This is a genomic window from Pseudomonas sp. B8(2017), assembly GCF_002113575.1.
Classification (GTDB): domain Bacteria; phylum Pseudomonadota; class Gammaproteobacteria; order Pseudomonadales; family Pseudomonadaceae; genus Aquipseudomonas; species Aquipseudomonas putida_Z.
Genome location: NZ_NEIO01000003.1, coordinates 229,822 through 285,830, shown reverse-complemented (window position 1 = coordinate 285,830; position 56,009 = coordinate 229,822). Strand labels below are relative to the sequence as shown.

Below are 56,009 nucleotides of genomic sequence, written 5' to 3'. Positions count from 1 at the left end.
AGTACCTGTGGTCGCCAGCTGCTCAGGAAATCGCCGCACAGAACTACCTGCGCCCGCGTGATGCGACGGTACTGGCCAAGTACACCGACCGCTTCCCGAAAGTGGACTTCCTGTCGGTGGAGAAGACCTTTGGTGACTGGCGCACCGTGCAGAAGACCCACTTCAATGATGGTGGGGTGTTTGACCAGATCTACACCAACAATCAGTAATTGATGCAGGCAGGTCCGGCCCTATCGCCGGCAAGCCAGCTCCCACAGGGACTCCACAGTACTCAAGACCTGTGCAGTACCTGTGGGAGCTGGCTTGCCGGCGATAGGGCCGGTACAGGCACCATCAGACCTGGCGGAATACCAGGGCCTTCAAGCCCCCCGCCGGGTCCACGTCAGGAAACTCCGGCGGGTTCTCCAGCCGCTCGACGAATGCCAGCGACGCCGCCTGCTCCGCCATCCCCTCGATCAGGAACTCCGGCCCGATGCCCGGGTCGTTCACGCACGCCAGCACCGTCCCGCCCTCGCTCAACAACTCCGGCAAGCGCCGCAGGATCTTCGCGTAATCCTGGGTCAGCACAAAGCTGCCGCGCTGGAAGGTCGGCGGGTCGATGATGATCAGGTCATAAGGCCCGTACTTGCGCACCTTGCCCCACGACTTGAACAGCTCGTGCCCCAGGTACGCCACCCGCGACGCATCGTGGCCATTGAGGCGGTGGTTGTCGCGGCCCCGGGACAACGCCGACTTGGCCATGTCCAGGTTCACCACCTGCTCGGCGCCACCGGCAATCGCCGCCACCGAGAAACCGCAGGTGTAGGCGAACAGGTTCAGCACGCGCTTGCCCGCCGCCTGCTCGCGCACCCAGCGCCGACCATAGCGCATGTCGAGGAACAAGCCATTGTTCTGCCGCACGCCCAGGTCCAGCAGGTAGGTCAGCCCGTCCTCGACCACCTCGCGCTGCTGGCACGGTTCGCCCAGCAGCCACTGGCCCGGGCTGTCGGGCAGGTAGCGATGCTGGAGAAGGATGGCCTGGCCAGCCCACTGCGGGCGCTCGGCGAGAGTACGCAGCATGGCCTCCAGTTCGGCCAGCTGGCCTTGCGCCGGCTCGCGGAACAGGGCGACCGACAGCACGCCTTGCAGCCAGTCGACGGTGACCTGCTCCAGGCCCGCCCAGCAGCGGCCGCGGCCGTGGAACAGGCGGCGGGTTTCCTGCGGGGCAGGGTCGAGGGCGGCGAGCAGGTGTTGCTCCAGAGTCTGGATCGGCGAAGTCATCATGGGTCGCAAACTGGCAAAAGCGGCATTCTACCCCCTGAGGGCGCTTCGCGCCCTATCGCCGGCAAGCCAGCTCCCACAGGTCCTGCGCAAGCTTCGAGACCATTGCAGTACCTGTAGGAGCAACTGTCTTGTACTGCCTGTGCTGGCCTCATCGCTGGCAAGCCAGGCCCCTATAGGTACCGCGCATGGCTTGAGCCCGATGCGGTCGAGGTGGGAGCTGGCTTGCCGGCGATAGGCCGCAAAGCGGCCTCAATGGCCCTTGACCGCCATCGTCCTGGGCCGGAACCACCACCCCTGCTGCATCCCCGCCGCCGCCAGCAGGATCAACGCCACCCCCAGCCACTGCAACGGTGCCAGCCGGTGCCCGAACGCCACCCAGTCCACCAGAATCGCCGCAATCGGGTAGATGAACGACAGTGCCCCGGTCAGCGCCGTGGGCAAGCGCTGGATGGCGCTGTACAGCAACACATACATCAAGCCGGTGTGCACCATGCCCAAGGTCACCAGGCTGGCCAGCGCCGGCACTTCACCCGGCAACCCGCCAAGCTTGACCCACGGCGCCAGCAACAGCACACCCGTGGCAACCTGGATCAGCGCGATCAGGTGCGGTGGCGTGCCACTCAGGCGCTTGATGATCAACGCCGCGATGGCATACAGGAAGGCCGCCCCCAGCGCCAGCGCAATGCCCAGCAAATAGTCCTCACCGCCACCCTGCCCCGCGCCATGGGCACTGACGATGGCCAGCATGCCGAGGAACGCCACGCTCAGCCAGGTGACCTTGGCCAGGGTGATCTTCTCGCCCAGGAATACTGCCGCCAGCCCCACCAGCATGAACGGCTGCACGTTGTACACCGCCGTGCCGATGGCAATCGACGCCCGCGAGTAGGAGGCGAACAGCAGCACCCAGTTGCCAACGATGGCCACACCGCTGGCAATCGCCAGCAGGAACGCCGTGCGGCTGATCACGCCCGGCCGCAGGAAGCCGAACCCCGCGCAGATCGCCAGCAAGGTCACGGCACCGAACACGCAGCGCCAGAACACCACCTCGAGCACCGGCTGGCCGGACACCAGCACGAACCAACCGATGGTCCCGGAAATCAGCATGGCAGCGACCATTTCCAGCGAGCCACGACGCAATGAACTGTCCATCTCACACCTCCTGTTGAAGACGGCAACAGTATGCAAAGGTTGCTGGTCGGCCTTCCAGCGGATAACGAAGGAAGATTGGCATGTTTGCCTTTACTATCAAGGCAAATCACGCGAACTACCTGATTGAGGTGACCATGACCGATGCCATCGACCAACTGCTGATCAACGCGCTCATGGAAGACTCGCGCCGCTCGCTCAAGGCCCTGGCGCAAATCAGCGGGCTGTCGGCGCCCAGCGTCAGCGAACGCCTGCGCCGCCTGGAGGAACGCGGCGTGTTGCGCGGTTACACCGTAGAGGTCGACCCGCGCGCCTTTGGCTACCAGCTGCAGGCCATCGTGCGCATCCGCCCGCTACCCGGGCAGCTGCAGGAGGTGGAGCGGCAGATCGTTGCCATTCCCGAGTTCACCGAGTGCGACAAGGTTACTGGCGAGGACTGCTTCATCGCCCGGCTGCATGTGCGCTCGATGGAGCAGCTGGATACCCTGCTCGACCGCATCAATGTGCTGGCCGAGACCAACACCGCCATCATCAAGAAAAGCCCGGTGAAGCGGCGGTTGCCGCCGATGGACTGATTTCTTACTGTTCTGGCCTCTTCGCGGGCACGCCCGCTCCCACAGGATCTCCACAGTCCAGGATGCTGTGCGGTCCCTGTGGGAGCGGGCGCGCCCGCGAAAAGGCCAGCACAGGAAAAGCTGACTAATTTTTGTACACAAGGATGTCACCATAAGTGCCGTTTTTGTGTGCACTTTCCAAGATCACGCCCCAATACGTTACACACTTCCCACAACTTATTCTGACCAAACGATCAACTAAATCATCCTCGAAAAATTTAAACCTGTTCATTTGGTCAACTTATATCCCCTTCATTTCATCAACTTATATTTCAACAAGATAGATTCGAAATGATGGCCAGCTGAAGTTTGCTTTTTCCTTGGCATGGAACTCGCTTTTGTGTTCGTGTTTTGTATACAAACCAAGCAAAACATAAATACACAAGAACCCGCGACGCCGACCCAACATCGGCCGCCGCGCCCCAAACCCTGAGATGCCAACGCTGCACCGACGAGATGGCGAGCCCGTGCGCATGCCCGCTCATCGCAGTCCACGTGCATCAGGAGCCCGCCGGAATGAGTACCAGCCTCGACCTTGCCCCTGAACTATCCGTCGCCAGCACCCACCCCGCTTCCCCTCTCGCCGGCAGCCAGCCGGAACTTGCCCTGAGCCCGCGCCTGCATAACCGCGACCTCGCCCCGACGCGCATCGAAGGCCGCCGCTGGGGCGGCTACAGTATCTTCGCGCTGTGGACCAACGATGTGCACAACATCGCCAACTACTCGTTCGCCATGGGCTTGTTCGCCCTCGGCCTGGGTGGCTGGCAGATCCTGCTGTCGCTGGCCATCGGCGCGGCGCTGGTGTACTTCTTCATGAACCTGTCCGGCTACATGGGGCAGAAGACCGGCGTGCCGTTCCCGGTCATCAGCCGCATCGCCTTCGGCATCCACGGCGCGCAGATCCCGGCGCTGATCCGCGCGGTCATCGCCATCGCCTGGTTCGGCATCCAGACCTACCTGGCTTCGGTGGTGCTGCGTGTGCTGCTCACCGCCGTATGGCCGCACATGGCGGCCTATGACCATGACAGCATCCTCGGCCTGTCGAGCCTGGGCTGGGCATGCTTCGTGTCGATCTGGCTGGTGCAGCTGGTGATCCTGGCCTACGGCATGGAGATGGTGCGCCGCTACGAGGCCTTTGCCGGCCCGGTGATCCTGCTGACCGTCGCCGCCCTGGCAGTGTTCATGTACTTCAAGGCCGACGCCCGCATCGCCTGGTCGGTGGCCGAACCGCTGACCGGCTACGAGATGTGGCGCAACATCTTTGCCGGCGGCGCGCTGTGGCTGGCGATCTACGGCACCCTGGTACTGAACTTCTGTGACTTCGCCCGCTCCTCGCCATGCCGCAAGACCATCCGCGTCGGCAACTTCTGGGGCCTGCCGGTGAACATCCTGGTGTTCGCCGTGATCACCGTGGTGCTGTGCGGCGCGCAGTTCCAGATCAACGGCCAGATCATCGACAGCCCTACCCAGATCGTCGCCGCCATCCCCAGCACAGCGTTCCTGGTACTGGGCTGCCTGGCCTTCCTGATCGTCACCGTGGCGGTGAACATCATGGCCAACTTCGTCGCCCCGGCCTTCGTCCTCAGCAACCTGGCGCCGCGTCACCTGAACTTCCGCCGCGCCGGGCTGATCAGCGCCACCCTGGCAGTGCTGATCCTGCCGTGGAACCTGTACAACAGCCCGCTGGTGATCGTGTATTTCCTGTCCGGCCTGGGTGCCCTGCTCGGCCCGCTGTACGGGGTGATCATGTCCGACTACTGGTTGCTGCGCAAAGGCTGCATCAACGTGCCGCAGCTTTACAGCGAAGACCCGGCCGGCGCCTACCACTACACCAAGGGCATCAACCTGCGCGCGGTGGCCGCCTTCGTGCCGGCCGCACTGCTGGCCATCGTCCTGGCCCTGGTGCCCAACTTCCATGGCGTGGCGCCGTTCTCCTGGCTGATCGGTGCCGGCATCGCCGCCGCCCTGTACCTGCTGATCGCCCCACGCAAACGCCAATACCACGACGTCAGCGGCGAATGCATCGCCGTTGACCACAGCAGCCATTGACCAGGGAGGACTACCCATGCGCATTCTGATCGCCAACGTCAACACCACCGAAGCCATCACCGAAGCCATTGCCGAACAGGCCCGTACGGTGGCCACACCCGGCACCGAAATCATCGGCCTCACCCCATGGTTCGGTGCCGAGTCGGTGGAAGGCAACTTCGAAAGTTACCTGGCCGCCATCGCGGTGATGGACCGGGTGCTGGCCTACGAAGGCCCTTACGACGCCGTGATCCAGGCGGGTTACGGCGAACATGGCCGCGAAGGCCTGCAGGAACTGCTGAACGTGCCGGTGGTGGACATCACCGATGCCGCCGCCAGCACGGCGATGTACCTGGGCCATGCCTACTCGGTGGTGACCACCCTGGACCGCACCGTGCCGCTGATCGAGGACCGCCTGAAGCTCTCCGGCCTGTATGACCGCTGCGCATCGGTACGCGCCAGCGGGCTGGCGGTGCTGGAGCTGGAAGCCGACCCGCAGCGCGCCGTGGAAGCGATTGTCGAGCAGGCAGAACGCGCCGTGCGCGACGACAAGGCCGAGGTGATCTGCCTGGGTTGCGGCGGCATGGCCGGCTTGGACGAGCAGATCCGCCAGCGCACCGGCGTGCCGGTGGTGGATGGTGTGAGTGCGGCGGTGACCATAGCCGAATCGCTGGTGCGCATGGGCTTGAGTACCTCCAAGGTACGTACCTATGCCACGCCACGGGCGAAGAAAGTGGTGGGTTGGCCGGTGCGGTTCGGGCGTTAGGCATCTTTCGCCTGACCTGGCCTCTTCGCGGGTAAACCCGCTCCCACAGGGACCGCATTGCTCTCAGGGCCTGTGCAGTACTTGTGGGAGCGGGTTTACCCGCGAAGAGGCCGGTCCTGCCGAAGCATCATTCTGGCCAACCGCTGTGTACTCAACTTCATCGTCACTCTGTTCAGGGCTTCCTGGCAGAACAGTACCAGCGGATCAGGTCGGGCAGCTATGCGCACCATCATTCAGGCCCTGACGCACGTTGCGGCTGAGCAGGCTGGCCTTGCCGTCGTGCCAGGTCAGGGTCAGGACGTAGAGGGTGTCGAAGTCGTCGCCGCTCCAGTCCTCGGTGATCACCCGCTCCTCACCGAGGGCCTTGCCAGCCACGGCATTGATCAGGTCAGGGAGGTAGCCATGCGACCAGGCGGTGTACACGGTCGCGTTACGGTACTTGTCGCGCAGCAGCTCTTCGGCCAGCGCGTCGGTGTCGTTGGCGCCATAGTCGATGTTTACCGGCAGGCCCAGGCGAATGGCGCTGGGGCTGATGGTCATCAGCGGGCGAATATAGCTGTAGCTTTCGTCCTTGCTGCCTTCCTCGACATGCCGCGAGGGGTTGGCAGCGAACACGTAGTCGGCCTTGCCAAAGCGCTCGGGCAGCACGGTAGCCAGGTCCAGCGCACGGTTGAGGCCCTGGCAGTTCAACTGGCCCAGCCCCTCGCCCGGCTTCTCGGCGTGGCGCAGGAACACAAGGGTCTGGGTGCCATCCACCGGTTGCGCCCGGCTTTCGACAGCTTCCAGCGCCAGCGGTACGGCTATGGCTGTAAGCGTCAGGCTCAGCAACCAGTGACGACGACGGCGGAAGAATGTTGGCAACTTCATCAAGACAGGCCCATGTGGCAGAAAGAATCGGGTAGACCCGCCACATCACCCCGCCAACAGCACCGCGGGGCATCCTTGTAGTGAATGCCGTCCATGGCAACGAGTGAGGGTGAGAGTGCCCTGAACCCGTTTGGTTCCTCCCTGGAGGTGGATGCCGTTCCCTAGGCAAGGCTTAGATTAGAGGATGGGTGTTGCTGAAATGTGTAGGGCGCAAGAACATCGGGTTGCAGTACGGCCACTCAATCATCCCGCGTCAGCACTTCCAGCAATTCGATCTCGAAGGTCAAATCCGAGTTCGGCGGAATCGCCCCCACGCTGCGTTCGCCATAGCCAAGGTGCGCCGGTACCAGCAGCTTGCGCTTGCCACCAACGCGCATGCCCATCAGGCCTTGATCCCACCCCTTGATTACCCGACCCGTGCCGATCACGCACTGGAACGGCTTGCCTCGCGACCAGGACGAATCGAACTCGCTGCCGTCGGCCAGCCAGCCGGTGTACTGGGTGGTGATCAGGGCGCCTTTGACGGCGGCTTTGCCATCCCCCTGCACAAGGTCGATGATCTGCAGTTCTTGGCTCACGGGGCATACTCCAACGCTGGAAACAAAGCCGCCCTTTTTCTCAGGAATGCACCGGTTTGGCAAGTTCGCGTGGCGTTTCGTGCTGGCGCATCGACCACAGCACGCCGCCAATCACCAGCACGATCGCCGCTGCCTCCAGCAGGCTCGGCCCGGTCTGCCGCCAGAGGAAGGCATACAGCAGCGCGAACAGGGTCTCGAACACGATCAGTTGGCCGCTCAAGGTCAGCGGCAAGCGCTTGGACGCGGCGTTCCACAAGGCCATGGCCAGCCACGAGCCCAGCACTGCACAAGCCAGGCTGGCCGCCCAGAACAGCCACCAGCGCGACATCGGCGCCGCCACCTGCAGCTGCTGCGGCTGCCACAGTGCCAGGCCGGCGACCATCAGCAGGCTGGCCAGGCCGGTCATCACCCCGCACAGCACCGACCACTGGTGGCTGTCGAAATGCCCGCACTGCTTCAGGTAGCGGCTGTTCTGCACGGCGTACCAGGTCCAGCAGGCCAGTGCAGCCAGCGCGTAGAACAGGCCCATCAGCTTGTCGCCGATGTCACCGGGGGCGAAGGCGAAGGTTTCCAGGTTGATGCACAGCATGCCGGCAAGGATCAGCGCCAGCGGGCCGATCAGCCGCGCCAGGGGCACCGCGCCGCTGTCGTTACGGCCGTACAGGGTGATGGTCAGCGGCAGTACACCGACAATCAACGACGCCGGGGCCACGCCCAGGCGCTGGATCGCCGCCACCAGGCACACGAAGTACACCAGGTTGCCGATCACCGCCAGGCGCAGCAGCATCCATGCATCAGCCGAGGTCAGCTGACGCAGCTGGCGAGCCATGGGCAAGGCCAGCAGCAACGAGATCACCCCCACCATCAGGTAGCGCACGCAGCTCAACAGCATCGGGTTGAACTCGGGCAACAGCTCGGGAACCATCAGCACCATGCCCCACAACGCACCGGCCATGCCGGCGTACATCACACCGCGTTTCACGTGTCAGCTCCTGTTTGAAGATGAGCGCAGGCTACCTGTGCGCGGGGCGGCGGGCAAAAGATCTATATGCATGGTGGCATTCCCTGGAGGAATGGCTTACGGCTGATTAAGATGCAGGCAGTAACGGCCCTATCGCCGGCAAGCCGGCTCCCACAGGTAACCCGCAAGCCTGAGCATTGTGCGTTACCTGTGGGAGCTGGCTTGCCGGCGATAGGGCCGGCTCAGCCACACCATTGCACGGAATTGCCCATGAGCCGCTACAGCCGCCACCTGCCCCCGCTCGACACCCTGATCGCCTTCGAAGCCGTGGCCCGCACTGGCAGTTTCACCCGCGCCGGTGGCGAGCTGTACCTGACCCAGAGCGCAATTTCCAAACAGATCCGCCTGCTCGAGGATCATCTCGGCACCCAGCTGTTCGAACGCCGCGCCCGTGGCATCGCGTTGACCACCGCCGGCGAGCATTTCCATGGTTTTGTCGAGCCAATGCTCGACAAGCTGCTGGCCAACGTGCAACGCCTGAAAAGCGGCCACGGCAGCCGCCACGTCAGCGTCATCTGTACCCATGCCGTGGCCCAGTACTGGCTGTTCCCGCGCCTGCTGCGCTTCAACAAGCAGCACCCCGGGCTGACGGTGAACATCCACGCCAGCAACGACATCAACGAAAGCCTGGTCGCCGACTACGACTTCGGTATTCTCTACGGGCATGGCCGCTGGCGTTCATTACAGGCCAACAAGCTGTTCGACGAAGTGATCTACCCGATCGCCAGCAGCAGCTGGGACCTCAGCCAGATCGACAGCCTGACCGCGCTGCAGGCACTGCCGCTGATCCAGCTCGACGCCTCGGCCTGGAACTGCCTGGACTGGCACGACTGGTTCGCCCATTTTGGCGTGCGCTACCAGGCAACCGCCGATGCCCTGACCTTCAACCAGGTGAACCTGGTGTTCGACGCGGTGATGCAAGGCATGGGCGTGGGCCTTGGCTGGGAGTCCATGGCCCGTGACCGCATCAACAGCGGCCTGATCCGCCAGGTGTGCGATTTTGAAGTGCGCACCGGCCAGGCCGACTACCTGGTGCACGACCGCCAGACCCTGCCCTCGCCCGCTGCCCAGGTGTTTGCCGAGTGGCTGCTGGCACAGGCCTGAATCAGCTGAGCTGCTCGAAGGCTTCCTGGCCGGTCAGTTCCTTGGTCTGGTTGGCGAAGCAATACCAGGCGGGTTTCTCTTCGACGAAAATCTGCAGGTCGAAGTCCCATTCCTGGTCGCCGTCGAGCAGGCCGACCGGCACGGCGTGGAAGTCATTGGCCTTCAGCCGGTAGTACAAGTGCGTGCCGCACTGGCCGCAGAAACCGCGCTGGGCCCAGTCGGAAGACTCATAGACGCTGGGGGCGCGCCCTTCGATCACCGGTGGCTTGCTGCAATGCACCACCAGCAATGGGCCGCCGGTCCATTTGCGGCACATGCTGCAGTGGCAGGCGCTGATATGGGTGTTGTCGACGGTGACCTTGAGCTGGGTGGCGCCGCACAGGCAGGTGCCGTGTTTTTCCAGGGCCATGGCTGGCTCCTTGAGCGGAAGATGGGCCAGCAAGTATAGATGCCTGTACCGGCCTCATCGCCGGCAAGCCGGCTCCCACCCCGACCGCGCCGCTCTCAGGCCAGTGCAGTACCTGTGGGAGCTGGCTTGCCGGCGATGAGGCCGGCACAGGCAGCACAAGACAGTTGCCCAAGGTCAGATGTACACCGTACCGCGCAGGTACAACGCCGCCCGCCCGCTGATGATCACCCGGCCGTTACCCGGCACTTCGCACTGCAGCTGCCCTTTGCGCACCCCTCCCTGCTCGCAGTTCAGCACGTTCCTACCCAGCCGCTCGGCCCATATCGGCGCCAGCGAGGTGTGCGCCGAGCCAGTCACCGGGTCTTCGTTCACGCCGACCCGCGGGCCGAACCAGCGGGTGACGAAATCAAAGCCACGGCCTGCTGCGGTAACGGCGATACCGCGCACATCGAAAGCCGACAGGGCAACGAAATCCGGCTTCAGGGTGTCGAGCAACAGGGCGTCATCAATCACCACCACATAGTCGTCACTGCGGTACAGCGCCTGTGCCTGGCCCAGGCCCAGCGCCTGCAACAGGCCCGGCAGCATGTCCACGGCGACCGGCTGCTTGGCCGGGAAGTCCATGGCCAGCAGCCCGTCGGCGTTACGGCTGACCCGCAGCTCGCCACTGCGGGTGTTGAAACGCAGCACCTGCACCTGCTCGCCCAGCTGTTCGAACAGCACATAGGCCGAGGCCAGGGTGGCATGGCCGCACAGGTCGACTTCCACGGTCGGGGTGAACCAGCGCAGGTCGAAGGTTTCGCCGTTGCGCACGAAGTAGGCGGTTTCCGACAGGTTGTTCTCTTCGGCAATGCGCTGCAGCACGTCGTCCGGCAGCCAGCTTTGCAGCGGGATCACTGCCGCCGGGTTGCCCCCGAACGGTTCGGCGGAAAACGCATCGACCTGGAAGATTTCAAGTTGCATGCACACACTCCTTGTTGCCCGATCGCTGCCAGGCAGATGTATGAAAAGGGTTACTGGCGTACCGGGGTCAACACGGCTTCGCCGGCAAAGAACGCCTGCAGGTTGCGCAGCACCAGGGTCACCGTGTCGCGCGCCGCCTCCGGCGACTGGCCGGCCACGTGGGGGGTGAGCACGGTGTTGCCAAGGGCCTTGAGGGCATCGGGTACAGCCGGCTCGTCGTCGAACACATCCAGTGCCGCACCAGCCAGTAGGCCATGCTGCAGCACGGCGACCAGGGCCTGGGTGTCGACCACGCTGGCACGGGCGATGTTCACCAGGTAGCCCTCGGCCCCCAGGACCTCGAGCACCTGTGCATCGACCAGATGGCGAGTGTCGGCACCGCCGGGGGTTGCCACCACCAGGATGTCGACGGCATCGGCCAGGTGCAGCGGGCTGTCGTACCAGGTGTAGGGCACATCCTGGCGCGGCGTGCGGCTGTGGTAGCTGACGGGCATGGCAAAGCCCAGATGGGCGCGCCTGGCGATGGCCATGCCCACCGCACCAAGGCCGAGAATGCCCAGGCGCTTGCCACTCACCGAGGGGCTGATCACCCGGTTCCATTCGCCCCGGCGGGTACTGGCATCGGCGCGGGGAATGTCGCGCAACAGCGCCAGCAGCAGGGCAAGGGTGTGGTCGGCGACCGCCTCGGCATTGGCCCCGGCGCCGTTGGTAACCGTGATGCCGCGCGCAGCGGCGGCGGCCAGGTCGACCTGCTCGTAGCCGGCACCGATCACGCAGATGATCTGCAGTTTGGACAGCGTGTCGATTTCGCTGGCAGTCAGGCCCAGCGGGCCGCGGGTGAGCACGGCATCGATTTCATGGGCATGGCGCTGGATGGCCTCGGCCCGCAATTGCGGCGAAGGGGCACGGATCAAACGGTAGCCGGCCTGCTCCAGCATGGGCAGGTAATCATCGACGGTTTCCACCAGCACCAGGACTGTCTTGTGCATGCCACCTCCTTATTCTTGAAGGGGCATTATGCGGAATCACAGCACAGTACAGTCAATCGGTAATTGCGGAAAAACTGTACTGTATTGTTTGCCTGTCCCGGCCCCTTCGCGGGTAAACCCGCTCCCACAGGGATATCACAGCACTTGAGATTTGTGACGTACCTGTGGGAGCGGGTTTACCCGCGAAGGGGCCGGGACAGGCAAACAACCCACTACTGGGCGAACGCACGCCCCAGACCACCCGGCACACCGCTGCTGTCAGTCTCCTGCCACGGCCCATCCGGGCTCAGCGACCAGCTCCAGCCGTTGTCGAAGCGGTAGTAGGTCCGCTGGCGGTAGAAGGTATTGGGTTTCTTCTCCAGCACATACACACCCAGCTTCGGGTCCCAATGGCTCGCCCCGCCAGGTGGCGGCGCGAAGCTGGCCGAGGTGCGTGGCATCGGCTTGGGCGTGGCCGCAGGCTTGCTCGGCGCGGGGGCCGGTTGCCTGTCCGGCAAGGGCTTGACCGCCGGCCCCGGCGGCGGCAGGCGCTCGATCGGTGGTTCAGGCTGCTCGTACGGCTCATGCACCGTACACGCAGACAAACCCAGGGCCAGGGTGATCAGGGTCAGGCGGACGATGCTGTGCATGGCATTGCTCTCTTACGGGTCGGGGCTGTCGATGGTCAGGTGCTGGATGGCCTGGGTGGCGCTGGGCAGTGGCGTGCCCTGGCCAATCCACTCGCCATGGGTTGGCTGGCCAGCGCGTGATACACGTGCAACGAGTTGGACTTCGGCAAAGTCCGACAGTTTCATCTGCGGCATCATGGCGTCAGCATCGGACAACTCCACCTCGATCGGCAACTGCGCCACGGTCACCCGCTTGGCTGCCAGCGGCATCGGTGGGCCATTGCTGGCGCGGGCGAAGATGAACACCGTGTCGTCCGGCTTGACCTTGTCCTTCAACACCGCCGCCAGCTCCACGCGCACCTTCAAGCGAGCCGCCACGGGCGCCGCAGCCTGCCCCGGCGAACCACCCAGGCGCTCGGCGGCGCGGTCGATACCGCCCTGCAGCGCCGCACGCGAGGCATCACCTTCCGGCAGCTGCGCCAGCAGGCGCTTCCAGTAATCGATGGCTTCCTGGTAACGCTCGCCCTCGAAGGCAGCGATACCACGCAGGCCCAGGCTGGTCACTTCGTTGGGGTCGGCTTTCAGCGCCTCGTCAGTCAGCGCCTGCAGCTGCGGGCTCCATTTCTTGTCGGCGGCGAAATACAGCGCCTGGGCCCACTGCCCGAGCAATTCGGGCTGGCGACCGGCCAGGGCCACGGCGCGCTCGAAGGTGCGCGCGGCATCGGCGGGGCGCTGCTCGGCCATGTAGGCTCGGCCCAGGAAGTACACGGCCTCGGCGGAATCCGGCTGGGCCTGCACCACCCGTTCCAGGCGGGCAGTCATTTCTTCCATCGACTTGGGCGCCTCGGCAAACTCCTGGGTCAACTCCACCTTGTCGGCCGCGCCGAAATGCAGGTACAGCCCCAATGCCAGCAGCGGCACCAGCAGCGCCGCCAGCAACGGCAGGGCCTTGCCCAGGTGCCCCTGGCGCGGGGCCTCGGCACCTTCGGTATCTGCCAGCAGCTCACGGGCGGCCTCGTCACGGCCCTTGGCCATCTGCGCCTCGTCGAGCACGCCAGCGGCCTGCTGGGCAGCCAGTTCGGCGACGCGCTCCTGGTACAGGGCCACGTTCAAGGCGGTGCGGTCTTCTTCCTGCTGGCGGCCACGGCCACGCAGGATCGGGATCAGCAGGAAGCTGAGGGCAGCGAGCAGCAGCAGGCCCGCGCTAAGCCAGAATTCAATCATGGGTCTGTTCTTTTTCCAGCAATTTGGCGAGACGCTCGCGTTCTTCGGCGGACAACTCATTGGCGCCCTGCACGGCCGCACCGCGGCGCCGGCGCACGATCAGCGCCAGCACCACGAAACCACCGGCCAGCAAAATCCCCGGGCCGAACCACAGCAGCCAGGTACGCCCGCTGAGCGCCGGCTTGTAGCGCACGAAGTCGCCATAGCGGTCGACCATGAAGTCGACGATCTGCTGGTTGCTCTTGCCCTCGCCGAGCATGCGGAAGATTTCCCGACGCAGGTCGGCGGCAATCGGCGCGTTGGAGTCGGCGATGTCCTGGTTCTGGCACTTGGGGCAACGCAGCTCCTTGGTCAGCTGCTGGTAGCGCTCACGCTCGGCATCGTCGCGGAACTGGTACGTGTCGATGGCCGCCTTGGCCACGCCTGCCAGGCTCAACCCCATGAAGAGCCCCAGCACGGCAGCTGCCAGCCCCCGCTTCATGGCTTGGCCTCGTCGACCAGGCCCTGGTACAGCGGCGCCAGCTGCTCACGCCAGACCGTGGCATCGACCACGCCCACGTGCTTGTAGCGGATGATGCCCTTGGCATCGATCAGGAAGGTTTCCGGCGCGCCATACACGCCCAGGTCCAGGCCCAGGCTGCCCTGCTCGTCACGAATGTCCAGCTGGTACGGGTTGTGGAACTCGGCCAGCCACTTCAGGGCCGCCGCATTGTCGTCCTTGTAGTTGACGCCGTGGATCACCACGCCCTGCTGGGCCAGCTGGTTCAGGTACGGGTGCTCGACCTTGCACGACGGGCACCAGGTGGCCCACACGTTGACCAGAGCCGGGCGGCCCCGCAAGTCGGCCTCGGTCAGGGTACGGTCGCCCTGGGTCGAGGCCAGGGAAAAGGCCGGGAACGGCTTGCCGATCATTGCCGAGGGCAGCTCGTCGGGCTTGAGGAACAGCCCTTTGTAGAGGAACACCGCCACCAGCAGGAATACCGCCAGGGGGACTACCATGATCCAACGCTTCATGCAGCTGCTCCAGACACGCCCAGGGCATCACGCACCCGGGTCTTGACCTTGACGCGATAGCGCCGGTCGAGGGCCGCCAGCAACCCGCCCAGGCCGGTCAGCAGACCGCCCAGCCAGATCCAGCGGACGTAAGGCTTGATATGCACGCGTACCGCCCAGGCACCGTTCTCCAGCGGCTCGCCGAGGGCGACGTACAGGTCGCGGGTAAAACCGGCGTCGATACCGGCTTCGGTCATCATCGACTGCTGCACGGTGTACAGGCGTTTCTCCGGGTGCAGGGTGGTCACCTCACGGCCGTCGCGGCTGACCACCACGGTGCCCTTGTCGGAGATGAAATTCGGCCCTTCGAAATGCCGGGCACCCTGGAACAGGAAGTGGTAACCGCCCAGTTCCACGCTCTCACCCGGCGCCATGCGCAGGTCGCGTTCGGCGCTGTTGTTGCTCGACAGCACCACACCCAGCGCGCACACCGCCAGGCCCAGGTGCGCCAGCTGCATGCCCCAGTAGCTGCGACCCAGCCCGGGCAGGCCCTTGAGCAGGCCTTTGTGGCGGGTCTTGTCGAGAATGTCGCGCAGCCCGCCAAGCACCACCCAGGCGGCCAGGGCGAAGGCGGTCAGGGTCGGCCAGTCGAAGTCGTCGACGATAAAGCCCGCCACCGGCGCGAGGATGGCGCTGCCGAGCAGCACCGGGGTCATCATGCTGGCCAGCCATTTGCCGGGGGTGTCTTTCCAGCGCACCACCACGCCCACGCCCAGCACCACCATCAGCAGTGCCATCAGCGGCAGGAACAAGGCGTCGAAATACGGTGGGCCGACCGACAGCTTGGCCCCGGTCAGCGCATCTAGCACCAGCGGGTACAGGGTACCGAGCAGAATCATCGAGGCCGCCACTACCAGCACCAGGTTGTTGGCCAGCAGCAGCGTCTCGCGCGACCACAGGGCAAAGCCGACCTGGCTCTTGACCACCGGTGCGCGCAGGGCGAACAGGGTGAGCGATCCACCGACCACGAACAGCAGGAAGATCAGGATGAAAATGCCCCGCGACGGGTCGGCGGCAAACGCGTGCACCGAGGTCAGCACACCGGAGCGCACCAGGAAGGTACCCAGCAGGCTCAGCGAGAACGCGGCAATCGCCAGCAGCACGGTCCAGCTCTTGAACACCCCGCGCTTCTCGGTCACCGCCAGCGAGTGGATCAGCGCCGTACCCACCAGCCAGGGCATGAACGAGGCGTTTTCCACCGGGTCCCAGAACCACCAGCCACCCCAGCCCAGCTCATAGTAGGCCCACCACGAGCCCAGGGTAATGCCGACCCCGAGGAAGGCCCAGGCAACGATGGTCCAGGGCCGCGACCAGCGCGCCCAGGCGGCGTCCAGGCGGCCACCGAGCAAGGCGGCGATGGCGAAGGCGAAGGCCACCGAGAACCCGACGTAGCCCATGTACAGCATCGGCGGGTGGACGATCAGGCCAAAGTCCTGCAACAGCGGGTTGAGGTCGCGGCCATCGGTCGGCACCTGCGGCAGCAGGCGCTGGAACGGGTTGGAGGTGATGATCAGGAAGCTCAGGAAGCCCACGCTGATCATGCCCATTACCGCCAGCACGCGGGCCAGCATCACCTGCGGCAACTGCCGCGAGAACACCGACACGGCGAAGGTCCAGCCGCCGAGGATCAGCGCCCACAGCAGCAGCGAACCTTCGTGGGCGCCCCACACGGCACTGAACTTGTAGTACCAGGGCAAGGCGCTGTTGGAGTTGCTGGCCACATAGGCGACCGAGAAGTTGTCGGTCATGAAGGCATGGGTCAGGCAGGCGAAGGCAAAGGCCAGGAAGGCGAACTGCCCCCAGGCCGCCGGCCGCGCCAGGCTCATCCACAGGCTGTCGCCACGCCAGGCGCCGAGCAGCGGCACGCTGGCCTGCACGGCGGCAAAGCAGATGGCCAAGATCATCGCCAGCTGGCCGAGTTCGGGGATCACCAGCGCCGCGTTCATGGCTTGGCCTCCCCGCCGGTGGCGGCCTGGCCACTTTCCTTCAGGGCCTTGGTAACCTCGGGCGGCATGTACTTCTCGTCGTGCTTGGCCAGTACTTCATCGGCCACCACCACGCCATCGGCGTTGAGCTTGCCGAGGGCGACGATGCCCTGCCCTTCGCGGAACAGGTCGGGGAGGATGCCACGGTAGGTGATCGGCACCGACATGTTGAAGTCGGTGACCACGAAGCGCACATCCAGCGAATCGGACGAGCGCTGTACCGAACCTTTCTCGACCATGCCGCCGGCGCGGATGCGGGTGTCCAGCGGCGCTTCGCCGTTGGCGATCTGGGTCGGGGTATAGAACAGGTTGATGTTCTGCTGCAATGCGCTCAAGGCAAAGCCGACGGCAACCCCGACGCCGACCAGCAGGCCGACGATGAGCAACAGGCGTTTCTTGCGCTGCGGATTCACTGGTTGTTCTCCCGGCGCAAACGGCGCGCCTCATCTTGCAGGTAGCGACGGCGGGCCAGCACGGGCGCGGCGACATTCAGCGCCAGCACCGCCAGGCAGATGCCATAGGCCGTCCACACGTACAGGCCATGGTGGCCCATGGCGAGAAAGTCACCGAAGGTGGCGAAACTCATTGTGCGGCCCTCCGCCCCAGGCTGTTCAATACTTCATCCTTGACCCAACTGGCGCGCGCCTCGCGCTTGAGCACTTCAAGGCGCATGCGCAGCAACAGCACCGCGCCAAAGAAGCAGTAGAAGCCCAGCGCCGTGCACAGCAGCGGCAACCACATTTCTGCGGGCATCGCCGGCTTTTCGGTGAGGGTGAAGGTGGCGCCCTGGTGCAGGGTGTTCCACCACTCCACCGAGTACTTGATGATCGGGATGTTCACCACGCCGACGATCGCCAGTACCGCACAGGCCTTGGCTGCACTGTCACGATTACTGATTGCCTGGCCCAGCGCAATAATGCCGAAGTACAGGAACAGCAGGATGAGCATGGACGTCAGCCGGGCATCCCAGACCCACCAGCTTCCCCAGGTGGGCTTGCCCCAGATGGCCCCGGTGACAAGTGCCACGGCGGTCATCCAGGCACCGATGGGGGCGGCGCATTGCAAGGCGACGTCGGCCAGTTTCATCTTCCATACCAGCCCCACCACCCCGGCCACTGCCAGCAGCACGTAGCAGGACTGCGCCAGCATCGCCGCCGGCACGTGGATGTAGATGATGCGGAAGCTGTTGCCTTGCTGGTAGTCCTGGGGGGCGAAGGCCAGGCCCCAAGTGATGCCGACCAGCAGCAGGAGCACGGCAGCGCCGGCAAGCCACGGCAGCATGCGGCCGCTGATGGCATAGAACCATTTGGGGGAGCCCAGCTTGTGGAACCACGTCCAGCTTATTTTCATCAGGGTACATCCAGGGTATTGGCCGGGCTTGAAAGCCCGGGACTCGTTATTCGCCGACGCTGATCTTCAGGCCGGCCGCTATCGCAAAGGGTGCCAGGGTCACGGCGAGGGCCGTGAGGCTGGCGAGCCAGAGCAGGTGGCCGGTTGCCGGCATATTCTGCAACGCCGCTTGCAACGCACCACTGCCCAGGATCAATACAGGGATATACAACGGCAGAATCAGCAATGCCAGCAGCAAACCGCCGCGTTTCAGACCGACTGTCAGCGCCGCGCCCACCGCGCCCAGCAGGCTCAGCACCGGCGTGCCCAGCAGCAGGGAACCGAGCAGCACCGGCAGGCAATGGCTCGGCAGCCCCAGCATCAGTGCCAGCAGCGGCGCCAACAATACCAGCGCCAGCCCGGAAAAGATCCAATGCGCCAGCACCTTGGCCAGCACCAGCAGCGCCAACGGGTGCGGCGACAGCACCCACTGTTCCAGCGAGCCGTCCTCGAAATCGCTGCGGAACAGGCCGTCCAGCGACAACAGCACCGCCAGCAGTGCCGCCACCCAGACCAGGCCTGGCGACAAGGTTTGCAACAATTGGCTTTCCGGGCCGACTGCCAGCGGGAACAGCGCAACCACGATGGCGAAGAATACCAACGGGTTGGCCAGCTCGGCCGGGCGGCGGAACAGCAAGCGCGCTTCGCGGCGCAACAACAGGATGAATACGCTCATGCCGCCCATTGCCCCAGGTTCAGTTCACGGTAACCGGAGGGCTTGCGTTCCAGCGTGTGGTGGGTGGTCAGCACTACCGTGCCGCCCTGCTCGCAGTGGGCCGCCAGGTGCGCCTCGAGCTGCGCCACGCCCTGCTTGTCGAGGGCGGTGAAGGGTTCGTCGAGGATCCACAGCGGCGGGCTGGCCAGGTACAGCCGGGCCAGGGCCACGCGGCGCTGCTGGCCGGCAGACAGGGTGTGGCAGGGCACGTCTTCGAAACCACGCAGGCCGACGGCCGCCAGTGCCGCCCAGATCGCCTCGCGGCTGGCCGGCTGGTGCAGGGCGCACAGCCAGGTGAGGTTCTCCTCGGCGGTGAGCAGGTCCTTGATGCCGGCGGCATGGCCGATCCACAACAGGATGCTGGCCAGGGCGTGGCGCTGCTCGGCCAGTGGCTTGCCGCCCAACAGGATCTGCCCGGCCGTCGGCTGCATCAGTCCGGCCAGCAGGCGCAGCAGGCTGGTCTTGCCGCTGCCGTTGGGGCCGCTGATCTGCAGCATGTCGCCGGGCCGCAGCTCGAAAGCGAGGTGCTCGAACAGCAGGCGCCAGTCGCGCTCGCAGGCCAGGCCCGCGGCTTGGAGGTGAAGGGTCACGGTTTCGCCTTATCTTTGTAGGGTTCCGGAGCGGTGTCGCCTGCTTCGCGGGCACGCCCGCTCCCACAAGGTTTCACGCAAGGCTTGAAAGCTGCGCAAGGCCCTGTGGGAGCGGGCATGCCCGCGAAGCAGGCGACACGGCCCTGAAGCCCTGTATCTCAAGTCGCCCCCTCGCTGCCGTTATACTGGCAACGACGGACGGCCGGCATTATTACACGCGCCGCCGCGCTGCCAAGAGGGCGGGTTCGACAGGTTGTATACAATCATGACTGAAATCAATAGTCTCGGCGCACAAACCCTCGCGGCGAGCATGCCCGGTGTACTGTCTCCCGGCCAATAAATACATACCTCCAGATCTGTCGCCCCAGGCTCGACCATGCCAACTCCTTCACATGGCAGGTCCAAGACATGACAACTCATTTGCACCCATCAGCGGCCCAACACACGCGCAAATACCTCACCCTGATTCCTCGCCCAGATCGAGTCGCCGCCGAAAAAATAAGGCAGTGGTACAAGACTCAGGAAACCGATCTCGATCCCGACACCACATTGGCAGTTACCTTGCACTACAAGCCCAACCCCGAGGGGGGCTGGCTAGCCCAAGTGGTTGAGCAAATTCCGCTCAGTCAGGCCCTGTTGTCCAAATGGCAAGATCAATCCAATAGCGTGGAGAACATTTCACTTGCCCCCCTTCTCCGCCCCACGGCCCTAGTCGCCCTCGACCTCATAGGCCTTTTCAAGGAATGGAGCCTTACGCAGGAAAGCTGGTCTCAGGCCTTTTCCGATGGTCACGTGCATATCGTCGATCGACTCCCCCAAGGCGGCCTCTTTGGCGAGATCGAAGACCATTTGGTGTATCAAGGGCTCTTCCAGAAGACCGAGCCCATGCAATACAACCGCCAGACGCAGATCATCACCGACACGCAAGCGTTTCAACAATTCATCTGGAATTTGAACTTTCATGAAGAGTTCATCGCCCAGTTGAACGACTATTGGCTGCACCAATTTGACGATTTCGCCATGCTGGCACGCGTAAACTTCATCGCCGCCTGCAACAAGCAGGTCGAGGAAGGTAGCCTGAGCCAAGCGGGGTGCGAGCTGGCCTGGCGCTCGGCCGGTATCGCCAACGACGATGACTCGCAAACCGCGCATGACGGCCAGGTTGAGGCACGCATGCTCAACTTCTATGGCTATGTCGCTACGGATATTCCTTGCCTCACTGATCGGGCCTCAGGCCTGACCCTGCTCTATATACCTGGCAACTCTTCGCCAGTGCATGAGTTTGCCAACCAGGGCGCAATGAAAATCTGGTTGGTAGAGCAGTGCAAGGATGCCGAAAAGTGCAAGGCGTTGATGGCGCATTTCCGTCTCGAAGACCTGCAAAGCGGGCTTAGCTACTCGGGGTTGCAAGCCACGCTCGAAGGGTTGGGCAATTACCAGGGCACGCGCTACCTGTACATTGACAATCTGATCGTGCCAGCGCGCGGCTGGTCCCCCCAATACATCAACTACAAGGTCGAGACCTACAGCCCGGTGATAGCGGGCAGCCTGTTCGACCATATCGCCTTGCGGCACAAACAGCGCAGCTACGAAGATGCACAGTTTTTGATCACCAGCAACAGCGACCTCATCAAGGCCAAATGGCGAGGTTATCTCAACCTTACGCTGACTCTGCTCGCGCCCCTGTCGCTTCTGGTGCCCGGGCTGGGATGGCTGATTGCTGTTGGTGGCATCGCGCAGTTCGGCGTTGGGCTTGATGAAGTGATCAATGGCAGGAACCTGCAAGAGAAACTGGATGGCGTCACCAACATCGCATTCGGTGCACTGTGTGCCGCGCCGCTGCTCGGAGAGCTGAGAGCCGGCAGCCAACAACTGTTCCGGGCACAATACGACGGTTTTATTGCCCCTCGCAGGATAAATGGCCAGATCGGCTACCCGCTCAGCCCAACCCGGCCGCCAAGACCCCGCTGGGGTGGTAGAAACTTTCAGGCGTACTTCGAGCAGCCGATGCCGGTCGAACCGCTCCCCCCTCATGCAGGCGAAACAGTAATCCGCCGGCAAACCACCCATGCGGGCATGGACACGCTGATAGATGTGCATAATCCGGAAACGGACTTTGTCTACGACCTGAATGCCGACGCGTTTGTCAAGTCAAGCGATGTGGGTGAAGCTGCACCTACCCGCTTCATCGCCGAGAACGCTAGGTTGCGCACATACCAACCGGCATTCAACGGCCCTCGCAACGTTAGCAACGCCATGCGCGAAAGCACGCTGCGCAGTCTCGGTATAGAACTCCCGCTCCCCGTCGAAGTGCCGAGGGTCACCCACGTAAATCAGCTGCCTATCCCCAAGAGAGTGATCCATCTATGGCCCAGCGGTGATCCCATCTCGCCGGCGTCGCTCGCGCATGTCAGCCGCAATTCCAGGCTGCTCAACGAGAGCGGCTTTGCTCATGTTCTTTACCTGTCCAACGCAAACTATGACGCCTTCGTCATGAATAGCCGCGCCTTGGCCCGCGTCGCTCCCGACCTGCAGGTATTGCCCCTCGAACACCAAGGTTTCTACCGCGAGATGGGGTACTCCAAGCGCTATTACGATGCCGCCATGGAGGGACCGGAGCGCGGGTCCTCACACATAACCGCAGCCAATGACATATTGAAATACCATGCGCTCTATCACGAAGGCGGCTTGTACATGGATATCAACAATGACCTGCTGGCACCGTCTGATCATCCTGCGGCGGCAGGTATCGTCAATGCCCACGCACCCAGCGACTGGATCGGCAATGTGCCGTTGGAGGCATCGCCCGACGGCCTATTGCTCGAGCAGCCGAGCTCCAACCCATTCAGAGGCGCGCATCAGCAATACAATACCAGCGTAATTGGCAGCCATCCCCGCAACCCGTCCTTGCGCAGGGTCATAGACGAAATGGAACGTCGGCTGGACTCCCGCCCAGGGTTCTTCAGCCAGAAACAGAACTGGCCGGCCCAAGGAGCCTGGGGCGCCAAGTACGCCACCTATGCCAAGGCGCTGAGTAACTTGACCGGTATTGAAATGTTCAATCACGTCGTTGACCGGGCCTTGCCTGCTTATCGGCAAATGAAACAGATATACAAGCTGCTCAGCTGCCCGCTGCTGGAAACACCTACGCTGCTGGGCGCGGACCTGAGGCCAGTGTCTGATGAAGAGCTGCAAGCCAGCCTCCAGTCACTGTTCCGCGTGAACCGAGTTGTGCGAGTGAACAACGGGTTCGCCTGGAGGAACCTGAATCACTGAGACAACGCTGGACGTGTGCCGGCCTGGGGCTCATAGCTCCAGGCCAGCACGCTTTCCGGGCTCCCGCCTCAAGTCGCTGTCAGCGCTGCCGTTATACTGGCAACAACAGGCGGACTGCATGACGACACGCAGCGCCACGCTGCGAACCAGGCGAGCTCGAAAGGTTGTAGACCCTACATGAGTGAAATCAACAGTCTCGGCGCACAAACCGCGATCAGCCCCCAGGCCATCAAGGCGGGCATGACCGGCGAACTGCTCCGCCTGACGCAACCGCAGCCCGGCTTGATGGCCCCCGGCGAGACCGCGCAGGCCGAGGTCATGTCGTTGCGCCAGGTGGGCCAGGACTTTCAGCTGGTGCTGCGGCTGATGCAGGCCAACGGCACCCAGACCCAGCTGCAAGCCAGCGCCAGCCAGCCCCTGCCCCAGGGTAGCCAGGTCACGGTCAGCCAGACCGAAAGCAACCGCCTGGCGATCATGCTGCAGCAGGCCAGCGCCAGCCAGGTCGCCACCCTCACTCAGCTGGACACCAGCAAGGTGCCGGTCGGCACCCTGCTGCAGGGCAAGGTGCTGACCAACCAGGCGCTGGCCCAGGCGCCCGGCCAGCCCGCCGTCTACCGGGCGCTGGTCAGCCTGCTGAACAGTGCCCAGGCCGGCGCAACCCTGAGCGTGGACAGCCCTCGACCGCTGGCCGTCGGTAGCCTGCTCAGCGCGCTGGTGCAGGGCGACCAGTCGCTGCGTTTCGTACCGCTCAGCGGCCGCCAGGACCAGCTCAGCATTGCCCAACAGCTGCTTACCCAGCAAAACCGCCAGGCTTCGCTGCCCGGCCTGCTCAATGCCCTGCAACAGGTGGCCCGCGACCCGGGCGCCGATGGCGAACTGCGAGCCAGCGCCGAACGCCTGCTGGCGGGCCTGCCGGAAGCCCGGCAACTGGGTGATGCCAAGGCAGTGGCCCAAGCCCTGAACAACAGCGGTACCTTTCTCGAAGCCAAACTGCTGGGCGGCCTCCCGGCCAGCGTCGCCACCGACCTCAAGGCGCACTTGCTGCGGCTGATCACCGTCGCGCCGGCCAGCATACCCGGGGCGCCCAACCTGGCGCCCGCCAGCCTGGCCGTAACCATGCCGGCCCTGGCCCGCAGCGCGCTGGGCATGCTCGAACGGGTCAGCCCCAAGCCGCAGCCGGGCGCATTCCCGCTGCCGTCGCGCCTGCTCAAGGCCATGGAAGACGAAGGCGACCTGCAACAACTGCTGCGCCTGGCCGCCGCTGCCGTGTCGCGCCTGCAAAGCCACGCCATGAGCAGCCTGCAACAAACCGGTACCCTGGAAAACGGCAACCTGCAGACCACCTGGCAAACCGAAGTGCCGATCCGTCACGGCCAGGAGTTCATCCCGTTGCAGGTCAAGCTGCAACGCGAGGAAACGCCACAACAGCAAGCCGACCGCCAGCAGGAATCAGCCGACCCGCTGCAAGCCCTGTGGCGTATCGAGCTGGCTTTCGACCTCTCGCCCCTTGGCCCGGTGCAGGTCCAGGCACAACTGAGCCAAGGCCGCCTGGGTGGCCAGCTTTGGGCGGAACGCGAGGCGACAGCCCGGCTGATCGACAGCCAGCTCGGCAGCTTGCGCGAACGCCTGTTGGCGCGGGGCCTGGATGTAGGTGATCTGGAATGCCATCCTGGTATCCCGCCACAAGGCCCGCGTACGCGGGTTGAACAACGCTGGGTGGATGAGAACGCATGACGCACCAACCTGCACGGCAGGCGATTGCCCTGTTCTACGACGGGCAGCAAGCCCCTACCCTCACCGCCAAGGGCGACGATGCGCTGGCCGAGGCCATCCTGGCATTGGCCCGCGAGCACGAAGTGCCGATCTACGAAAATGCCGAGCTGGTGCGCCTGCTGGCGCGCCTGGAGCTGGGGGACCAGATACCGGAGGCGCTGTACCTGACCATTGCCGAAATCATCGCCTTTGCGTGGCACCTGCGGGGCAAAGTGCCTGCGGGCTTCGATGACGAACCTGCCGCCCCAGGGCCTACCCCACCGCTGCTCGGAAGGCTGCCCGGAGGCGAAGGCGCCTGACCGCCATGGTATCCATGCAAATTGCCTTTTTGCGCCATATTGGTAACGTGCCGTTCAAGGTCAGGCGCTTGGCGATGTAAGGAATACTGTAATGCGTACCATCTGGTTCTTGCTGCTCCCGGGCACCCACATCCTTGATCTCGGTGGCCCGTTACAAATCATGGCGAGCCTCGAAGAACTCCAGCTGGCACCGGTGAACGTACGTTGCATAGCCGCCAGACAACAGGTCACCAGTTTCCAGGGCGTGACACTGAGTGGCCTGCACCAGTTGCCTGAGCGGCTCGCGCCGCAGGACTTGCTCTTCGTGGTGGGCAACAAGCTCTCTGCGACACCCGCCGAAACAGCGATATTGACCGCCACCGCCCTGTGGCTGGCGAAGGTGATCAGGCAAACGCCGGATATAAAGCTGTGCTCCATATGCACCGGTGCGTTCCTGCTGGGCGAAGCTGGCTTGCTGGATGGCCGACAGTGCACCACGCACCATCGTTACGTCGACTTGCTTCGAACGCGCTACCCAGCAGCCAAAGTGCTGGAGAACCGCCTGTTCGTCGAGGACGATGGCGTGTTCACCTCGGCAGGCGTGTCCAGCGGAACTGACCTGGCACTGCACATCGTCAGCCTGGAGTTTGGCAAGGTAGTGGCCAACCAGGTGGCGCAGGAGCTGGTCATCTACCGTCGCCGCGCTGGCGAAGATGTGCAGCTGCGCGCTGCAGACCTGGCGCGCAACCACATCCACCCGCTGGTGCATGCGGCCCAGGACTACATCGATGCAAACCTGGGTACCCACTTGAGCTTCGAACAACTGGCCAGCCAGTTCAATGTCAGCTACCGGCACCTGGCGCGACTGTTCCGCGACAATACCGGTCAAACGCTGCAGAGCTACCTGCGCACCCAACGCATCGACCTGGCCCGTGAGCTTTTGCGCAGCAGCCACCTCAACGTGGAACAGATTGCCGAACGTTGCGGCTACGGCAGCAGCCATGCCTTTCGCCTGGCATGGCGCCAGGAAATGCCGCAACCGCCCCTGCAGTTTCGCCATGCTCTCGCCCACGAGGACGCCTAGATTTCGACTGCTACCGCTCGCTTATCGCAGTCGGGGCGAAGCTTTCGGTGAAGAACTCCACCACGGCCTGGCGCGAAGCGTCGCGCGCTGCCGGGTCAGGTGCCGAATGCCCCACGCCGCCCTTGCCACGGTGCAGGAACGGATCCTGGTACTCCTGGGCGGCCTCCAGCCCATTGAAACCGTGCTCTGCGCCGGGGTATACCAGCACCTGCGCACGCGCCTGATCTTCGCTGGGCAGGTTTGAAATCAGCGACGGGCAGGCACGCGGGTCATCGTCGTACTGGTCGTTTTCGCCTACCAGCACCAGCAAGCGAGCCGGGGCCAGATGCTTGAAGGTATAACCCGGCACATGGTTGTAGCCCCAGCACACGGGGTAGAACGCTGCCATCGAGATGGGGCGAATACCTGAGGCTTGCTCCAGCTCGTCGTTGATGGGCGCAGAGGCGGCGAGCATGGCCTGTACGCCCCCCCCAGGAAAACCCGAGCACTCCCACGCGCTGGCCGTCGACGCCAGGCTGCTTGGCCAGGTAAGCCAGGGCGCCTGCCAGGTCCGGCAGGGTATCGTGCACGCGTGGCGGGCGCCCTTGTGCACCGCCAGTGAGCCTGCGCGCGCCCCACATATCCAATTCCAGCGTTGCGATACCGCGGGCATTGAGGTCACCGCCATGCAAGGGACCGCGCGAATCCATCCCCGCCGAGCCATGCAGGATGATCACCGCCGGTACCGGGCCCGCGGTTTTAGCCGGCAGCGACAGCACAGCCGGAACCCGAATCGGTATCGCCTTGCCGGCGGATGGCAGTGGCTGACTATAGAAAGAGACGAGCCGTTTGCTGACCGTGGCAACGGTGCCGCTATCGATGGCAGCGACCTCAGCCCGAGCCGTTGCGAACTGAAGGGCACAGCCCAGCACCAAGCTGATGGCCATTACTTTGAACATCTGGTTACCCCTGAACGTCATGAGCGGGTGTTGAACCGGCACCCGTTATAGAAAATTGGCGGTGCCCGGCATCAGCCACACATCGCCATTGCTGCCAGGCCGTCGACATGCCATTGGGTGAATGCCAACGGGTCGAGCATCGCCATGCCCGCCATCACGCAACTCGCCAGCACGAAAGCCACGGCATAGAAACGCACTTCCTTCGCGCAGGACGTGCCATACACCGCGATCAATGCAAGGATCTGCACACCCACGGCGAACACGCCAATGCCGAATCCTGAAGCGAGCAGTTCAGCCATTGAACACCGCGTTCCGGTTATGGCCGACCGGCGCTGCCATGGATGTCTGCAAGGACACGGCGTGGAAAGCCTGTTGCAGGTCGGCCTTGATATCGTCCACACGCTCCAGGCCGACGCACAACCTGATCAAACCATCCGAGATACCCGCCTGATACCGCGCCTGTGCGTCCAGCCGCCCGTGTGTGGTTGTGGCTGGATGCGTGACCATGCTGCGGGTGTCGCCAATGTTGGTGCAGCGCGCCACGCAACGCAGTTGGTCAATCCATTGCCAGGCTGCGGCCTGGCCCCCGACGATCTCGAAAGCCAACAGCCCCCCATGGCCGTCCTGCTGGCGGCATGCCAATGCATGCTGGGGGTGGTGCTCCAGGCCGGTGTACTGCACCGCGGTCACCAGCTCCTGGTGGGTAAGCCAGCGGGCCAGCTCGAAGGCGCTCTCCTGCGCCCGCATCATCCTGACTTCGAGCGTTTCCAGGCTTTTGAGCAGCAGCCAGGCGTTGAACGGGCTGCAAGAAATACCCAAGGTACGCAGAACACCCCGCAACACCTGCATCAGGCTTTGCGACCCCGTCACGACGCCCGCCAATGCACGCCCTTGGCCATCCATGTACTTGCCAGCGGAGTGGATGACCAGGTCCGCTCCCAGTGTGTGTGGCCGCTGAAAAACCGGGGTCAGCATGGTGTTGTCCACCACCAGCAACGCCCCTTTTTCATGTGCCAGCAAGCTTACGGCGCGGATATCACCGATTTTCAGCAGCGGATTGGAGGGCGACTCCAACACCACCAGGCGGGTCCTGCCGTCGATTGACGACTTCCACTGCGCCAGGTCTGTCAAATCGACGAACCGGGCCTCGATCCCGAAACGGGCCATGTAGTAGCTGAAGGCATTGACGGTAGTGCCGAACACGTCACGGCTGCAGACGATGTTGTCGCCTTGCTGGAGAAAGGCGTGACAAAGCGCGGTGAAAGCGCCCATCCCGGAAGCGAACGCCACTGCGCTTTCAGCGTTTTCCAACGCTGCCACACGGCTTTCAAACGCTTGCACGGTCGGGTTGGTGAAGCGGCTGTATACATTGCCCTGCTGTTGCCCGCTGAAGCGCTCGCAAGCCTCTTTCGCTGAAGCGAAGGTATAAGCGGACGTCATGGCCAACGGCTCGCAGAACACATCGGACAGGTCACTGACCCGGTGAGCATGCAGTGCCCCAGTTGCATTGAAATCAGTTGCGTTGAAACCATCCAGGCCAATCACGGTCGATTGCATGGTTTTGCGCCTCCTTGTTTGTATTGAACAATGCGCAATTGATCGGTGGACTATTCAGGTTCGGCGAGTTGAGCAGCCAGGGTTTCGCTTGATGGGCGAACCGCTATCAGCCACAACGATGCCAGGGCAGCCACCGCCGTGGCCGTGGCCAGGCCGGCCAAGGTCAGCTGATAGCTTTGATGCCGGTCGAAATCCAGTGCGCCCAGCTGCGTGGCCACCAACGCGCCAAGTTGATGTACCAGGAACAGCATCCCGAACACCTTGCCTTTGATTTCGGCGCCATACAGCGCGAAGCAGAAGGCAGATGTGAGCACCACCGTTCCGAGGTAACTGGCGCCAAACAGCACAGCGAACACGTACGTTCCAAGGGGCCCGGGCGTGGTCAGCAGCACGATGACCGCAGCGGTTCGCAGCAGGTAGAACATCATCAGCAGCAGGCCCTTGTTGTAGCGGGTAGCCAACCAACCCGCGAGCAGGCCGCTGACCAGTTCCAGCACACCTAACAGGCTCAGGCCGCTGGCCTGCACCGAACTGGGCAGCGCCTCACCCTGCCAGAACGACACCAGATGAACATCGATGAACGCCATGGTGGCACCACAACTGGCGAAACTGAGGGCCAGCACGAAGAAGCGCGGGTCACGCAGCAGAAACATCACCGGATGCCTGACCTTTGCCGCCTGCGGGTCGGGCTTCAACGGCACGGTGCGGGATACCCAATACAGCGCCAGGCTCAAAGGCACCAGAAAGATCAGGCCAACCCAGGAGAACACCGACTGCCAGGGCACGCTCTGCTGCAGCATGATCCACAACGGCGACAGCACGATGAAGCCAATGGAGGTGCCGTTGGTGACGAATGCGAAAGCGAAGGCCTTGAACCGTTCAGCGACCAGGCGATCGACCAGAATACCCATGGGTACATAGGTCATCGCAGCGAGGGCAAAGGCGCCGAGCAGGCCATACAACAGGGTGAACACCAGCAGGTGCGTGCCTGCGAATGTCACGCCCAGCAGCACCACCCCGCCGCTGACACTGCCCAGGGCCACCGTGCTCAAGGGCCCAACCCTGTCGCTCAGCCACCCCACCACGGGCGATACCAGGCCAATGGTCAGGACGAACAGCGATCCTGCGGTAGCCAAGGCTGCGCGCCCCTCGCCAAAGTGGGAGGCCAGGTCGACGAAGTAGACTTGGTACAACCCCTTCAAGGCGCTGGACAGAAACATCACCACGAAGCCGACGACCAGCACCGAGACGATCAAGGTAGAGCTGAATTTCTGTTTCATGGCCAATCCTTATCGTGTGGGCATTACACCGCCTCGGCCTGCGGAGCTCGGCAATACGCCTGGTACATGTTTTCGTACATTGCGTAGAACAGCTGGCAGGTGTGGTCTACAGCCTGCAACGCCTCTTCTTGCATCTGCGCGGTGGTGCACAACTGCGAGACAAGGTCCAAGCCTTCATTGACGTGGCCCACGTCTTCCTTCTGGTGCACCGAGAAGAACAGCAAGTCTTGTTCGGCCAGGCCATAGGCACGCCCCAGCAACACATGCCGTGCATCTCCAGCGACGGTCTCGAGGTTTTGCCCTTCGCTGGCGATCATCACTGCTGCCGCACCAATGTGATAACGCGCCGGGTCACGTACCGCCTGCAGGCGGAAATCGATCAGTTCCCAGGTGGCTGGCAGCGGCTGCTCGGCATCACGCTCGGCATCGCTGATGCCGAGCGCCCTCAGGAAATTCTGCATGAGCACGACATGGTTGTCGGTGCGGGAAAGCCGGCCGGTTTCTTCTTCGAAACAATTGGTGATCAGTGCCCGCTTGTGGGCAGGCAACGGGCAATGAAAGAACAAGTGCTCGACATAGGTCAGGAAATACTTGGTGAGCTGATAGCCTTGCAACGCGACCTTGCGCAGCAGCGGCCTGTTGCCCTCAGGCGCAAGCAGTTCCTTGAATATCGGGTGGGACAGGGTCAGATGGTGGTGCAGTTTCTGCTCCAGCTGATCGCGAAAGGCTGCAGTAGATAAGGCCATTCAGGGTGTTCCTTGGGTGAGAGAGGCAGGTGCCGTTGACCGCGATGGCCACAGGCAGAGTCGACGAAGGGCAACTCAGTCCAGGTTGAGTCGCAGCGCAAGGCTTTCCACGGGCTGGGCCATGTAATGGCCGCGATGCTTCACGCCATCGACACGTGCGTAGTCGTCCAGCACGCCGTAGGTCTGGAAGCCGAAGGTTTGCCATAACCGGTGTGCACGGGTGCCCTCGCGTACATCCAGGGTCAACAGCTCGATACCTTGGGCCTGGCACAGGCGCACGACTTCGCTGAAAGCCCGTGCCACCAGGCCGGTCCCGCGATAGGCCGGATGCACCACGCCTTTGCTCAGGTCGGCAATATGCCGGCAGTTCGGCATGCTGCTGCGCGAAACAATGACAAGGCAGGCCGGCCCCGCCATTGCCTGGCCGAGCAGGACATGGGTATTGCCGCCATGGATGCGCTCTTGCAACGAGGCCGTGAATTCGACGCTCTGCCCGGCAGACATCTCGTGCTCGTAACCCAGAACACCGCCATCGCCAACCGTGCTGTTGATCAGTTGCATGATGGCCGGCGCGGTATCGCTGTCGGCCTGACGCAACCACTGCAACTGTGGCTCGCCAGGGGCCACCTGCTTTGAAGAGAGGGTGTTCATTGCGTAAATCCCTTGTGCGTACAAGCAGGGATTTAAACGTTTAAGTGCGATGCCGGGTAAGAAGGGAACCGGACAGGAAGCGGAAGGATAGTGACATCCACGACCAAAATGCCATCAGCGCCCGAGGGCCAGGGGGGACGAGATCGGCCAGGCGCCGTACCGACATATCTACCACCGTCTTTTCGTGCCCCTGTTTCAACCTTGCCGGCTTCATCTCAGCGCAAGGTACCCCCATGCATTCGACTCGCATCAACGTGATGGGCACGCATTACGTTATAGACCACCTCGGCCATGTGCCTCGCCCCGATCGTGAAGCCAACCGCGCCATCCGCAAATGGCTCGCAAAGCAAGGCCATGACCTGGACCCGGACCAGCTCGACGTCGTTACCCTCCACTACTGCCCGGACGGTGCAGGTGGCCAGCTGGCCGCGATCAGCCAGCGCACCAGCCTGCCCCAGGCACTGCTGGGCAACTGGCAGGGCGAGTCGGCCAGTGACGTGTTCGGCAAGCTGCTGCAGGCACCCTGGGCCGGTGCATTACCCGCAGGCCCGCTACGGTTGGTGGAAACCCTCCCGGCACCCGGCTTCAATCACTACGGGGCCCCCTTCGAGGTATTCAACGGCCTGTTCCGGCGCACTGCCCCGCAACGCTACGACGCTTCCACCCATTTGCCGGTAAGCGCCGAAGCCTTCCAGCAGTTCATCAGCAACCTGGACTTCCAGCAGCCTTTCAAGGCGGCGCTGGATGTGTACTGGCGTGACCATCTGCACAGTCACAGGCTGGCGCTGAAGCTCAACTTCATCGCAGCCTGCAACAGACAGGTCAGCGAGGGCAGCCTCAGCGAGCCCGCACGGCAACTGGTCTGGCAAGCGGCCGGGCTGATGCCACGGCGCACCACGCTGCGACGCAGCACCTTGAGCATCTACGGCTATGCCGCGACCGACCTGCTGTACCTGAACGACCCCGCCACCGACCTGACCGTGCTGTATGTACCTGGCAACAGCTCACCGTTGCTGACGTTCAGCAGCGAACGAGAATTGAAGGCCTGGGTCGGCGAACAATGCAAAGACCCGACCAAACGCCAAGCCCTGAAACAGCACTTTCGCCTGGCCGATTGCCCGCAAGGCCTCGATTTCAGCGGCCTGGACACTGCCATGGAGGGGCTGGGCGCCTACCCTGAACGGCACCTGCTGCCTCCCGAACACGGCTATTTCAACGACGACGGCACCTGGCCGCCGCAGACCTATGTCAATTATCGACCAGCCAAGTACAACCCCAAAATCAAGGGCGACCTGTTCCAGGCGTTGGCCGAGCGCCAGCGTCAGCGCAGCTACGACGATGCCGCGTTTCTGATCACGGCTGACAGCGAAGTCATCAAGGCCAGGTGGCGTGGCTACCTGGCCACTACGCTCAACCTGCTGGCGCCACTGTGCCTGGTGGTACCCGGCCTGGGGCCACTGCTGGCCATCGGTGGCATCGCCCAGTTTGGCCTGGGACTCGACCAGGCAATCAACGGCAAGTCACTGCAGCAGCAGCAGGACGGTATCGGCAACATCACCTGGGGCCTGTTCAACGCCTTACCTCTGGCGGCGGGCGCTGCCGCAAGGGGCAAGGCACTGTTCGAATTCAAGGTCGAGGGTTTCGCGCCGCCGACGCGGCTGAATGAACAGATCGGCTACCCCCTGAGCCCGCTCTCGCCACCGCGCTTCCCCGAGCCCGAGGGCGCACGCTACTTCCACATCACCGACCCGATAGAGCCACTGCCTGACTGTGACCAGGCGGTTGCCGACGCAGTCATTCGTACGCCCCAGTACGATGGTGAGCCAGACACCCTGGCAGCGAACATCGATGGCTACAACGCCAGGATGATCTACGACATGGAGCGGGACGTATTCATTCGGGCCGAAGACCTGAACCAGGTCGACCCTGTCGGCTTCGTGGCGGTACCCGGCAACCGTAACCTGAGCCCCGCGCCACAAGGGCGCGTGGTTACCCATGCGATGCGCAGTCGTACACTGCGGGCGCTGGGCGTGGACCTGCCATTGCCGCTACAGGTGCCGGCCAGAGCGCCGGGAAGTTGGCCAATACCCAAGCACATCTCCTGCCTGTGGGTCGGTGACCAGATCATCGGCCCGGAGCTGCTGGCCAACCTGGGCCAGAACGCAGCGCGGTTGCAAGGCAGCGAATACAGCATGCGGTTGTTCCTTTCCAGCTCTGCCCGGCAGGCCTACGCCGAAAACCTGGAGCTGCTGGCCAGTCATGCCCCGGGCTTGCAGGTGCTGCCGCTGGAAGAGCAGGCCTTCTTCAGGGCTTTCCGCCAAAGCAGGTACTACGCGCAGTACGACGCTGCCCTGGATGGCAACGGCGGCGTTGCCCGCAACTATGCATCGGCATGCGATGTGCTGCGCTACCCGATGCTGCACCACGAAGGTGGCTTGTACATGGATGTCGATGACACCTTGCTCGCGCCAGGCGAATACTCATTGATCATCGACGGCCAACCGGTAGGTGCCGCCGGTGAACCCATCGATCAGGTCGAGTTGAGCACGGACGCCAATGGGCTGCTGCTGGTACCGCCCATGTCCAATGAAAAGATGAGCATGAACAGCCTCTACAACTCCAGCCTTATCGGCAGCCACCCCGGCAACCCCACCCTGGAGGCTATTTCCGAAGAGATGTGCGCACGCTACCAGCTCAATCGCGACTTCTACGACAGCAAGCCCAGCCTGGCTGAAGACCCGGGGAACTTCTATGAGTATGCCAGCCGCCTGAGCTACCTCACCGGCCCTGCCCTGCTCAGCGACGTGGTCGACAGGCAGCTGCCGAGCCTGCGTATCCTGCGACAGCTCACCAACCTCTATGGGATGCCGCGCATCAATGCCTACCGGTTCGTCGATCTGCCACGCATGCGCGATTCGGTGCGTACGCTCCTGCCCCTGAACCGGTTTGCCACTGTCGGTGGCAACCATTCCTGGAGCCGAACATGAACCCGCGCCAACCTGTGGTCGGCGCAGCCGGCCAAGACTACGTCAAGGCAATGCTGGGTTCCGTGCCTCGCCCTGACCGCAGTGCCAGTGCAGCCATCCGCGAATGGGCCAGCCAGCAGCGGTTGGACGTGGAACCCGACAACACGCTTGCAGTGACCTTGCATTGCAAGTTCGTTCCCAAGCGGGGCTGGCTGGCCAAGGTCGTCCAACAAATGAGCCTGACCGAAGCGCTGCTTGGCAACTGGCAGCAAAGCGGCTACTCCAAGGTTGCCGAGCAAACCGCACAGCTGCTGCTAAGAGGCGGGACGGCCACCGTCGACCTGCTAGGTGTACTGCCGGAGCTGTCCCTGCCACACGGTCGAGCGCCCTGGGCCCAGGCCTTCAGCAATGGTCAGGTGACGATCGTCGATGAATTGCCAGGAAGCGGCCTGGACCACGACATCGATGTGCACACCGAATTCCATGGCCTTTTCCGCCAGACCGCACCCATGCGCTACGACGCCAGCACTTATGTGCAGTTCGACGCCACGACCTTCCAGTCCTTCATCTGGCAACTCGACTTCCAGGGCGTATTCAAACGCCAGCTCGATGACTTCTGGGCCCATGCCGCCAGCCAGTACAGCGTCAGCGCGTGCATCGCATTCCTCGCTGCCTGCAACCGGCAGGCATTGCGGGGCAACCTCAGTGAACAGGGACGCAGCCTGGCGTGGCGGGCGGCAGGCGTGGAACGCTGGCACCACGGCGCCAGCCTCAGTGCCAACGGGGTAGACGCCAGGTTGCTGAACATCAATAGCTACCCATCAAGCGACATCCTCTGCCTGCGCGATACGCGCAGCCGCCTGACCTTGCTGTACATACCGGGCAATGCGGCGCCGTTGCATGAGTTCGCCACCCCGGGCGCCATGCGTGCGTGGCTTGCCAGGCAGTGCCGCGACGCCGACAAACGGGCAGCCCTGCTTGCCCACTTCAGGGCCTGCGATATTCCGGACAGGATTGGCCGGTCGGGATTGCGTCGGGTACTTCAAGGCATGGGCGATTTCCCGCCCCGCCGGATCATCCTGCCTGCAACCAGCGTGTATCGCCTGGCCAGGGTATGGAACCCGCATACCCTGATCAACTACAAGGCAGACACCTCCAGCCCGCGCATCGAATACAACCTGTTCGAGGCATTGACGGTGGCACAACGTCAACGCAGCCAATCCGACGCCGACTTCCTGATCACGCGCGACAGTGAAGTGACCAAGGCCGCATGGCGCAGCTATTTCTACCTGACCATGAACCTGGCCACACCGTTTCTGCTGGTGGTTCCCGGACTGCTACCCCTGGCTGCCGTGGCCGGGGTGGCCCAATTTACAGTGGGCCTGGACCAGGCGCTGCACGGCAAGGATGTGAACCAACAGCTCGAAGGCGCGGAGCAGGCCGTGTTCGGCCTGCTGAACGCAGCCCCGGGGCTGGCGCGTGGAGTCAAGGCAAGCAAGGCGCTGTTCGGCCAACGCCCCATTGGCTTCATCAAACCGGTGAGGCTCAATGGCCGCATAGGCTACCCGCTGAGCCCGGTCTCGCCGCCACGCTGGCCCGGGCCTGCGATGACACCCTATTTCCAGGAACTGGCAGTAGCGGGCGACGAGGTAGCCGCCAGCTGGTCCGGCACCGATTCACACATTGCCCGCTGCGTAACGCGGCGCAGGGCATTCGGCACGGGTGACGAACTGATCGGCGATGTGGGCAATGGCCCGCACCCGCTCTACTACGACGCCCGACAGGACAGCTTCGTGCTCAAGTACCCCAACGGCACACGCGGCGCCCAGCACTATGTGGCCAGCGCCGATCCGCTGCAGCCCTCGATCAGCCGGCTGCTGCCCGATACGGACCCGTTGCGGGAAATCAGCCCGGCATCGCGCTCGCGTACGCTGCGGGCACTGGGTATCGATCTGCAGCTGCCCGTCGACCTCGATGCCCTGGGGACTGCACCAGGCATACCCGTCCCCAGGCAGGTATTTCACATCTGGCTGGGTGACAGGACGATCGCCGGTGATTACCTGGCTGCGCTCGACAACAACGTGCAGGCACTGCGAAACAGCGATTTCACGCTCAAGCTCTACCTCTCCAACGCAAACCCTCAGGCATTCGAACGCAACATGACCCTGCTACAGGCCCGCATCGACGAGGGGTTGAAGGTTGCAGTGCTGGAGCAGCAGACCTTCTATCATCAATTCGCGGCAAGTGAATACTTCGGCCAGTACCAGGCTGCGCTGGAAGGGAATGGCGGTGTGGCGAGCAACTTCTCCTCGGCCTCGGACATCTTGCGCTACCGCGTCCTGCACAGCGAAGGGGGCATCTACCTGGATATCGACGACCATCTGCTGGTCGAGCCGGACGCAACCGGGCAGCTGCGGGCAAAGATCGACAGCGTACCGCTCACCACGCCCCTCGACGGGCTGCTGCTGAGGAGCCCGGTGTGCAATGCGCAATTGGGCATGTATACCAGCTACAACACCAGCATGATTGGTAGCCGCGCTGGCAATCCGGTGCTGAACGCCATTTCCGACGAGATCCTGGCCCGCTACCGCACCCCGGAGGGCCAGGCGTTCTACGAGGCCCCCAAACCGCCGCGACAGCATGCGGCGGCATTCCAGGCCTATACCGAAAGGCTCAACACGCTGACCGGGCCTGCGGTGCTCAACCATGTGATCGACCAACGTCTACCTGAGCTGTACACCTTCAGGCAGGTGGCGGACCTGGCAAACATGCACACCCTGAACTACGACGCGCTGCTGGATGAAGCAGCACAACGGCGTGCAGAGCTGCGGCTTCTACCACTGGAAGAGGTCGCAATGGCGGGGAACGCACAGGGCTACTGACTGCCGGGCGAGCTTGCGCGGCCACTGTATCAGGGGCCGCGCAATGCTCATGGCAATCAGTTGCTGCGATGCAGCTTGCTCATCAGCTCCGCCTCGGCCTGGGTCAGGCCGCAGCTTTCGGTCAGCTCGGCCACGCTGGCGCCCATGCCCACCAGCTTGGCCGCCTGGGTAAAGGTGACGTTGTGCGGGTCGCGCTGCTCCAGCTGCTGGATCTTGTCTGGCAGCGGGGCAACCGCCACGCGCAGGTCGTGCAGCGCCTCGCCCATGCGCACGGTACCGTTCTGGTAGTCGTCCAGGCGCTTGGCGAGGTCCTTGATGCGCTGGTCACGCAGGGCATCACCCTCGGCCTGTTGCGCGGCCAGCTCGCGCTGGCGCTTGCTGTAGTTGAGGAAGAACCACAGGCTCAGCGCCCAGACCAGCGCCAGGAAGATGACAGCAACCTGTAGGATCAACTCAGATGTTCTCCAGCTCGGACCACTCTTCCTCGGTCATCATCTTGTCCAGCTCGACCAGGATCAGCAGTTCGCCATTCTTGTTGCACACGCCCTGGATGAACTTGGCCGATTCTTCGTTACCCACGTTCGGCGCGGTCTCGATCTCGGACTGGCGCAGGTACACCACCTCGGCCACGCTGTCGACCAGGATACCGACCACTTGCTTGTCGGCCTCGATGATGACGATACGGGTGTTGTCGGTGACTTCGGTCGGCATCAGGCCAAAGCGCTGGCGGGTGTCGATCACGGTCACCACGTTGCCGCGCAGGTTGATGATGCCCAGCACGTAGCTTGGCGCACCCGGCACCGGGGCGATCTCGGTGTAGCGCAACACTTCCTGCACCTGCATCACGTTGATGCCGTAGGACTCATTGTCCAGACGGAAGGTAACCCACTGCAGGATCGGATCTTCGGAACCTTGTGCAGACGACTTTTTCATTCCCCTACCCTCAAAATCCGCCATCGGCGGTGTATTCGGTGTCATTTCTGTTTGGCATGCATCTGCTTGACCGCACCACTGGCGATCAGCTCGGCCAGTGCGGCGACGTCGAGCAGTGCACACATGTGTTCAATCACCGTGCCGGCCAGCCACGGGCGCTGGCCACGCTGGCTGCGCCACTTGATCTCGGACGGGTCCAGGCGCAGCGAGCGGCTGACCTGGTGCACGGCCAGCCCCCATTCGTAGCCCTGCACGGAAATCACGTATTGCAGGCCCTGGCGAAAATCATCGCGGTAGCGGTCGGGCATCACCCAACGCGCGGTATCCAGCACCTTCAGGTTGCCGGCCTGGCAGGTCAGGATGCCGAGGAACCAGTCGGGCTGGCCGAACAGCGGTGTCAGTTCCTGGCCAGCCAGGGTGTAGATCGAACCCAGGCACACCAGCGGCACCGCCAGGGTCAGGCCCGCCACGTCGAACAGCAGGCATTCGAACGGCTCGGCGGCCCAGGCCGGGCGGCCATCGACCGTGGCCGGGGGCACGGGCACCTGCGGCGCCGGCAGGTGCACATCCACCAGCGGCACTGCCGGTTCCACGGTTTGCTCTTCGACCAGCACCGGGATGCTGGCTTCGGCCACCACTTCGCGCTCGACCACCGTCACCACCGGTGCTTCCACCGGCATCACGCGAGGCAGCACCGCCAGCCTGGGCTCGGCGAACGGCCGTGGTGCGGGGCTGACGGTCGCTTCGGCTGACGCCGGCCTGGCTTGCTGCAAGGCATCACGCGCCTGCTCTTCGCGCACCGCTTCGGCGAACTCGTCCGCCGCCGCTGGCGCCTCGAACAGGTCTTCGGCTTCGGTGGCCTCCTGCAGCAGGCCGTCGAGGTATGACTGCAGGGCCATCTGTGGTCGGGTATTGGTTTGCCGGGTCTGGGTCATCAGGCCACCTGCGCTGCAGTCTTGTAGGTCAGCAGGTGCTTGAGCAGCGCCCGATAGGCAATCAGCCCGCGGCTCTTGCTGTCGAACTGCGAGGGCGTGACGCCCTTGCGGCTGGCATCGCGCAGGCGCGTATCCACCGGGATGTAGCCCTGCCATACATGCTGGTCGTAGGTGTCACGCAGCAGCTTGAGCGTGGCCAGCGAGGCCTGGGTGCGGCGGTCGAACAAAGTCGGCACGATCTGGTACGGCAGCGCCTGCTTGCGCGAGCGGTTGACCATGGCCAGGGTACCGACCATGCGCTCCAGGCCCTTGACCGCGAGGAATTCTGTTTGCACCGGGATCACCAGTTGCTGGCTGGCTGCCAGGGCATTGACCATCAGCACACCGAGCAAGGGTGGGCTGTCGATCAGGGCAAAGTCGAAATCCTGCCACAGCTGCGCCAGACTCTTGGCGATCACCAGGCCCAGGCCGTTCTGCCCCGGTGACTGGCGCTCCAGCACCGCCAGCGCGGTACTCGACGGCAACAGCGAGATGCGTTCGTCACTGGTAGGCAGCAGCAGTTGCCCGGGCAGGCCCTCGGGCACCGCGCCCTTGTGCAGGAACAGGTCGTAGCAGCTGTGCTCCAGGGCATCGGGGTTGTGCCCGAAATAGCTGGTCATCGAGCCGTGCGGGTCGAGGTCGACAACGACCACGCGCTTGCCGGCCTCGGCCAGCAGGCCGGCCAGGGCGATGGTAGTGGTGGTCTTGCCGACGCCACCTTTTTGATTGGCTACTGCCCAGACTCTCATCAAGCAAACTCTATCTATTGATTTGGCAGGGACACTGCTGGGGCAACTGTCTTGCTCAACATCGGAAGCTGGCGCGATCCCTGTGGGAGCGGGCGCGCCCGCGAACACCGGCGCAGCCGGTGCCATTCACCGCATCGCCTGATTCGCGGGCTCGCCCGCTCCCACAGGGGACAGTACTGCATTCAAATTTGTGTTCGTGGCAACGTCGGGGAATTGACGGATCACTGCCCCGCCACCGTTGCTGGCGTAGCCGGTGCACTTTGTGTGCCAGCCCGGCGCAATGCGGCATCCGGCGTGGCATTGGCACTGCCCGAGCCCGTCAGGCTGCGGCGCACTTCGAGGTTGCGCGAAATCACCAGCACCACGCGGCGGTTGCGCGCACGGCCTTCGGCAGTGTCGTTGCTGGCGACCGGCTGGTACTCGCCATAGCCGACCGAGGCCATGCGCGCCGGGTTGACCCCTTCCATGGCCAGCAGGCGCACGATGCTTGCCGCCCGCGCCGATGACAGCTCCCAGTTGGTCGGGTACTGCGCGGTGCGGATCGGCAGGTTGTCGGTAAAGCCTTCGACGTGCACCGGGTTGGCGAACGGCTTGAGAATGCCGGCCACCTTCTCGATGATGGCAAATGCCTTGTCGCTGGGCATGGCATCGCCACTGCCGAACAGCAACGAGGAATTGAGCTCGATCTCGATCCACAGCTCATTGCCGCGCACCGTCATCTGGTCGCTATTGATCAGGTCGCCAAAGGCATCGCGCACATCATCGCTGATGGTTTTCAGCGGGTCGACACTGGTCGCCCCAAGGCCTGCATCGGTCTGCTCGCTGTCCTTCACCAACGGCTCGGCCGGGCGCACGCTCAGCGGCCGCTCTTCACCGATGGGGATCGGCTTCATGCTGCGCTCGGGGTCGTTGAACACCCCGAGCAAGGCCTGGGAAATGACCTTGTACTTGCCCTCGTTGATCGAGGAAATCGAGTACATCACCACGAAAAAGGCGAACAGCAAGGTGATGAAGTCGGCGTACGACACCAGCCAGCGTTCGTGGTTTTCGTGTTCCTCGGTATGACGACGGCGACGCATGGGTTACTCCATGAAGCCTTGCAGCTTCAGCTCGATCGAGCGCGGGTTCTCACCCTCGGCAATCGACAGCAGGCCCTCGAGCAGCATCTCGCGGTAGCGCGACTGGCGCATGACGATGGCCTTGAGCTTGTTGGCGACCGGCAGCAGCACCAGGTTGGCGCTGGCCACGCCGTAGATGGTCGCGACGAAGGCCACGGCAATGCCGTTGCCCAGCTGCGACGGGTCGGCCAGGTTGCCCATCACGTGGATCAGGCCCATCACCGCACCGATGATGCCGATGGTCGGCGCGTAGCCGCCCATGCTCTCGAACACCTTGGCGGCCTGGATATCACGGCTTTCCTGGGTCAGGAAATCGACTTCGAGGATGCTGCGAATGGCCTCTGGCTCTGCGCCATCCACCAGCAGTTGCAGGCCCTTGCGCGCATACGGGTCAGGCTCGCTGTCGGCCACCCCTTCCAGGCCCAGCAGGCCTTCCTTGCGCGCGGTCAGGCTCCAGTTGACGACGCGGTCGATCCCGCCCGCCAGGTCGACCCGTGGCGGAAACAGGATCCAGCGCAGAATCTGCAAGGCACGCTTGAACGACGACAGTGGCGACTGCAGCAAGGCCGCAGCCAGGGTGCCGCCCAGCACGATCAGTGCCGCCGGGCCATTGATCAGGGCGCCGACATGGCCGCCTTCGAGGAAGTTGCCACCGACGATGGCGACAAAGGCGAGGATCAGGCCGATCAGGCTGAGCACGTCCATCAGACGCACGCCTCCACCAGGTGCTTGCCGATTTCGTCCAGGCTGTACACCGCGTCGGCCAGGTTGGCCTTGACGATGGCCATGGGCATGCCATAGATCACGCAGCTGGCTTCATCCTGGGCCCACACCGTACTGCCGCCCTGCTTGAGCAGGCGCGCACCTTCACGGCCATCGGCGCCCATGCCGGTAAGCACCACCGACAGCACCTTGTCGCCATACGACTTGGCCGCCGAGCCGAAGGTGATGTCCACGCACGGCTTGTAGTTCAGGCGTTCGTCACCGGGCAGGATCTTCACCGCGCCACGGCCGTCGATCATCATCTGCTTGCCACCTGGGGCCAGCAGGGCCAGGCCCGGGCGCAGCATGTCGCCGTCCTCGGCTTCCTTGACGCTGATGCGGCACAGCTTGTCCAGGCGCTCGGCAAAGGCCTTGGTGAACGCCGCCGGCATGTGCTGGATCAGCACGATCGGCGCCGGGAAGTTGGCCGGCAACTGGGTCAGCACCCGCTGCAGGGCGACCGGGCCACCCGTGGAGGTGCCGATGGCCACCAGCTTGTAAGGCTTGCGCTTGGGTGCCGGCGAGTGTGCTGGCGCCGCAGCCGGGGCCGCCGCACGGGCAGGCGCAGGCGTGCGCGCGGCTGCCGGGCTGGCGAAACTGCTGGTGGGTGCGTGGCTGCTGCCTGCCGGCGCAGGTGCGGCAACCGGCGCATGGCTGGCGTAGCTGCCAAAACGGCGGTTGCTGCGGGAAATGGTATGCACCTTCTCGCACAGCAGTTGCTTGACCTTGTCGGGGTTGCGCGAGATGTCCTCGAAGTTCTTCGGCAGGTAATCCACCGCACCGGCATCCAGCGCATCGAGGGTGACACGGGCGCCTTCATGGGTCAGCGACGAGAACATCAACACCGGCGTCGGGCAGCGCTGCATGATGTGCCGCACCGCGGTGATGCCGTCCATCATGGGCATTTCGTAGTCCATGGTGATGACATCGGGCTTCAGCGCCAGCGCCTGGTCGATTGCTTCCTTGCCGTTGGTCGCGGTACCCACTACCTGGATCGTCGGATCCGCCGAGAGGATTTCCGAGACGCGGCGGCGGAAGAAACCGGAATCATCCACCACCAGGACCTTGACTGCCATAAACACTCCATTAGGCGGCGCAACCCGCCAGGGTGCGCCACCGAAATCAAATACGCCGCGCGGCGTAACGCTTGAGCATGCTCGGGACGTCGAGAATCAACGCGATGCGACCGTCGCCGGTGATGGTGGCCCCGGACATGCCCGGGGTGCCCTGCAGCATCTTGCCCAGCGGCTTGATTACCACTTCTTCCTGGCCAACCAGTTGATCGACGACAAAGCCGATGCGCTGGGTGCCGACCGACAGGATCACCACGTGGCCCTCATGCTGCTCTTCGTGCACCTGGCCCTGGACCAGCCAGCGCTTGAGGTAGAACAGCGGCAGCGCCTTGTCGCGCACGATCACCACTTCCTGGCCGTCGACCACATTGGTGCGCGACAGGTCGAGGTGGAAGATTTCGTTGACGTTGACCAGCGGGAAGGCGAACGCCTGGTTGCCCAGCATCACCATCAGGGTGGGCATGATCGCCAGGGTCAGCGGCACCTTGATGACGATCTTCGAGCCCTGGCCCTTGGCCGAGAAGATGTTGATCGAGCCGTTGAGCTGGGAGATCTTGGTCTTCACCACGTCCATGCCCACACCGCGGCCGGACACGTCGGAAATCTCGGTCTTGGTCGAGAAGCCCGGGGCGAAGATCAGGTTGTAGCAGTCCGACTCGCTCAGGCGATCGGCGGCATCCTTGTCCATCAGGCCCTTTTCCACGGCCTTGGCGCGCAGGATGTTGGGGTCCATGCCCTTGCCGTCGTCAGAGATCGACAGCAGGATGTGGTCGCCTTCCTGCTCGGCCGACAGCACCACGCGGCCGGTGCGCGCCTTGCCGGAGGCTTCACGCTCTTCGGGCATTTCCACGCCATGGTCGACAGCGTTGCGCACCAGGTGCACCAACGGGTCGGCCAGGGCCTCGACCAGGTTCTTGTCGAGGTCGGTCTCTTCGCCGACCAGCTCCAGGTTGATCTCTTTCTTGAGCTGGCGGGCCAGGTCGCGCACCAGGCGCGGGAAGCGGCCGAAGACTTTCTTGATCGGCTGCATGCGGGTTTTCATCACCGCGGTCTGCAGGTCGGCGGTGACCACGTCGAGGTTGGACACGGCCTTGGACATGGCCTCGTCGCCGCTGTTCAGGCCCAGGCGCACCAGGCGGTTACGCACCAGCACCAGTTCGCCGACCATGTTCATGATCTCGTCCAGGCGCGCGGTATCGACCCGCACGGTGGTTTCCGCTTCGCTGGCGCCATGCTTCTCGGCAGCCGGCGCCGGGGCGCGGGGTGCTGCGGCAGGTTTGCTGGCAGGTGCCGGTGCCGGCGCAGCAACTGCGGCTGGCTTGGCCACGGGCTGGCTGTCGGTCTTGGCCGCGACCGGCGCTTGCACCTTGGCCGCAGCCGGGGCTTCGACGGCGGCAACGTCGCCACCGAACTTGCCCTTGCCGTGCAACTGGTCCAGCAGCGCCTCGAACTCGTGCTCGCTGATTTCGTCGCTGGCTGCGCTGGTGTCGGTTACGGCAGGCGTCGGCGCCTTGGCAGCGGGCAAGGCATCGGCCTGGAAGGTGCCCTTGCCATGCAACTGGTCCAGCAGCGATTCGAACTCGGCGTCGGTAATTTCGTCGCTGGCCGCTTCCGGCGCGCTGGCAACCGGCTGCGCGGCAACCTCGGCGCTGAACTGGCCTTTGCCGTGCAACTGGTCGAGCAGCGACTCGAACTCGGCGTCGCTGATTTCGTCACCCTCACCGCTGACGGTCTCGCCCTGCATCTGCTCGTCGGCCGCAGCTTGTGCCTTGACCGCATCGAGCGAATCGAGCAGCTGCTCGAACTCGCTGTCGGTGATGTCCTGCTCCTCGGCAGGCGCTTCGGCAACCGGTGCCGCAGCGGCAGGCACTTCAACGGCTTCTGCGCCACCCGGCTCGGCCAGGCGCGACAGCGCCGCCAGCAGCTCGGGGGTGGCCGCGGTCACTTCGGTGCGCTCGCGCACCTGGCCAAACATGCTGTTGACCGTGTCCAGTGCCTCGAGCACCACATCCATCAGTTCCGCGTCGACCCGGCGCTCACCTTTGCGCAGGACGTCGAACACGTTCTCGGCGATATGGCAGCACTCCACCAGCTCGTTCAGCTGAAGGAAGCCGGCGCCCCCTTTTACAGTGTGGAAACCGCGAAAGATCGCATTGAGCAGGTCGGCATCGTCGGGCCGGCTTTCCAGCTCGACCAGTTGCTCGGACAGTTGCTCAAGAATTTCGCCGGCTTCTACCAGGAAATCCTGGAGGATTTCTTCATCGGCGCCGAAGCTCATCAAACGTGCTCCTTAAAAACCCAGGCTGGACAGCAAATCATCGACATCGTCCTGACCGGACACAACGTCTTCACGCTTATCGGCATGAATCTGCGGACCTTCACCCCGAGTCGGATGTTTTTCTCGATCTTTTTCTGCGCGCAGTTGATCGTGGTCATGCTGGATGCCCGCAAAGCGGTCGACCTGGCTGGCCATCAGCACCAGTTTGAGCAGGTTGCTTTCCACCTCGGTGACCAACGTGGTGACGCGCTTGATCACCTGGCCGGTCAGGTCCTGATAGTCCTGGGCCAGCAGAATGTCGTTGAGGTGGCCGGCGACCTTGCGGTTACCTTCGGCGCTGTGCGTCAGGAAACTGTCGACGCGCTTGACCAGGTCACGGAACTCCGGCGCAGCCACTTCGCGGCGCATGAAACGCTGCCAGTCGGTGCTCAGGGCCTGGGCCTCGCTGGCCAGGTCGTTGAGCACCGGGGTGCTTTCCTCGACCAGGTCCATGGTGCGGTTCGCCGCGCCCTCGGTGAGCCTGACCACGTATGACAGGCGCTCGGTGGCGTCGGTTATCTGCGACACCTCCTCGGCCTGCGGCATGGTCGGGTCGATCTGGAAACTGACGATGGCACTGTGCAGCTCGCGGGTCAGCTTGCCGACTTCCTGGTACAGGCCGCGGTCGCGGGTCTGGTTCAGCTCGTGAATCAGCTGCACCGCCTCGCCGAAACGGCCCCGCTCCAGGCTTTCGACCAGCTCCTGGGCATGCTTCTTCAGGGTCGATTCGAACTCGCCCAAAGACGTTTGTGATGAATCCATGGCGCGCCCCCTGACGTGACTCAGCCGTTGACGCGTTCGAAGATCTTCTCGATCTTTTCTTTGAGCACCTGGGCGGTGAACGGCTTGACCACGTAGCCGTTGACGCCGGCCTGGGCCGCTTCGATGATCTGGTCGCGCTTGGCTTCGGCGGTAACCATCAGCACCGGCATGGATTTCAGGCGATCGTGGGCACGCACCTTGCGCAGCAGGTCGATGCCGGACATGCCAGGCATGTTCCAGTCGGTCACCAGGAAGTCGTAGTGGCCGTTCTCCAGCATCGGCAGCGCCGTGGTGCCGTCGTCGGCTTCTTCGGTGTTGGTGAAGCCCAGGTCACGCAACAGGTTCTTGATGATCCGCCGCATCGTCGAAAAGTCGTCAACGATGAGGATTTTCATGTCTTTGTTCAAGTAGACCTCCAAGCAGTCTCAAACGCGCTCGGCCCCGAGCGCGCATTCACAATTCGGTACAACGTAGAAAACGACTGCAACGACAGCGGGCTCAACGCGCCCGCCATTCCCCCAGGCGGCTGCGCAGGCGCGCGGCACACTGGCTGTGCAACTGGCTGACCCGCGACTCGCTGACCCCCAGCACCTCACCGATTTCCTTGAGGTTCAGCTCTTCGTCGTAGTACAGCGCCAGCACCAGGCGCTCACGCTCCGGCAGGTTGGCGATGGCCTCGGTCAGGGCGGCCTGGAAGCGCTCGTCCTCCAGGCCACGCGCAGGTTCTACCTGGCCACTGGCGCCATCCTCATGCAGCCCTTCGTGCTCGCCGTCCTGCAACAGGTCGTCGAAGCTGAACAGGCGGCTGCCCAGGGTATCGTTCAAGATCCCGTAGTAATCATCGAGACTCAATTGGAGTTCGGCAGCAACTTCATGATCTTTAGCGTCACGGCCGGTTCTGGCTTCAACCGCACGCATCGCGTCGCTGACCATGCGGGTGTTGCGGTGCACCGAACGCGGTGCCCAGTCGCCCTTGCGCACTTCGTCCAGCATGGCCCCGCGAATGCGGATGCCGGCGTAGGTTTCGAAGCTGGCGCCCTTGCTGGCGTCGTACTTGTTGGCCACTTCCAGCAGGCCGATCATGCCGGCCTGAATCAGGTCCTCGACCTGCACGTTGGCCGGCAGCCGCGCCAGCAGGTGGTAGGCGATGCGCTTGACCAGCGGGGCGTAGCGCTCGATCAGCTCGTACTGCGCGTCTTTCGACGCCCGGCTGTACATCTTGAAGCCGCTGGCGTTCATAGCACAGGTCCCGCGCTGGTGGGCTGCACCAGACGCTCGACAAAGAACTCCAGATGGCCGCGCGGGTTGGCCGGCAGCGGCCAGCTATCGACCTTCTGGGCAATCGCCTTGAAGGCCAGCGCGCATTTGGAGCGTGGGAAGGCTTCGTACACGGCACGCTGCTTCTGCACCGCCTTGCGCACGCACTCGTCATACGGCACGGCGCCCACGTACTGCAGGGCAACGTCGAGGAAGCGGTCGGTGACCTTGGTCAGCTTGGCGAACAGGTTGCGGCCTTCCTGCGGGCTCTGCGCCATGTTGGCCAGCACCCGGAAACGGTTCATGCCGTAGTCGCGGTTGAGCAACTTGATCAGGGCGTAGGCATCGGTGATCGAGGTGGGTTCGTCGCATACCACCAGCAGCACTTCCTGGGCGGCGCGTACGAAGCTGACCACCGAATCACCGATACCGGCCGCAGTGTCGATCACCAGCACGTCGAGGTTGTCGCCGATTTCGCTGAACGCCTGGATCAGCCCGGCATGCTGGGCCGGGGCCAGGTGCACCATGCTCTGCGTGCCCGAGGCAGCCGGCACGATGCGCACACCACCGGGGCCCTGCAACATCACGTCGCGCAGCTCGCAGCGCCCTTCGATGACATCGGCCAGGGTCCGCTTGGGGGTAAGGCCCAGCAGCACATCGACATTGGCCAGGCCCAGGTCGGCGTCGAGCAGCATGACCCTGCGGCCAAGCTCGGCCAGCGCCAGGGACAGGTTCACTGAAACGTTAGTCTTGCCGACGCCACCTTTGCCACCGGTCACGGCGATCACCTGTACGGGATGCATGCTACCCATGTCTGTTCTTTACCTTGTCTCGCTGGGACTCAGGCCACACGTAGGGCAATTCTGCGTACCCCTTGGCATAGCTACCTTGCACACATTTCATCATCAACCCGCTCGCCGTGGGTTGTGATAGAGATCAGCGAACATGTCGGCCATGGCCTCTTCGCTGGGCTCGTCCTGCTGCTGCACATTGACCGCGCGGGAGACCAACTGGTGCCCACGTGGCAGGTGCAGGTCGTCAGGAATGCGCGGCCCGTCGGTCAGGTAGGCCACTGGCAAATCATGACTGATGGCAAGGCTCAGCACGTCGCCAAGGCTCGCCGTTTCATCGAGTTTGGTCAGGATGCAACCGGCCAGGCCGCAGCGCTTGTAGCTGTGGTAGGCGGCGGTCAGCACCTGCTTCTGGCTGGTGGTGGCCAGCACCAGGTAGTTCTTCGCGGCAATGCCACGCCCGGCCAGGGTGTCCAGTTGCATGCGCAGGGCAGGGTCGCTGGCCTGCAGGCCGGCGGTATCGATCAGCACCACGCGCTTGCGCAGCAGCGGCTCCAGCGCCGCGGCAAGCGACTGGCCCGGGTCGACGTAGGTAACCGGCACGTTGAGGATGCGGCCCAGGGTCTTGAGCTGCTCCTGGGCGCCGATGCGGAAGCTGTCCATGCTCACCAGCGCCAGGTTCTGCGCGCCGTACTTGAGCACGTAGCGGGCGGCCAGCTTGGCCAGGGTGGTGGTCTTGCCCATGCCGGCCGGGCCGACCATGGCGATCACCCCGCCCTCTTCGATCGGCTCGACCTCGGGGATTTCGATCATCCGCGCCAGGTGCGCCAGCAACATGCGCCAGGCCTGGCGTGGCTCGTCGATCTCGGCAGTCAGGTCCAGCAGCTCACGGGCGATCGGCCCGGACAGGCCGATGCGCTGCAACCGGCGCCAGACGGTGGCCTGCTGCGGCTTGCTGCCCTGCAGCTGGTTCCAGGCCAACGAGCCGAGCTGCACTTCCAGCAGCTCGCGCAGGCCCGACAGCTCGGAGCGCATGGCATCGAACAGGCGCGGGTCGACCGGCGCCGACGCAGGCGCTGCAGCAGCCTCGGGAACATCGACGTGCGGTTCGATCAACGGCTCGGCGGCGGTCAGCGACTGCCCGGCGAACAATTGGCGGTTGTTGTCGCTGCTGTCCTGGCGGTGGCCCAGCTCGGCCTGGGCAGTGGCGATGCGCGTATGGGTCTTGCGCAGCTCTTCTTCCAGTTCGGCGTTGGGCACACGCGGGGCCAGGGCGGACAGCTTGTAGTCCAGCGCGGCCGTCAGCTCGACACCGCCGGCGATGCGACGGTTGCCGATGATGGCGGCATCGGCGCCCAGCTCATCACGGACCAGCTTCATGGCCTGACGCATATCGGCGGCGAAAAATCGCTTAACTTGCATTATCCCCTACCTCAGCCGTTAGGGCCCACGGTGGCAACGATGGTGACTTGCTTGTTGTCCGGTATTTCCTGATACGCCAGAACATGCAAATTCGGTACAGCCAGGCGGCCGAAACGCGACAGCATGGCGCGGATCGGGCCGGCAACCAGGAGGATGGCCGGCTGGCCCTGCATTTCCTGGCGCTGGGCCGCCTCGATCAGCGAACGCTGCAGCTTCTCGGCCATGCTCGGCTCCAGAAGAACACCGTCTTCCTGACCTTGCCCGGCCCTTTGCAGACTATTGAGCAAAATCTGTTCCAACCTTGGCTCCAGGGTAATCACTGGCAGCTCCGACTCAACGCCGACAATGCTTTGCACGATGGCGCGACACAATCCGACGCGCACTGCCGCCACCAGCGCGGCGGTATCTTGACTCTTGCCGGCGTTGTTCGCGATCGCCTCGGCGATACTGCGAATATCGCGCACTGGCACCTGTTCCGACAACAGCGCTTGCAGCACCTTGAGCAGGCCCGACAAGGAAATGACACCCGGCACCAGCTCTTCTGCAAGTTTAGGCGATGCCTTGGCCAACACCTGCAGCAGTTGCTGGACCTCTTCATGGCCGATCAGCTCGTGGCAGTGCTTCTGCAGGATCTGGTTCAGGTGGGTGGCCACCACGGTGCTGGCGTCGACCACGGTGTAGCCCAGCGACTGCGCCTGGGAGCGCTGGCCGACATCGATCCACACGGCTTCAAGGCCAAACGCCGGGTCGCGCGCGGCGATGCCGTTGAGGGTGCCGAACACCTGCCCCGGGTTGATTGCCAGTTCGCGGTCCGGGTAGATCTCGGCCTCGGCCAGGATCACCCCCATCAGGGTCAGGCGATACGCGCTGGGCTGCAGGTCGAGGTTGTCGCGGATGTGCACGGTGGGCATGAGGAAGCCCAGGTCTTGCGACAGCTTCTTGCGCACGCCCTTGATCCGCGCCAGCAACTGGCCACCCTGGTTGCGATCGACCAGCGGGATCAGCCGGTAGCCGACCTCCAGGCCAATCATGTCGATCGGCGTGACGTCGTCCCAGCCCAGCTCCTTGGTTTCCAGCGCACGCTGTGGCGAGGGCAGCAGGTCCTGCTGGCGCTGCGCCTCCTGCAGCGCCTGCGCCTTGGCCTTCTGCTGCTTCTTCCACACCAGGTAGGCGCCACCACCGGCCAGCAGGCCGAGGCTGAGGAAGGCCACGTGCGGCATGCCCGGCACCAGGCCCATGACGATCATCAGCGCGCCGGACACCGCCAGGGCCTTGGGCGAATCGAACATCTGCCGGTTGATCAGCTTGCCCATGTCCTCGGAGCCCGAGGCACGGGTCACCATGATCGCGGCAGCGGTGGACAGCAACAGTGATGGCAATTGCGCCACCAAACCGTCACCGATGGTCAGCAAGGCGTACACCTTGCCGGCATCGCCAAAGCTCATGCCATGCTGCAGCATGCCGATTAGCATGCCGCCGATCAGGTTGATGAACAGGATCAGCAGGCCGGCGATGGCGTCACCGCGGACGAACTTGCTGGCACCGTCCATCGAACCATAGAACTCGGCTTCCTGCGCCACTTCGGCACGACGGTGCTTGGCCTGGGCCTGGTCGATCAGGCCGGCGTTGAGGTCGGCGTCGATGGCCATCTGCTTGCCGGGCATGGCGTCGAGGGTGAAACGCGCGCTCACTTCCGAGATACGCCCGGCGCCCTTGGTCACCACCACGAAGTTGATGATCATGAGGATGGCGAACACCACGGCACCGACCACGTAGTTACCGCCGATCACCACCTCGCCGAAGGCCTGGATCACCTTGCCGGCGGCGCCGTGGCCCTCCTGGCCATGCAGCATCACCACCCGGGTGGAAGCCACGTTCAGGGCCAGGCGCAACAACGTGGCCACCAGCAAGATGGTGGGGAACGCGGCAAAGTCGAGCGGGCGCAGGGCGTAGACGCAGACCAGCAGGACCACGATCGACAGGGCGATGTTGAAAGTGAAGAACACGTCGAGCAGGAACGGCGGTATCGGCAACATCATCATTGCCAACATCACCAGCAGCAACAGCGGCACACCCAGGTTGCCCCGGCCGAGCCCGGCCAGGTTGTTACGGGCGTTGCTGATTAACTGAGTGCGATCCACCGCGAGTCCTCTTGATGCAAAACTTTGACGCACAGGGGGCGCCTGGCGCTGGCTCTGCAAGAAGCTTTCCAACTTTGCTCGACGGGGGATTTATGTTGCCTGTTCCGGCCTCTTCGCGGGTGAACCCGCTCCCACAGGTGCGGCGTCGCCCTCGAGGAGCATGAGGTCCCTGTGGGAGCGGGCGTGCCCGCGAAAGGGCCAGAAGCCCTGACACAAGGTCAACTGTCGCAGCGCAGGCGCCTGGCGCTGGCTTGGCAAGAAGCTTTCCAACTTTGCTCGACGGGGGATTTATGTTGCCTGTTCCGGCCTCTTCGCGGGTGAACCCGCTCCCACAGGTGCGGCGTCGCCCTCGAGGAGCATGAGGTCCCTGTGGGAGCGGGCGTGCCCGCGAAAGGGCCAGAAGCCCTTACACAAAGTCAACTGTCGCGGCGCAGGCGCCTGGCGCTGGCTTGGCAAGAAGCTTTCCAACTTTGCTCGACGGGGGATTTATGTTGCCTGTTCCGGCCTCTTCGCGGGTGAACCCGCTCCCACAGGTGCGGCGTCGCCCTCGAGGAGCATGAGGTCCCTGTGGGTGCGGGCGTGCCCGCGAAAGGGCCAGACGCCCTGACACAAGGTCAACTGTCGCGGCGCAGGCGCCTGGCGCTAGCTTGGCAAGAAGCCTTCCAACTTTGCTCGACGGGGGATTTATGTTGCCTGTTCCGGCCTCTTCGCGGGCACGCCCGCTCCCACAGGTGCGGCGTCGCCCTCGAGGAGCATGAGGTCCCTGTGGGAGCGGGCGTGCCCGCGAAAGGGCCAGAAGCCCTTACACAAAGTCAACTGTCGCGGCGCAGGTCCGGCGGAATCGGCAGGTCGTCCTTCAGCGGCTCTGGCCGCTTGCCCTTGCCTGCCCGGTACTGGCGGATCTGGAACACATAGGCCAGCACCTGCGCCACCGCCAGGTAAAGCCCGGCAGGGATTTCCTGCTCAAGTTCGGTGGAGTAGTAGATCGCCCGCGCCAACGCCGGCGACTCGAGGATCTGGACCTTGTGCCCCACGCCGATCTCGCGAATCTTCAGGGCAATGAAATCCGTCCCCTTGGCCAGCAGCAACGGCGCCGCCCCGCCTTTCTCCGGGTCGTATTGCAAGGCCACCGCATAATGCGTCGGGTTGGTGATGATCACGTCGGCTTCGGGCACAGCCGCCATCATGCGCCGCTGCGAAGCCTCACGCTGCAGCTGGCGAATACGCTGCTTGACCTCGGGCTTGCCTTCGCTGTCCTTGTACTCGTCCTTGATTTCCTGCTTGGTCATCTTCAGCTTGTTGTGCGCCTGCCACAGCTGGAACGGCACGTCCGCCGCCGCAATCAACAGCAGCCCGGCCGACATCCACAACGCACTCCAGCCCACCACCTGCAGGCTATGGATGATCGCCTGCTCCAACGGCTCATTGGCGATGGCGAGCAGCGCCTGGCGGTCATTGACCAACACCACTACCGCCACGACCAGAATCACGAAAAACTTGGCGAGTGCTTTCAATAGCTCGGTCAGGGCGTTCATCGAGAACATGCGCTTGATCCCCGACAAGGGATTCATGCGGCTGAATTTCGGCTGCAACAGGCTGCCGGAAAACAGGAAACCGCCCAGGACAATCGGCGCGACAAACGAAATCACGAACAACAGGACCAAGATCGGCTGCACCGCCCAGATGGCCATCTTGCCCGAGGCCAGCAGGAAGGCACCCATGGCCCGCTCATCGACGATGAAGTCGCGGGTCAGGCTGAAGTTCATGCGCATGATCGCCAGCAGTGTCTCGGCCAGGTGGCCGCCGAACGCCAGCAGGCCACCGGCGCCGGCCAAGGTCACCGCCACCGTGTTCAGCTCCTTGGAACGCGCGATCTCGCCTTTCTCGCGGGCATCGCGCTTGCGCTTGTCGGTGGGTTCTTCTGTCTTGTCCTGACCGCTTTCGCTTTCCGCCATGCTCAGCGCGCCCTTGCCAGATCACGCAGCCATTGCAGCGCTTCGCTGGCCAATGCCTGGTAATGGGAAAGTATGTCGGCCAGGCCGACCCAGAAAATGAACATGCCCATGACCAGGGTCAGCGGAAAACCGATGGAGAAAATGTTCAGCTGCGGCGCGGCACGCGTCATTACGCCAAAGGCGATGTTCACCACCAGCAGCGCGGCGATAGCCGGCAGGATCAGCAGCAGGCCGGCACCGAACACCCAGCCCAGCCGCCCCGCCATCTCCCAGAACTGATTGACCACCAGCGCATTGCCCACCGGCAAGGTGGTGAAGCTTTCGGTCAGCACCTCGAACGCTACCAGATGGCCGTTCATCAGCAAGAACAGCACGCTCACCAGCATAGTCATGAACTGGCTGATCACCGCAACGTTGACGCCGTTGGCCGGGTCGACCATCGATGCGAAGGCCATGCCCATCTGCACCGCGACGATCTGGCCAGCGATGACGAAAGCCTGGAACAACAACTGCAGCGACAACCCGAACAACGCCCCGACGATGACCTGCTCGGCACACAACAGCAGGCCTCGCAGGCTCAACGGGTCGAACTCGGGCAGGGGCGGCAGGGCCGGGACGATCACCACGGTGATAGCCACCGCCACGTACAGACGCACCCGCGCCGGCAGCATGCGGGTGCCAAAGATCGGCATGGTCATCAATACTGCCGTCACCCTGAACAACGGCAGGATGAAGGTGGCGACCCAGGTGCCGATCTGCGTGTCGGTCAGCTCCAGCATCGGCGCGTCAACCGATCAGCTGCGGGATGTTGGTGTACAGACTGGTGATGTACTCCATGAACTTCTGCACCAGCCACGGCCCGGCGACGATCAGCGTGACCAGCATCACCAGCAGGCGTGGCAGGAAGCTCAGGGTCTGTTCGTTGATCTGCGTGGCGGCCTGGAACATGGCCACCACCAGGCCCACCAGCAGGCTGGGCACCACCAGTATGGCGACCATCAGGGTGGTCAGCCACAAGGCATCACGGAACAGGTCGACAGCGACTTCAGGTGTCATCGGCGGCTCTCCTTGACGGCGTCAGACGCCGCCGAAACTGCTGGCCAAGGTGCCCATGATCAGCGCCCAGCCATCGACCAGCACGAACAGCATGATCTTGAACGGCAGCGAGATGATCAGCGGCGACAGCATCATCATACCCATGGCCATCAGCACGCTGGCTACCACCATGTCGATGATCAGGAACGGGATGAAGATCATGAAACCGATCTGGAACGCAGTCTTCAGCTCGGAGGTAACGAACGCCGGCACCAGGATCGTCAGCGGCACCTGGTCCGGGCCGGCGATGTCGGTACGCTTGGACAGACGCATGAACAGGTCGAGGTCGCTTTGCCGGGTTTGCGCCAGCATGAAGTCCTTGAGCGGCCCCTGGGCCTTGTCGATGGCCTGCTGGGCAGTCATCTGCTCCTTCAGGTACGGCTGCAGTGCATCCTGGTTCACCCGGTCGAACACCGGCGCCATGATGAACATGGTCAGGAACAGTGCCATGCCCGTCAGCAGCTGGTTCGACGGCGTCTGCTGCAAGCCCAGGGCCTGACGCAGGATCGAGAACACGATGATGATGCGGGTGAAGCTGGTCATCAGGATGACGAACGCCGGGATGAAGCTGAGCGCCGTCATGATCAGCAGGATCTGCAGGCTGACCGAATACTCCTGCTGCCCGTCCGCGGTATTGGACAGGGTAATGGCCGGGATCGACAGCGGGTCGGCCCCCAGGGCCAGCGGCGCAGCCAGCAGCAGCGCCAGAGTCAACAACACACGCAGCGCGCCACTCATCACTTCTTGTCCTTAGGGTCCTTGCCCATCAGCTCCATCAGCCGCTGGGCAAACTCCGGCGTCGCCTGGCGGGCGTTCTCCGGCACTTCCACGGGTTCGGCCAGCACATGCAGGGCCTCGATGCTGCCAGGGGTATGGCCGATCAGGATCTGCTCCTTGCCCACTTGCACCAGCAGCAGGCGGTCACGCGGGCCGATGGCCCGGCTGCCGACGATCTCGATCACCTGCCCACCCTTCACCGCCGTGCTTTGCATGCGCCGCAGCAACCAGGCCAGGAAGAAGATCAGGCCGACCACCAGCAGCAGGCCGAAGACCATCTGCGCCAACTGCCCACCGAGGCTGCCAGGCGCGGTTGCCGGGGTTGCCGCCGGTGTGGCCGCGGCCAGGCAAGCCTGGCTGGCGAGCAGCGCGGCGGCCGCCGCGATGGCGCGCATCGTGCCCTTCACTCAGCGCAGCTTCTTGATACGTTCGCTGGGGCTGATCACGTCGGTCAGGCGGATGCCGAACTTCTCGTTGACCACCACCACCTCGCCATGGGCAATCAGCGTGCCGTTGACCAGCACGTCGAGCGGCTCGCCGGCCAGGCGGTCGAGCTCGATCACCGAGCCCTGGTTGAGCTGCAGCAGGTTGCGGATGTTGATCTCGGTGCTGCCCACTTCCATGGAAATGTTCACCGGGATATCCAGGATCACGTCCAGGTTAGGGCCTTCGAGGCTGACGTTTTCGTTCGGCTTCGGCGAGCTGGCGAACTCCTCCATCGGCAGGCGGCCCGCGCCGCCGGTGCTGCTACCGGTGTCACCACCCAGCAGTGCATCGATATCGGCCTGGCCGGCTGCACCGGTTTCTTCCAGTGCCGCAGCCCATTCATCGGCCAGTGCCTGGTCCTCTGCGGAGGTGATCTCGTTTTCGTTAGCCATGGTTTCCTCGACAGGCATTCAATTCGTTATGAGCGACCGGCACGCGTCAGCGGCGTTCGATCGGGTCGATTATCTGCAGCGCCAGGTTGCCCTTGTGCGAACCCAGGCGCGCCTTGAACGACGGCACGCCGTTGGCGCGCAGTACCAGGTGCTCGGGCAGCTCCACCGGGATCACGTCACCAGGCTGCATGTGCAGGATGTCGCGCAGCTTCAGCTGGCGCCGGGCTACGGTGGCGGTCAGCGGCACAGCCACGTCCAGCAC

Annotated in this window: 56 protein-coding genes (2 of these 56 only partly in view); 11 read left to right on the top strand and 45 right to left on the bottom strand. The window is 63.7% G+C overall.

From position 1 onward, the window contains the following. Window positions 1-209: the 3' end of a sulfate ABC transporter substrate-binding protein gene (locus CAG22_RS07350; protein ID WP_015271174.1), read on the top strand. The gene continues 793 nt to the left of window position 1, outside the view; the window shows 209 of its 1,002 coding nt (coding positions 794-1,002); its start codon lies off the left edge, out of view; the stop codon is at window positions 207-209. Window positions 210-333: 124 nt separating this feature from the next. Here CAG22_RS07350 and CAG22_RS07345 read toward each other — a convergent pair whose 3' ends face one another. Together CAG22_RS07345 and CAG22_RS07340 are read right to left on the bottom strand one after the other, a co-directional pair. Next, window positions 334-1,260 (bottom strand): class I SAM-dependent methyltransferase, encoded by a 927-nt coding sequence (locus CAG22_RS07345; protein WP_085691708.1) that lies wholly within the window; start codon window positions 1,258-1,260, stop codon window positions 334-336. A 252-nt stretch (window positions 1,261-1,512) separates the two neighbouring features. After that, a complete protein-coding gene (locus tag CAG22_RS07340; protein ID WP_085588969.1) occupies window positions 1,513-2,412 on the bottom strand; it encodes a DMT family transporter in 900 nt (299 codons plus the stop codon). Window positions 2,413-2,546: 134 nt separating this feature from the next. Between CAG22_RS07340 and CAG22_RS07335 the strand changes: the two genes are divergently transcribed. The 3 genes from CAG22_RS07335 (at window position 2,547) to CAG22_RS07325 (ending at window position 5,817) form a co-directional block, all read left to right on the top strand. After that, window positions 2,547-2,984: an Lrp/AsnC family transcriptional regulator gene (locus tag CAG22_RS07335; protein ID WP_075047026.1), complete on the top strand. Its 438-nt coding sequence runs from the start codon at window positions 2,547-2,549 to the stop codon at window positions 2,982-2,984. A 555-nt stretch (window positions 2,985-3,539) separates the two neighbouring features. Then, the gene (locus CAG22_RS07330; RefSeq protein ID WP_085588971.1) at window positions 3,540-5,072 is read left to right on the top strand and encodes an NCS1 family nucleobase:cation symporter-1; all 1,533 of its coding nucleotides are present in this window, start codon (window positions 3,540-3,542) and stop codon (window positions 5,070-5,072) included. A 16-nt stretch (window positions 5,073-5,088) separates the two neighbouring features. Further along, entirely contained in the window at window positions 5,089-5,817 is a 729-nt protein-coding gene (locus CAG22_RS07325; RefSeq protein WP_085588973.1) for an aspartate/glutamate racemase family protein, read from the top strand. Between the two features lie 204 nt (window positions 5,818-6,021). On the opposite strand, the gene CAG22_RS07315 is transcribed toward CAG22_RS07325, so the two are convergent. The 3 genes from CAG22_RS07315 to CAG22_RS07305 all read right to left on the bottom strand — a co-directional run bounded on the left by CAG22_RS07315 (window position 6,022) and on the right by CAG22_RS07305 (window position 8,244). Continuing rightward, the gene (locus CAG22_RS07315; RefSeq protein ID WP_025340046.1) at window positions 6,022-6,684 is read right to left on the bottom strand and encodes a hypothetical protein; all 663 of its coding nucleotides are present in this window, start codon (window positions 6,682-6,684) and stop codon (window positions 6,022-6,024) included. Window positions 6,685-6,923: 239 nt separating this feature from the next. Further along, entirely contained in the window at window positions 6,924-7,262 is a 339-nt protein-coding gene (locus CAG22_RS07310) for an FKBP-type peptidyl-prolyl cis-trans isomerase (RefSeq protein WP_046615015.1), read from the bottom strand. 40 nt (window positions 7,263-7,302) lie between these two features. After that, complete coding sequence (locus tag CAG22_RS07305) at window positions 7,303-8,244, bottom strand: DMT family transporter (RefSeq protein WP_085705083.1); 942 nt, start codon at window positions 8,242-8,244, stop codon at window positions 7,303-7,305. Between the two features lie 249 nt (window positions 8,245-8,493). On the opposite strand from CAG22_RS07305, the gene CAG22_RS07300 reads away from it, so the two are divergent. Beyond that, window positions 8,494-9,387, top strand: a complete 894-nt coding sequence (locus CAG22_RS07300) for a LysR substrate-binding domain-containing protein (protein ID WP_085705080.1) — start codon at window positions 8,494-8,496, stop codon at window positions 9,385-9,387. A 1-nt stretch (window position 9,388) separates the two neighbouring features. On the opposite strand, the gene CAG22_RS07295 is transcribed toward CAG22_RS07300, so the two are convergent. From CAG22_RS07295 to ccmA, 13 genes are all read right to left on the bottom strand, one after another. Continuing rightward, on the bottom strand, window positions 9,389-9,796 hold the full coding sequence (locus CAG22_RS07295; protein WP_085705078.1) for a GFA family protein: 408 nt from the start codon (window positions 9,794-9,796) through the stop codon (window positions 9,389-9,391). A gap of 174 nt (window positions 9,797-9,970) precedes the next feature. Next, the gene (locus CAG22_RS07290) at window positions 9,971-10,759 is read right to left on the bottom strand and encodes a PhzF family phenazine biosynthesis protein (protein WP_085705076.1); all 789 of its coding nucleotides are present in this window, start codon (window positions 10,757-10,759) and stop codon (window positions 9,971-9,973) included. A 50-nt stretch (window positions 10,760-10,809) separates the two neighbouring features. Further along, complete coding sequence (locus tag CAG22_RS07285; protein WP_085705074.1) at window positions 10,810-11,748, bottom strand: 2-hydroxyacid dehydrogenase; 939 nt, start codon at window positions 11,746-11,748, stop codon at window positions 10,810-10,812. Window positions 11,749-11,960: 212 nt separating this feature from the next. Continuing rightward, window positions 11,961-12,377: a hypothetical protein gene (locus CAG22_RS07280; RefSeq protein WP_025340051.1), complete on the bottom strand. Its 417-nt coding sequence runs from the start codon at window positions 12,375-12,377 to the stop codon at window positions 11,961-11,963. 12 nt (window positions 12,378-12,389) lie between these two features. Then, window positions 12,390-13,580, bottom strand: a complete 1,191-nt coding sequence (gene ccmI, locus CAG22_RS07275) for a c-type cytochrome biogenesis protein CcmI (protein ID WP_085705072.1) — start codon at window positions 13,578-13,580, stop codon at window positions 12,390-12,392. Then, on the bottom strand, window positions 13,573-14,061 hold the full coding sequence (locus CAG22_RS07270; protein WP_025340052.1) for a cytochrome c-type biogenesis protein: 489 nt from the start codon (window positions 14,059-14,061) through the stop codon (window positions 13,573-13,575). The genes ccmI and CAG22_RS07270 overlap by 8 nt, the downstream gene beginning before the upstream one ends. After that, on the bottom strand, window positions 14,058-14,594 hold the full coding sequence (locus CAG22_RS07265; protein ID WP_023663391.1) for a DsbE family thiol:disulfide interchange protein: 537 nt from the start codon (window positions 14,592-14,594) through the stop codon (window positions 14,058-14,060). Before CAG22_RS07265 ends, CAG22_RS07270 begins: the two co-directional genes overlap by 4 nt. Beyond that, the gene (locus tag CAG22_RS07260) at window positions 14,591-16,564 is read right to left on the bottom strand and encodes a heme lyase CcmF/NrfE family subunit (protein WP_015271186.1); all 1,974 of its coding nucleotides are present in this window, start codon (window positions 16,562-16,564) and stop codon (window positions 14,591-14,593) included. The genes CAG22_RS07265 and CAG22_RS07260 overlap by 4 nt, the downstream gene beginning before the upstream one ends. Before the next feature lie 11 nt (window positions 16,565-16,575). After that, window positions 16,576-17,031, bottom strand: a complete 456-nt coding sequence (gene ccmE, locus CAG22_RS07255) for a cytochrome c maturation protein CcmE (protein WP_085705070.1) — start codon at window positions 17,029-17,031, stop codon at window positions 16,576-16,578. After that, window positions 17,028-17,204: a heme exporter protein CcmD gene (gene ccmD, locus CAG22_RS07250; protein WP_013973562.1), complete on the bottom strand. Its 177-nt coding sequence runs from the start codon at window positions 17,202-17,204 to the stop codon at window positions 17,028-17,030. Before ccmD ends, ccmE begins: the two co-directional genes overlap by 4 nt. Further along, window positions 17,201-17,968 (bottom strand): heme ABC transporter permease, encoded by a 768-nt coding sequence (locus CAG22_RS07245; RefSeq protein ID WP_012273476.1) that lies wholly within the window; start codon window positions 17,966-17,968, stop codon window positions 17,201-17,203. Before CAG22_RS07245 ends, ccmD begins: the two co-directional genes overlap by 4 nt. 46 nt (window positions 17,969-18,014) lie before the next feature. Beyond that, complete coding sequence (gene ccmB / locus CAG22_RS07240) at window positions 18,015-18,692, bottom strand: heme exporter protein CcmB (protein WP_013973563.1); 678 nt, start codon at window positions 18,690-18,692, stop codon at window positions 18,015-18,017. Further along, window positions 18,680-19,312, bottom strand: coding sequence for a cytochrome c biogenesis heme-transporting ATPase CcmA (gene ccmA, locus CAG22_RS07235; RefSeq protein WP_013973564.1), 633 nt, complete (start codon window positions 19,310-19,312; stop codon window positions 18,680-18,682). Before ccmA ends, ccmB begins: the two co-directional genes overlap by 13 nt. Window positions 19,313-19,720: 408 nt before the next feature. On the opposite strand from ccmA, the gene CAG22_RS07230 reads away from it, so the two are divergent. The 4 genes from CAG22_RS07230 to CAG22_RS07215 all read left to right on the top strand — a co-directional run bounded on the left by CAG22_RS07230 (window position 19,721) and on the right by CAG22_RS07215 (window position 25,723). Beyond that, the gene (locus CAG22_RS07230) at window positions 19,721-22,588 is read left to right on the top strand and encodes a dermonecrotic toxin domain-containing protein (protein ID WP_085705068.1); all 2,868 of its coding nucleotides are present in this window, start codon (window positions 19,721-19,723) and stop codon (window positions 22,586-22,588) included. 177 nt (window positions 22,589-22,765) lie between these two features. After that, window positions 22,766-24,322 carry a flagellar hook-length control protein FliK gene (locus CAG22_RS07225; protein WP_085705066.1) on the top strand — a complete coding sequence of 519 codons (1,557 nt, stop codon included), beginning with the start codon at window positions 22,766-22,768 and terminating at the stop codon, window positions 24,320-24,322. Beyond that, window positions 24,319-24,660: an EscU/YscU/HrcU family type III secretion system export apparatus switch protein gene (locus CAG22_RS07220; RefSeq protein ID WP_075045906.1), complete on the top strand. Its 342-nt coding sequence runs from the start codon at window positions 24,319-24,321 to the stop codon at window positions 24,658-24,660. Before CAG22_RS07225 ends, CAG22_RS07220 begins: the two co-directional genes overlap by 4 nt. Window positions 24,661-24,751: 91 nt before the next feature. Then, on the top strand, window positions 24,752-25,723 hold the full coding sequence (locus CAG22_RS07215; RefSeq protein ID WP_085705064.1) for a GlxA family transcriptional regulator: 972 nt from the start codon (window positions 24,752-24,754) through the stop codon (window positions 25,721-25,723). 10 nt (window positions 25,724-25,733) lie between these two features. Here the strand turns inward: CAG22_RS07215 and CAG22_RS28490 are convergent, their stop codons facing one another. The 6 genes from CAG22_RS28490 to CAG22_RS07185 form a co-directional block, all read right to left on the bottom strand. Beyond that, complete coding sequence (locus CAG22_RS28490; RefSeq protein WP_170929278.1) at window positions 25,734-26,177, bottom strand: hypothetical protein; 444 nt, start codon at window positions 26,175-26,177, stop codon at window positions 25,734-25,736. Window positions 26,178-26,732: 555 nt separating this feature from the next. Then, a complete protein-coding gene (locus CAG22_RS07205; RefSeq protein ID WP_025340057.1) occupies window positions 26,733-26,960 on the bottom strand; it encodes a hypothetical protein in 228 nt (75 codons plus the stop codon). Further along, window positions 26,953-28,218, bottom strand: a complete 1,266-nt coding sequence (locus CAG22_RS07200; RefSeq protein WP_085705062.1) for an aminotransferase class I/II-fold pyridoxal phosphate-dependent enzyme — start codon at window positions 28,216-28,218, stop codon at window positions 26,953-26,955. The genes CAG22_RS07205 and CAG22_RS07200 overlap by 8 nt, the downstream gene beginning before the upstream one ends. Before the next feature lie 50 nt (window positions 28,219-28,268). After that, window positions 28,269-29,498, bottom strand: coding sequence for an MFS transporter (locus CAG22_RS07195; RefSeq protein WP_024087451.1), 1,230 nt, complete (start codon window positions 29,496-29,498; stop codon window positions 28,269-28,271). 23 nt (window positions 29,499-29,521) lie between these two features. After that, window positions 29,522-30,244, bottom strand: a complete 723-nt coding sequence (locus CAG22_RS07190; RefSeq protein ID WP_075045910.1) for a TenA family transcriptional regulator — start codon at window positions 30,242-30,244, stop codon at window positions 29,522-29,524. A gap of 75 nt (window positions 30,245-30,319) precedes the next feature. Beyond that, window positions 30,320-30,895 (bottom strand): N-acetyltransferase, encoded by a 576-nt coding sequence (locus CAG22_RS07185; protein ID WP_013973573.1) that lies wholly within the window; start codon window positions 30,893-30,895, stop codon window positions 30,320-30,322. A 233-nt stretch (window positions 30,896-31,128) separates the two neighbouring features. Between CAG22_RS07185 and CAG22_RS07180 the strand changes: the two genes are divergently transcribed. Next, the gene (locus CAG22_RS07180) at window positions 31,129-33,882 is read left to right on the top strand and encodes a dermonecrotic toxin domain-containing protein (protein WP_085705060.1); all 2,754 of its coding nucleotides are present in this window, start codon (window positions 31,129-31,131) and stop codon (window positions 33,880-33,882) included. Beyond that, complete coding sequence (locus tag CAG22_RS07175; protein WP_085705058.1) at window positions 33,879-36,743, top strand: dermonecrotic toxin domain-containing protein; 2,865 nt, start codon at window positions 33,879-33,881, stop codon at window positions 36,741-36,743. Before CAG22_RS07180 ends, CAG22_RS07175 begins: the two co-directional genes overlap by 4 nt. Before the next feature lie 56 nt (window positions 36,744-36,799). Here the strand turns inward: CAG22_RS07175 and CAG22_RS07170 are convergent, their stop codons facing one another. The 21 genes from CAG22_RS07170 to fliM all read right to left on the bottom strand — a co-directional run. Then, a complete protein-coding gene (locus tag CAG22_RS07170) occupies window positions 36,800-37,195 on the bottom strand; it encodes a DUF2802 domain-containing protein (protein WP_025340064.1) in 396 nt (131 codons plus the stop codon). A 1-nt stretch (window position 37,196) separates the two neighbouring features. Beyond that, window positions 37,197-37,676 carry a chemotaxis protein CheW gene (locus CAG22_RS07165; RefSeq protein WP_003254393.1) on the bottom strand — a complete coding sequence of 160 codons (480 nt, stop codon included), beginning with the start codon at window positions 37,674-37,676 and terminating at the stop codon, window positions 37,197-37,199. Window positions 37,677-37,717: 41 nt separating this feature from the next. Further along, window positions 37,718-38,611 (bottom strand): CheW domain-containing protein, encoded by an 894-nt coding sequence (locus CAG22_RS07160; RefSeq protein WP_025340065.1) that lies wholly within the window; start codon window positions 38,609-38,611, stop codon window positions 37,718-37,720. Then, on the bottom strand, window positions 38,611-39,399 hold the full coding sequence (locus CAG22_RS07155; RefSeq protein ID WP_025340066.1) for a ParA family protein: 789 nt from the start codon (window positions 39,397-39,399) through the stop codon (window positions 38,611-38,613). Before CAG22_RS07155 ends, CAG22_RS07160 begins: the two co-directional genes overlap by 1 nt. Window positions 39,400-39,620: 221 nt before the next feature. Beyond that, on the bottom strand, window positions 39,621-40,478 hold the full coding sequence (gene motD / locus CAG22_RS07150) for a flagellar motor protein MotD (protein WP_075045915.1): 858 nt from the start codon (window positions 40,476-40,478) through the stop codon (window positions 39,621-39,623). A 3-nt stretch (window positions 40,479-40,481) separates the two neighbouring features. Continuing rightward, complete coding sequence (locus CAG22_RS07145; RefSeq protein ID WP_025340068.1) at window positions 40,482-41,222, bottom strand: flagellar motor protein; 741 nt, start codon at window positions 41,220-41,222, stop codon at window positions 40,482-40,484. Then, window positions 41,222-42,355 (bottom strand): chemotaxis response regulator protein-glutamate methylesterase, encoded by a 1,134-nt coding sequence (locus CAG22_RS07140; protein ID WP_025340069.1) that lies wholly within the window; start codon window positions 42,353-42,355, stop codon window positions 41,222-41,224. The genes CAG22_RS07145 and CAG22_RS07140 overlap by 1 nt, the downstream gene beginning before the upstream one ends. Window positions 42,356-42,401: 46 nt before the next feature. Continuing rightward, complete coding sequence (locus CAG22_RS07135) at window positions 42,402-44,630, bottom strand: chemotaxis protein CheA (protein WP_085705056.1); 2,229 nt, start codon at window positions 44,628-44,630, stop codon at window positions 42,402-42,404. A 12-nt stretch (window positions 44,631-44,642) separates the two neighbouring features. Further along, window positions 44,643-45,431, bottom strand: coding sequence for a protein phosphatase CheZ (locus CAG22_RS07130; RefSeq protein WP_015271204.1), 789 nt, complete (start codon window positions 45,429-45,431; stop codon window positions 44,643-44,645). 20 nt (window positions 45,432-45,451) lie between these two features. Further along, window positions 45,452-45,826 (bottom strand): chemotaxis response regulator CheY, encoded by a 375-nt coding sequence (locus CAG22_RS07125; protein WP_075045918.1) that lies wholly within the window; start codon window positions 45,824-45,826, stop codon window positions 45,452-45,454. Window positions 45,827-45,929: 103 nt separating this feature from the next. Continuing rightward, window positions 45,930-46,670 carry an RNA polymerase sigma factor FliA gene (gene fliA, locus CAG22_RS07120; protein WP_046614576.1) on the bottom strand — a complete coding sequence of 247 codons (741 nt, stop codon included), beginning with the start codon at window positions 46,668-46,670 and terminating at the stop codon, window positions 45,930-45,932. Continuing rightward, entirely contained in the window at window positions 46,667-47,500 is an 834-nt protein-coding gene (fleN, locus tag CAG22_RS07115) for a flagellar synthesis regulator FleN (protein ID WP_003254408.1), read from the bottom strand. Before fleN ends, fliA begins: the two co-directional genes overlap by 4 nt. 93 nt (window positions 47,501-47,593) lie before the next feature. Continuing rightward, window positions 47,594-48,901: a flagellar biosynthesis protein FlhF gene (gene flhF / locus CAG22_RS07110; RefSeq protein WP_085589005.1), complete on the bottom strand. Its 1,308-nt coding sequence runs from the start codon at window positions 48,899-48,901 to the stop codon at window positions 47,594-47,596. 11 nt (window positions 48,902-48,912) lie between these two features. Further along, on the bottom strand, window positions 48,913-51,042 hold the full coding sequence (gene flhA / locus CAG22_RS07105) for a flagellar biosynthesis protein FlhA (protein ID WP_013973588.1): 2,130 nt from the start codon (window positions 51,040-51,042) through the stop codon (window positions 48,913-48,915). A gap of 812 nt (window positions 51,043-51,854) precedes the next feature. Continuing rightward, window positions 51,855-52,997: a flagellar biosynthesis protein FlhB gene (gene flhB / locus CAG22_RS07100; RefSeq protein WP_085705054.1), complete on the bottom strand. Its 1,143-nt coding sequence runs from the start codon at window positions 52,995-52,997 to the stop codon at window positions 51,855-51,857. A gap of 2 nt (window positions 52,998-52,999) precedes the next feature. Continuing rightward, window positions 53,000-53,776, bottom strand: coding sequence for a flagellar biosynthetic protein FliR (gene fliR / locus CAG22_RS07095; RefSeq protein ID WP_085589009.1), 777 nt, complete (start codon window positions 53,774-53,776; stop codon window positions 53,000-53,002). A 7-nt stretch (window positions 53,777-53,783) separates the two neighbouring features. Beyond that, window positions 53,784-54,053, bottom strand: a complete 270-nt coding sequence (gene fliQ, locus CAG22_RS07090) for a flagellar biosynthesis protein FliQ (protein WP_075045922.1) — start codon at window positions 54,051-54,053, stop codon at window positions 53,784-53,786. Window positions 54,054-54,074: 21 nt separating this feature from the next. After that, window positions 54,075-54,830 (bottom strand): flagellar type III secretion system pore protein FliP, encoded by a 756-nt coding sequence (gene fliP / locus CAG22_RS07085; RefSeq protein WP_003257293.1) that lies wholly within the window; start codon window positions 54,828-54,830, stop codon window positions 54,075-54,077. Next, window positions 54,830-55,264, bottom strand: coding sequence for a flagellar biosynthetic protein FliO (gene fliO / locus CAG22_RS07080; protein WP_043936227.1), 435 nt, complete (start codon window positions 55,262-55,264; stop codon window positions 54,830-54,832). Before fliO ends, fliP begins: the two co-directional genes overlap by 1 nt. A 12-nt stretch (window positions 55,265-55,276) precedes the next feature. Beyond that, a complete protein-coding gene (gene fliN, locus CAG22_RS07075) occupies window positions 55,277-55,747 on the bottom strand; it encodes a flagellar motor switch protein FliN (protein ID WP_003257291.1) in 471 nt (156 codons plus the stop codon). 46 nt (window positions 55,748-55,793) lie between these two features. Then, window positions 55,794-56,009: the end of a flagellar motor switch protein FliM gene (gene fliM / locus CAG22_RS07070; RefSeq protein WP_013973595.1), read on the bottom strand. It continues 753 nt past the right edge of the window; 216 of the gene's 969 nt are visible here — the last part of the coding sequence; its start codon lies off the right edge, out of view; it ends in the stop codon at window positions 55,794-55,796.

Excerpts from the sequence above, each read along its gene's own strand:
- CAG22_RS07345 (WP_085691708.1), bottom strand. The coding sequence starts at position 1,260 with ATGACTTCGCCGATCCAGACTCTGGAGCAACACCTGCTCGCCGCCCTC.
- CAG22_RS07340 (WP_085588969.1), bottom strand. The coding sequence starts at position 2,412 with ATGGACAGTTCATTGCGTCGTGGCTCGCTGGAAATGGTCGCTGCCATG.
- CAG22_RS07335 (WP_075047026.1), top strand. The coding sequence starts at position 2,547 with ATGACCGATGCCATCGACCAACTGCTGATCAACGCGCTCATGGAAGAC.
- CAG22_RS07330 (WP_085588971.1), top strand. The coding sequence starts at position 3,540 with ATGAGTACCAGCCTCGACCTTGCCCCTGAACTATCCGTCGCCAGCACC.
- CAG22_RS07325 (WP_085588973.1), top strand. The coding sequence starts at position 5,089 with ATGCGCATTCTGATCGCCAACGTCAACACCACCGAAGCCATCACCGAA.
- CAG22_RS07315 (WP_025340046.1), bottom strand. The coding sequence starts at position 6,684 with ATGAAGTTGCCAACATTCTTCCGCCGTCGTCGTCACTGGTTGCTGAGC.
- CAG22_RS07300 (WP_085705080.1), top strand. The coding sequence starts at position 8,494 with ATGAGCCGCTACAGCCGCCACCTGCCCCCGCTCGACACCCTGATCGCC.
- CAG22_RS07295 (WP_085705078.1), bottom strand. The coding sequence starts at position 9,796 with ATGGCCCTGGAAAAACACGGCACCTGCCTGTGCGGCGCCACCCAGCTC.
- CAG22_RS07290 (WP_085705076.1), bottom strand. The coding sequence starts at position 10,759 with ATGCAACTTGAAATCTTCCAGGTCGATGCGTTTTCCGCCGAACCGTTC.
- CAG22_RS07285 (WP_085705074.1), bottom strand. The coding sequence starts at position 11,748 with ATGCACAAGACAGTCCTGGTGCTGGTGGAAACCGTCGATGATTACCTG.
- CAG22_RS07280 (WP_025340051.1), bottom strand. The coding sequence starts at position 12,377 with ATGCACAGCATCGTCCGCCTGACCCTGATCACCCTGGCCCTGGGTTTG.
- ccmI (WP_085705072.1), bottom strand. The coding sequence starts at position 13,580 with ATGATTGAATTCTGGCTTAGCGCGGGCCTGCTGCTGCTCGCTGCCCTC.
- CAG22_RS07270 (WP_025340052.1), bottom strand. The coding sequence starts at position 14,061 with ATGAAGCGGGGGCTGGCAGCTGCCGTGCTGGGGCTCTTCATGGGGTTG.
- CAG22_RS07265 (WP_023663391.1), bottom strand. The coding sequence starts at position 14,594 with ATGAAGCGTTGGATCATGGTAGTCCCCCTGGCGGTATTCCTGCTGGTG.
- ccmD (WP_013973562.1), bottom strand. The coding sequence starts at position 17,204 with ATGAGTTTCGCCACCTTCGGTGACTTTCTCGCCATGGGCCACCATGGC.
- CAG22_RS07245 (WP_012273476.1), bottom strand. The coding sequence starts at position 17,968 with ATGAAAATAAGCTGGACGTGGTTCCACAAGCTGGGCTCCCCCAAATGG.
- ccmB (WP_013973563.1), bottom strand. The coding sequence starts at position 18,692 with ATGGGCGGCATGAGCGTATTCATCCTGTTGTTGCGCCGCGAAGCGCGC.
- CAG22_RS07230 (WP_085705068.1), top strand. The coding sequence starts at position 19,721 with ATGACAACTCATTTGCACCCATCAGCGGCCCAACACACGCGCAAATAC.
- CAG22_RS07225 (WP_085705066.1), top strand. The coding sequence starts at position 22,766 with ATGAGTGAAATCAACAGTCTCGGCGCACAAACCGCGATCAGCCCCCAG.
- CAG22_RS07220 (WP_075045906.1), top strand. The coding sequence starts at position 24,319 with ATGACGCACCAACCTGCACGGCAGGCGATTGCCCTGTTCTACGACGGG.
- CAG22_RS07215 (WP_085705064.1), top strand. The coding sequence starts at position 24,752 with ATGCGTACCATCTGGTTCTTGCTGCTCCCGGGCACCCACATCCTTGAT.
- CAG22_RS28490 (WP_170929278.1), bottom strand. The coding sequence starts at position 26,177 with ATGCTCGCCGCCTCTGCGCCCATCAACGACGAGCTGGAGCAAGCCTCA.
- CAG22_RS07205 (WP_025340057.1), bottom strand. The coding sequence starts at position 26,960 with ATGGCTGAACTGCTCGCTTCAGGATTCGGCATTGGCGTGTTCGCCGTG.
- CAG22_RS07200 (WP_085705062.1), bottom strand. The coding sequence starts at position 28,218 with ATGCAATCGACCGTGATTGGCCTGGATGGTTTCAACGCAACTGATTTC.
- CAG22_RS07195 (WP_024087451.1), bottom strand. The coding sequence starts at position 29,498 with ATGAAACAGAAATTCAGCTCTACCTTGATCGTCTCGGTGCTGGTCGTC.
- CAG22_RS07190 (WP_075045910.1), bottom strand. The coding sequence starts at position 30,244 with ATGGCCTTATCTACTGCAGCCTTTCGCGATCAGCTGGAGCAGAAACTG.
- CAG22_RS07185 (WP_013973573.1), bottom strand. The coding sequence starts at position 30,895 with ATGAACACCCTCTCTTCAAAGCAGGTGGCCCCTGGCGAGCCACAGTTG.
- CAG22_RS07180 (WP_085705060.1), top strand. The coding sequence starts at position 31,129 with ATGCATTCGACTCGCATCAACGTGATGGGCACGCATTACGTTATAGAC.
- CAG22_RS07175 (WP_085705058.1), top strand. The coding sequence starts at position 33,879 with ATGAACCCGCGCCAACCTGTGGTCGGCGCAGCCGGCCAAGACTACGTC.
- CAG22_RS07165 (WP_003254393.1), bottom strand. The coding sequence starts at position 37,676 with ATGAAAAAGTCGTCTGCACAAGGTTCCGAAGATCCGATCCTGCAGTGG.
- CAG22_RS07160 (WP_025340065.1), bottom strand. The coding sequence starts at position 38,611 with ATGACCCAGACCCGGCAAACCAATACCCGACCACAGATGGCCCTGCAG.
- CAG22_RS07155 (WP_025340066.1), bottom strand. The coding sequence starts at position 39,399 with ATGAGAGTCTGGGCAGTAGCCAATCAAAAAGGTGGCGTCGGCAAGACC.
- motD (WP_075045915.1), bottom strand. The coding sequence starts at position 40,478 with ATGCGTCGCCGTCGTCATACCGAGGAACACGAAAACCACGAACGCTGG.
- CAG22_RS07145 (WP_025340068.1), bottom strand. The coding sequence starts at position 41,222 with ATGGACGTGCTCAGCCTGATCGGCCTGATCCTCGCCTTTGTCGCCATC.
- CAG22_RS07140 (WP_025340069.1), bottom strand. The coding sequence starts at position 42,355 with ATGGCAGTCAAGGTCCTGGTGGTGGATGATTCCGGTTTCTTCCGCCGC.
- CAG22_RS07135 (WP_085705056.1), bottom strand. The coding sequence starts at position 44,630 with ATGAGCTTCGGCGCCGATGAAGAAATCCTCCAGGATTTCCTGGTAGAA.
- CAG22_RS07130 (WP_015271204.1), bottom strand. The coding sequence starts at position 45,431 with ATGGATTCATCACAAACGTCTTTGGGCGAGTTCGAATCGACCCTGAAG.
- CAG22_RS07125 (WP_075045918.1), bottom strand. The coding sequence starts at position 45,826 with ATGAAAATCCTCATCGTTGACGACTTTTCGACGATGCGGCGGATCATC.
- fliA (WP_046614576.1), bottom strand. The coding sequence starts at position 46,670 with ATGAACGCCAGCGGCTTCAAGATGTACAGCCGGGCGTCGAAAGACGCG.
- fleN (WP_003254408.1), bottom strand. The coding sequence starts at position 47,500 with ATGGGTAGCATGCATCCCGTACAGGTGATCGCCGTGACCGGTGGCAAA.
- flhF (WP_085589005.1), bottom strand. The coding sequence starts at position 48,901 with ATGCAAGTTAAGCGATTTTTCGCCGCCGATATGCGTCAGGCCATGAAG.
- flhB (WP_085705054.1), bottom strand. The coding sequence starts at position 52,997 with ATGGCGGAAAGCGAAAGCGGTCAGGACAAGACAGAAGAACCCACCGAC.
- fliR (WP_085589009.1), bottom strand. The coding sequence starts at position 53,776 with ATGCTGGAGCTGACCGACACGCAGATCGGCACCTGGGTCGCCACCTTC.
- fliQ (WP_075045922.1), bottom strand. The coding sequence starts at position 54,053 with ATGACACCTGAAGTCGCTGTCGACCTGTTCCGTGATGCCTTGTGGCTG.
- fliP (WP_003257293.1), bottom strand. The coding sequence starts at position 54,830 with ATGAGTGGCGCGCTGCGTGTGTTGTTGACTCTGGCGCTGCTGCTGGCT.
- fliO (WP_043936227.1), bottom strand. The coding sequence starts at position 55,264 with ATGCGCGCCATCGCGGCGGCCGCCGCGCTGCTCGCCAGCCAGGCTTGC.
- fliN (WP_003257291.1), bottom strand. The coding sequence starts at position 55,747 with ATGGCTAACGAAAACGAGATCACCTCCGCAGAGGACCAGGCACTGGCC.